43 protein-coding genes and 1 pseudogene (2 of these 44 cut by a window edge) are annotated in these 57671 nt (G+C 69.2%); 19 read left to right on the top strand and 25 right to left on the bottom strand.

Annotated features, from left to right (window positions below; genetic code table 11):
- Window positions 1-1176, bottom strand: the beginning of a protein-coding gene (locus APZ21_RS19155; protein WP_054814709.1) for an ATP-binding protein. It extends 2049 nt beyond the left edge of the window; the window shows 1176 of its 3225 coding nt (coding positions 1-1176); it begins with the start codon at window positions 1174-1176; its stop codon lies off the left edge, out of view.
- 27 nt (window positions 1177-1203) lie between these two features.
- Between APZ21_RS19155 and APZ21_RS19160 the strand changes: the two genes are divergently transcribed.
- Window positions 1204-1914 carry a hypothetical protein gene (locus tag APZ21_RS19160; protein ID WP_054814710.1) on the top strand — a complete coding sequence of 237 codons (711 nt, stop codon included), beginning with the start codon at window positions 1204-1206 and terminating at the stop codon, window positions 1912-1914.
- Window positions 1915-1994: 80 nt separating this feature from the next.
- On the opposite strand, the gene APZ21_RS19165 is transcribed toward APZ21_RS19160, so the two are convergent.
- From APZ21_RS19165 to APZ21_RS19175, 3 genes are read right to left on the bottom strand one after another with little or no spacing between them, the layout of a single operon-like run.
- Window positions 1995-2759, bottom strand: a complete 765-nt coding sequence (locus APZ21_RS19165; protein ID WP_054814711.1) for a metallophosphoesterase family protein — start codon at window positions 2757-2759, stop codon at window positions 1995-1997.
- 4 nt (window positions 2760-2763) lie between these two features.
- Complete coding sequence (locus APZ21_RS34780) at window positions 2764-3045, bottom strand: BON domain-containing protein (protein WP_063125166.1); 282 nt, start codon at window positions 3043-3045, stop codon at window positions 2764-2766.
- On the bottom strand, window positions 3042-3647 hold the full coding sequence (locus tag APZ21_RS19175; RefSeq protein WP_054814712.1) for a nucleotidyltransferase family protein: 606 nt from the start codon (window positions 3645-3647) through the stop codon (window positions 3042-3044). The genes APZ21_RS34780 and APZ21_RS19175 overlap by 4 nt, the downstream gene beginning before the upstream one ends.
- 262 nt (window positions 3648-3909) lie before the next feature.
- Here APZ21_RS19175 and APZ21_RS19180 point away from each other — a divergent pair, with 262 nt between their 5' ends.
- The gene (locus APZ21_RS19180) at window positions 3910-4461 is read left to right on the top strand and encodes a hemerythrin domain-containing protein (RefSeq protein ID WP_054814713.1); all 552 of its coding nucleotides are present in this window, start codon (window positions 3910-3912) and stop codon (window positions 4459-4461) included.
- A gap of 229 nt (window positions 4462-4690) precedes the next feature.
- On the opposite strand, the gene APZ21_RS19185 is transcribed toward APZ21_RS19180, so the two are convergent.
- The 3 genes from APZ21_RS19185 to APZ21_RS19195 all read right to left on the bottom strand — a co-directional run bounded on the left by APZ21_RS19185 (window position 4691) and on the right by APZ21_RS19195 (window position 7539).
- Entirely contained in the window at window positions 4691-5677 is a 987-nt protein-coding gene (locus APZ21_RS19185; RefSeq protein ID WP_054814714.1) for an Acg family FMN-binding oxidoreductase, read from the bottom strand.
- An 87-nt stretch (window positions 5678-5764) separates the two neighbouring features.
- Window positions 5765-6391 carry a response regulator gene (locus APZ21_RS19190; RefSeq protein ID WP_054814715.1) on the bottom strand — a complete coding sequence of 209 codons (627 nt, stop codon included), beginning with the start codon at window positions 6389-6391 and terminating at the stop codon, window positions 5765-5767.
- Window positions 6388-7539, bottom strand: coding sequence for a sensor histidine kinase (locus APZ21_RS19195; protein ID WP_054814716.1), 1152 nt, complete (start codon window positions 7537-7539; stop codon window positions 6388-6390). The genes APZ21_RS19190 and APZ21_RS19195 overlap by 4 nt, the downstream gene beginning before the upstream one ends.
- A gap of 139 nt (window positions 7540-7678) precedes the next feature.
- Between APZ21_RS19195 and APZ21_RS19200 the strand changes: the two genes are divergently transcribed.
- A complete protein-coding gene (locus tag APZ21_RS19200; RefSeq protein WP_156371188.1) occupies window positions 7679-8284 on the top strand; it encodes a hypothetical protein in 606 nt (201 codons plus the stop codon).
- A 100-nt stretch (window positions 8285-8384) separates the two neighbouring features.
- Here the strand turns inward: APZ21_RS19200 and APZ21_RS19205 are convergent, their stop codons facing one another.
- The 9 genes from APZ21_RS19205 to APZ21_RS19245 all read right to left on the bottom strand — a co-directional run bounded on the left by APZ21_RS19205 (window position 8385) and on the right by APZ21_RS19245 (window position 19827).
- Window positions 8385-9344, bottom strand: a complete 960-nt coding sequence (locus APZ21_RS19205) for an alpha/beta fold hydrolase (protein ID WP_054814718.1) — start codon at window positions 9342-9344, stop codon at window positions 8385-8387.
- A 167-nt stretch (window positions 9345-9511) separates the two neighbouring features.
- Window positions 9512-12694 (bottom strand): cytochrome P450, encoded by a 3183-nt coding sequence (locus tag APZ21_RS19210; RefSeq protein ID WP_054814719.1) that lies wholly within the window; start codon window positions 12692-12694, stop codon window positions 9512-9514.
- A 13-nt stretch (window positions 12695-12707) separates the two neighbouring features.
- Entirely contained in the window at window positions 12708-14279 is a 1572-nt protein-coding gene (locus APZ21_RS19215; RefSeq protein ID WP_054814720.1) for an AMP-dependent synthetase/ligase, read from the bottom strand.
- Window positions 14272-14811 (bottom strand): PaaI family thioesterase, encoded by a 540-nt coding sequence (locus APZ21_RS19220; protein ID WP_054814721.1) that lies wholly within the window; start codon window positions 14809-14811, stop codon window positions 14272-14274. Before APZ21_RS19220 ends, APZ21_RS19215 begins: the two co-directional genes overlap by 8 nt.
- A complete protein-coding gene (locus tag APZ21_RS19225; RefSeq protein WP_082393265.1) occupies window positions 14808-15908 on the bottom strand; it encodes an ABC transporter ATP-binding protein in 1101 nt (366 codons plus the stop codon). Before APZ21_RS19225 ends, APZ21_RS19220 begins: the two co-directional genes overlap by 4 nt.
- A 7-nt stretch (window positions 15909-15915) precedes the next feature.
- On the bottom strand, window positions 15916-16770 hold the full coding sequence (locus APZ21_RS19230) for a carbohydrate ABC transporter permease (RefSeq protein WP_054814805.1): 855 nt from the start codon (window positions 16768-16770) through the stop codon (window positions 15916-15918).
- A complete protein-coding gene (locus tag APZ21_RS19235; RefSeq protein ID WP_054814722.1) occupies window positions 16767-17678 on the bottom strand; it encodes a carbohydrate ABC transporter permease in 912 nt (303 codons plus the stop codon). Before APZ21_RS19235 ends, APZ21_RS19230 begins: the two co-directional genes overlap by 4 nt.
- Window positions 17675-18985, bottom strand: coding sequence for an ABC transporter substrate-binding protein (locus APZ21_RS19240; RefSeq protein WP_054814723.1), 1311 nt, complete (start codon window positions 18983-18985; stop codon window positions 17675-17677). The genes APZ21_RS19235 and APZ21_RS19240 overlap by 4 nt, the downstream gene beginning before the upstream one ends.
- Window positions 18982-19827: an MBL fold metallo-hydrolase gene (locus APZ21_RS19245; protein ID WP_054814724.1), complete on the bottom strand. Its 846-nt coding sequence runs from the start codon at window positions 19825-19827 to the stop codon at window positions 18982-18984. Before APZ21_RS19245 ends, APZ21_RS19240 begins: the two co-directional genes overlap by 4 nt.
- Window positions 19828-20092: 265 nt before the next feature.
- On the opposite strand from APZ21_RS19245, the gene APZ21_RS19250 reads away from it, so the two are divergent.
- Window positions 20093-20893 carry a tyrosine-protein phosphatase gene (locus APZ21_RS19250; RefSeq protein ID WP_054814725.1) on the top strand — a complete coding sequence of 267 codons (801 nt, stop codon included), beginning with the start codon at window positions 20093-20095 and terminating at the stop codon, window positions 20891-20893.
- On the opposite strand, the gene APZ21_RS19255 is transcribed toward APZ21_RS19250, so the two are convergent.
- Window positions 20852-22432, bottom strand: a complete 1581-nt coding sequence (locus APZ21_RS19255) for a PfaD family polyunsaturated fatty acid/polyketide biosynthesis protein (protein WP_054814726.1) — start codon at window positions 22430-22432, stop codon at window positions 20852-20854. The genes APZ21_RS19250 and APZ21_RS19255 overlap by 42 nt on opposite strands.
- A 324-nt stretch (window positions 22433-22756) precedes the next feature.
- On the opposite strand from APZ21_RS19255, the gene APZ21_RS19260 reads away from it, so the two are divergent.
- From APZ21_RS19260 to APZ21_RS19285, 6 genes are read left to right on the top strand one after another with little or no spacing between them, the layout of a single operon-like run.
- Entirely contained in the window at window positions 22757-23533 is a 777-nt protein-coding gene (locus tag APZ21_RS19260; RefSeq protein WP_162240355.1) for an SDR family NAD(P)-dependent oxidoreductase, read from the top strand.
- A 43-nt stretch (window positions 23534-23576) separates the two neighbouring features.
- On the top strand, window positions 23577-25925 hold the full coding sequence (locus tag APZ21_RS36195; RefSeq protein WP_156371189.1) for a 2Fe-2S iron-sulfur cluster-binding protein: 2349 nt from the start codon (window positions 23577-23579) through the stop codon (window positions 25923-25925).
- 26 nt (window positions 25926-25951) lie between these two features.
- Window positions 25952-27193, top strand: a complete 1242-nt coding sequence (locus APZ21_RS19270; RefSeq protein ID WP_054814728.1) for an NAD(P)/FAD-dependent oxidoreductase — start codon at window positions 25952-25954, stop codon at window positions 27191-27193.
- The gene (locus tag APZ21_RS19275; protein ID WP_054814729.1) at window positions 27193-27831 is read left to right on the top strand and encodes a GDSL-type esterase/lipase family protein; all 639 of its coding nucleotides are present in this window, start codon (window positions 27193-27195) and stop codon (window positions 27829-27831) included. Before APZ21_RS19270 ends, APZ21_RS19275 begins: the two co-directional genes overlap by 1 nt.
- A 51-nt stretch (window positions 27832-27882) precedes the next feature.
- Window positions 27883-34224, top strand: a complete 6342-nt coding sequence (locus tag APZ21_RS19280) for a type I polyketide synthase (protein ID WP_054814730.1) — start codon at window positions 27883-27885, stop codon at window positions 34222-34224.
- Window positions 34211-36325 (top strand): hotdog family protein, encoded by a 2115-nt coding sequence (locus APZ21_RS19285; protein WP_054814731.1) that lies wholly within the window; start codon window positions 34211-34213, stop codon window positions 36323-36325. The genes APZ21_RS19280 and APZ21_RS19285 overlap by 14 nt, the downstream gene beginning before the upstream one ends.
- Before the next feature lie 28 nt (window positions 36326-36353).
- Here APZ21_RS19285 and APZ21_RS19290 read toward each other — a convergent pair whose 3' ends face one another.
- Both APZ21_RS19290 and APZ21_RS36380 read right to left on the bottom strand, forming a co-directional pair.
- The gene (locus APZ21_RS19290; protein WP_239476712.1) at window positions 36354-37067 is read right to left on the bottom strand and encodes a LysR family substrate-binding domain-containing protein; all 714 of its coding nucleotides are present in this window, start codon (window positions 37065-37067) and stop codon (window positions 36354-36356) included.
- Window positions 37068-37106: 39 nt separating this feature from the next.
- Window positions 37107-37280: pseudogene (locus APZ21_RS36380) on the bottom strand (LysR family transcriptional regulator); the annotation flags it as partial.
- A 935-nt stretch (window positions 37281-38215) separates the two neighbouring features.
- Between APZ21_RS36380 and APZ21_RS19300 the strand changes: the two are divergent.
- From APZ21_RS19300 to APZ21_RS19310, 3 genes are all read left to right on the top strand, one after another.
- The gene (locus APZ21_RS19300; protein ID WP_054814734.1) at window positions 38216-38944 is read left to right on the top strand and encodes an IclR family transcriptional regulator; all 729 of its coding nucleotides are present in this window, start codon (window positions 38216-38218) and stop codon (window positions 38942-38944) included.
- Window positions 38945-38984: 40 nt separating this feature from the next.
- Window positions 38985-39596: a TetR/AcrR family transcriptional regulator gene (locus APZ21_RS19305; protein ID WP_156371192.1), complete on the top strand. Its 612-nt coding sequence runs from the start codon at window positions 38985-38987 to the stop codon at window positions 39594-39596.
- A 113-nt stretch (window positions 39597-39709) separates the two neighbouring features.
- The gene (locus APZ21_RS19310) at window positions 39710-40891 is read left to right on the top strand and encodes an acyl-CoA dehydrogenase family protein (RefSeq protein ID WP_054814736.1); all 1182 of its coding nucleotides are present in this window, start codon (window positions 39710-39712) and stop codon (window positions 40889-40891) included.
- A 150-nt stretch (window positions 40892-41041) separates the two neighbouring features.
- Here the strand turns inward: APZ21_RS19310 and APZ21_RS19315 are convergent, their stop codons facing one another.
- The 3 genes from APZ21_RS19315 to APZ21_RS19325 form a co-directional block, all read right to left on the bottom strand.
- A complete protein-coding gene (locus APZ21_RS19315) occupies window positions 41042-43642 on the bottom strand; it encodes a helix-turn-helix transcriptional regulator (protein ID WP_054814737.1) in 2601 nt (866 codons plus the stop codon).
- Window positions 43643-43757: 115 nt separating this feature from the next.
- Entirely contained in the window at window positions 43758-44882 is a 1125-nt protein-coding gene (locus APZ21_RS19320) for a catalase family protein (protein WP_054814738.1), read from the bottom strand.
- Entirely contained in the window at window positions 44879-46732 is a 1854-nt protein-coding gene (locus tag APZ21_RS19325; protein WP_082393267.1) for a peroxidase family protein, read from the bottom strand. Before APZ21_RS19325 ends, APZ21_RS19320 begins: the two co-directional genes overlap by 4 nt.
- 414 nt (window positions 46733-47146) lie before the next feature.
- Between APZ21_RS19325 and APZ21_RS19330 the strand changes: the two genes are divergently transcribed.
- Window positions 47147-47890: a hypothetical protein gene (locus APZ21_RS19330; protein ID WP_054814739.1), complete on the top strand. Its 744-nt coding sequence runs from the start codon at window positions 47147-47149 to the stop codon at window positions 47888-47890.
- Between the two features lie 198 nt (window positions 47891-48088).
- On the opposite strand, the gene APZ21_RS19335 is transcribed toward APZ21_RS19330, so the two are convergent.
- Both APZ21_RS19335 and APZ21_RS19340 read right to left on the bottom strand, forming a co-directional pair.
- Window positions 48089-48943, bottom strand: a complete 855-nt coding sequence (locus tag APZ21_RS19335; RefSeq protein ID WP_054814808.1) for a mycofactocin-coupled SDR family oxidoreductase — start codon at window positions 48941-48943, stop codon at window positions 48089-48091.
- A gap of 209 nt (window positions 48944-49152) precedes the next feature.
- Window positions 49153-50409: an MFS transporter gene (locus APZ21_RS19340; RefSeq protein ID WP_054814809.1), complete on the bottom strand. Its 1257-nt coding sequence runs from the start codon at window positions 50407-50409 to the stop codon at window positions 49153-49155.
- 188 nt (window positions 50410-50597) lie between these two features.
- Here APZ21_RS19340 and APZ21_RS19345 point away from each other — a divergent pair, with 188 nt between their 5' ends.
- Both APZ21_RS19345 and APZ21_RS19350 read left to right on the top strand, forming a co-directional pair.
- Complete coding sequence (locus APZ21_RS19345; protein WP_082393268.1) at window positions 50598-51803, top strand: esterase/lipase family protein; 1206 nt, start codon at window positions 50598-50600, stop codon at window positions 51801-51803.
- Between the two features lie 31 nt (window positions 51804-51834).
- Window positions 51835-52317: a nitroreductase family deazaflavin-dependent oxidoreductase gene (locus APZ21_RS19350; RefSeq protein WP_054814740.1), complete on the top strand. Its 483-nt coding sequence runs from the start codon at window positions 51835-51837 to the stop codon at window positions 52315-52317.
- Window positions 52318-52350: 33 nt separating this feature from the next.
- On the opposite strand, the gene APZ21_RS19355 is transcribed toward APZ21_RS19350, so the two are convergent.
- Complete coding sequence (locus tag APZ21_RS19355; protein WP_054814741.1) at window positions 52351-52812, bottom strand: MarR family winged helix-turn-helix transcriptional regulator; 462 nt, start codon at window positions 52810-52812, stop codon at window positions 52351-52353.
- 97 nt (window positions 52813-52909) lie between these two features.
- Here APZ21_RS19355 and APZ21_RS19360 point away from each other — a divergent pair, with 97 nt between their 5' ends.
- From APZ21_RS19360 to APZ21_RS19370, 3 genes are all read left to right on the top strand, one after another.
- Window positions 52910-53353 (top strand): SgcJ/EcaC family oxidoreductase, encoded by a 444-nt coding sequence (locus tag APZ21_RS19360; RefSeq protein WP_054814742.1) that lies wholly within the window; start codon window positions 52910-52912, stop codon window positions 53351-53353.
- A 223-nt stretch (window positions 53354-53576) separates the two neighbouring features.
- Complete coding sequence (locus APZ21_RS19365; RefSeq protein WP_054814743.1) at window positions 53577-56423, top strand: type 1 periplasmic-binding domain-containing protein; 2847 nt, start codon at window positions 53577-53579, stop codon at window positions 56421-56423.
- Window positions 56424-57185: 762 nt separating this feature from the next.
- Window positions 57186-57671: the 5' portion of an SLATT domain-containing protein gene (locus tag APZ21_RS19370; protein WP_162240356.1), read on the top strand. It continues 123 nt past the right edge of the window; only the first 486 of its 609 coding nucleotides appear in the window; it begins with the start codon at window positions 57186-57188; its stop codon lies beyond the right edge, outside the window.

Below are 57671 nucleotides of genomic sequence, written 5' to 3' on the forward strand. Positions count from 1 at the left end.
GGCGATCATACGCACCGAATCGGCGTCGGCCCATTGCAGATCGTCGATCACCGCCACCACCCCGCCCGTCTCCCGCGCGACCTCGGCGAAGAGTCCGGCCAACGTGCGGGCGGTGGGAGCGTCCGGCACGGCACGGCCCGACAGCGCGAGCTGGTCCAGCCACGGCGTGAGCGTCGCGAGTGCCGCGCCGACCCCGTCGACGCCCGCGGTGCGCAGCGCCGTGCCGCCGTGGCGCCGCAGCGCGTCCTCCACCACCGTCGTCTTGCCGATTCCGGGCGCCCCGCGCACGGTGACCACGGTGAGCCCGCCCTGCGCGCGAGTCCAGGCGCGGTCGAGGACGGCAGCGATATCGTCGCGCCCGACCGAGGTCGGCGGCCGTGGCGGGGGCGGTGCGGGCGGACGGCGGATCTCCTGTTCGACCCGCACGGTGTCCGGTGCGGGATCGAGTCCGAACTCCTCGCGCAGCGCCCCCCGCAGCCGGGTGAGGACATCGAGCGACTCGGAGATCCGGCCGCAGTCGCGCAGGGCCAGCGCCAGTAGCCGCGCCGCGCCCTCCCGGAACGGATGCCGCTCGCATTCGTCGGTCAGCAGGGTCACCGCGTGCCGGGCGCGGCCGAGCACGATGAGTCCCTCCGCGCACATTTCGACCAGTTCCGAGCGCAATTCGTCCAGGCGGGCCCGTTCGGGTGCGATATCGGCGATATCGGCGATATCGCTCAGCGCCTCGCCGCGCCACAGCCGCAGCGCGCGTTCGAGCAGATCGACGGCGCGGTCCACGGCGCCGTCGGCGTGCGCGGCGCGGGCTTCGCGCGACAGCAGGTCGAGCAGGTCCAGATCGGTACCCGAACCCGAACAGCGCAGGACATAGCCGTTGCCGTCGGTCTCGATGCGCACATCCGGCAGCGGCCGCAGGGCGCGGCGCAGACGCGAAACATAGCCCTGCAAGGTGACGTGGGCGCTGTCGGGCGGATCGCCGCGCCACAGCAGTTCGCACAGGTATCCCGCGCTGCGGGCGGTGCGCTCGGCCGCGAGGATGACCAGCAGTTCGGCGTGTTTGCGCGCGGGGACGGCGATGCGCTCGCCATCGGGGCCGCGCACCTCGAGCGGGCCGAGCACCGCGATGGCGGGCCGCTGCGCGTCGGCGCCGGTGTCGGACCCGTCGCGCACCAGCGTCACACCAGCGCCCCGGTCGACCCTTGGTCCATGACGAACACCCGAACCCTCCTGCCCACCCCGACCACCGACGATATCGGGGAACTCGGCCTGTCTCGCGAGACTGTACTGCGACTGTGCGGCGGCGCGCTGACCGTCGGCGGCGCGTTGTGCATCGCCGGCGGCACACTGCATCCGATCGTGGCCGGTAAAGGTCATTCGGTCGAGGCGCTGACCAGCCCGGGAACGCCCGCGGCGCAGATACTGCTCGGCATCGGCACCGTGCTGCTCGTACTCGGCCTCCCGGGCATGTACGCGTGGCTGCGGCGCCGCCTCGGCATGGTCGGATTCCTCGGCCTGCTCTGCTACCTCATCGGCAATATCGTCACCGCGACCGGTCATCTCACCGTCGAGTTGTTCGTGGCCCACCCGTTCGCGGAGGACCCGGCCACCGCGCATCTGATCGCCGACAACGACAATATGATCGACTCCACCGCCTTCATGCTGTTCAACACCCTCGGCGGATTGGTGATGCTGGCCGGTATGGGCCTGCTCGGAGCGAGTCTGCTGCGCCACCGCTCGGTGCCCCGGTGGATCGCGGTGCTGACCCTGGTTGGCATGGTCGGGTTCTTCCTGCCGATTCCCGCGACCGAGGGTCTGTCGGGATTCATCTACGAGGCGCCGCGCGGCATCGCCGTTGCCGCCATCGGGGTGCTGATGATGCGCCGACCGGGCGGGCTGCGCCGCTGGGCCGCGCGGTGATCTCAGGTCGTCGCGACCACGATCTGCCGGGGGCGCGCACTGCCACGGTGACCCGCGTCGGTTCGCCTGAGAACACGCGGTCAGCCGGCCAGCGCGCGCCCCGTGATCCTTCGCTCGGCGCTGGTCGCCGAGCGCGCGGGGCCGAGTTCGTAGATGGCGTAGGCCGCGCGCAGGACCGGGTGGGCGACATTGCGGACCCGGATACCGCCGGGGGTGGTGCCGTGTTCGGTGCCCGCGTGGGCGTGACCGTGCAGTGCGAGATCCACCGGATGGGCGTCGATGGCCTCGCCGAGCAGGTAGGAGCCGAGGAATGCGTAGATCTCCGGCGGTTCGCCGTGCAGGGTGTCGCTGACCGGCGAGTAGTGGGTGAGCGCGATCGTCACGTCGGTGTCGAGATCACCAAGCGCTCGGTCCAGCGATTCGGCGAGTTCGGCTCCGTGCCGGGCGAATTCGCGCATGAGTGGTTCGCCGAACGCGCTCGCGCACTTGCCCGCGAACCCGCCGCCGAACCCCTTCGTGCCCGCGATGCCGAGGCTCGCGCCGTCGATCTCGACGCGGGTGGAGGTGCCCTCGAGCACGGTGATGCCCGCGTCGACAAGCAATGCCGTCACCTCGCCCTGCGCGTCGTCGTGGTACTCGTGATTGCCGAGCACCGCGATCACCGGCACGCCGCAGTCGCCGAACTCCTCGGCCACCACCGTGGCCTCGTCGGGTGCGCCGTGGCGGGTCAGGTCACCCGCGAGCAGCAGCACATCGGCCCGGCCGGGCAGTTCGGCCAGCGCGGGGCGCCAGCGGCCGCGGGAATCCTCGCCGAGGTGGATGTCGCCTACCGCCGCGATGCGCATCGCTTCAACTCCTGTCGCGATCGGACGGGTCCGTCCTGACCTGCCCCTCGTGGTGATCGGGCGCGTCACAGCGACCGATCCGTACCTCGTTGTGGACCTCGGCCCGCGGGAGTAGTTCGCGCACCACGGTTTCGAGCATCCCTCGGCGATGTTCGGATTCGACTTCACCATCGATGATGACGGTCTCACCGCGGATCGTGACGCGGATTCCGAGTTCACATGTGCGCGGATCTTCGGCCAGCGCGCGGCGCAGATGCGCCACCGTGTATTGCGGAGGTTCCCTCACCGGTCGCTCCTCTCCTGTTGGTTCGTCTCCCCGGACGCACCGTCCACCTGCGAAGCGGTGACGATCTCGAGATCGAGGAGCAGCCCGAGGAAGGCCCGCGCGTACGGCGACTGGCGAGTCTGCTCCGCGACCTGCGCCCAGTCCACTTGCTCGCGCAGATCACGGGCGATATGCAGCAGCGGCGCGAAATTCAGTCGGTGCGCGTCGAATACCAGCATCTTGTCGACCATGAGGTCGGTGCCGCTCACCACCGGCGCCTTGGCCGGTCCGATGCGCATGGTCGTCGCCCGATTCAGCAGTTCGTCGGTGACCGGGCGGTCGTTGGGCCGGTAGATGACATCCACCAGCACGTTGCCGGCGTACACCTTGCGCAGCCAGTCCTCCGGCGGATCGCACACTCGCAGCCCGGCCCGCGCGAGACTGCGCACCGCCCGGTCGCAATCGCCCGGCTTGACCAGCAGATCGACGTCGTGCTGTGAGGCCGGACCGCCCCGGGCATACACCGCGCAACCACCGGCGACCGCGAACGGGACATCCGCCGCCGCGAGCGCGTTGACCGCCCGCGTCAGGGCATGCAGCAGTTCATCGATGCTCACCGACATGGACGGCGGCTACCCGCGGTCCGCCCGGTCAATCAGCACGACCGCGCGAATGCCGTCGGCTCGACCCGGTCGCGATTCCGGCATGGGCCGGACCGAACGCGGCGGACGACGATGTCACGCCGTCCGCCGCGAGTCGAACGAGCCGATCTCTCGACGCCTACCCGACGAAACGGGAACGAATCCGCCCGGATGACCGGATTGCGGGGACGCGATGCGGGTACGCCGAGGTGGGAGGCTGTCCGTACCGGTGAAAGGGGTCGTCATGACAAGCACACGGGGGCAAGACGTGGTCGACGTCCTGACCGCGCAGCACCGTGAGATCGAGGCGCTGCTCGAGCGGCTGCGGGCCGGCGGCGGCGACACCGAGGCGCTGTTCGGCGAACTGGTGCGCTCGCTGGCCGTTCACGAGGCCGCCGAGGAGTTGGTGGTGCATCCGCTCGCGCAGCGGGCGCGTTTCGGGGCCGAGGAGATCGTCGAGCCGCGTCTGCGCGAGGAGAGCGAGGCCAAGCACGCGCTGTCGGACCTGTGGCATCTCGGAGTGGAGCATCCCGATTTCCCCGACAAGCTCGCGGCGTTCGCGGACGCGGTGAGCGCGCATGCCGAACACGAGGAGGTCGAGGAGTTCCCGCTGCTGCGCAGGCAGTACTCGGCCAACGAACTACAGAACATGGCGCGGACGGTGCGCCGGGCCGAAGCGATGGCCCCCACCCGACCGCATCCGCACACCGGCACCTCCGCGCCTGCGAATATGCTCGCGGGTCCGCCGTTGGCCGTCTTCGACCGCATCCGCGACGCCCTGCGCAGACACCACTGAGTTCGGAGGCGCTGGTCTCAGGTGCGCTGCGACCAAGGGTAGATCCACCAGACCGCAACGAACAGCACTCCCGGTCACGGAGCGGCCAATCGGGGTCGGCGCGATCTTGCCCGGCGATCTCGTGCGCTATCCGGCAGGCGCGACGCCTTCGGAGCGAAAACGCCTGCTCCGCTTGTTCTTTCAATCGGCGCGCGCATCCGTCCGCCACGCGGGCGGCGGTGCGCGCGAATCAGTCGGCGGACGGTGCGAAGGTCAGGAACTCGGTGACCGGGCGGCGCGGGGTCTTCGGGTAGAGGCGGTAGTTGTCGCTGGTCCCGATCCGCACGACGACCTGCGGGTCGAGCGGATGGCGGATCAGTCCCGCGAGGAGTCTGCGGGCGGCGGACAATTCGGTCAGGTGCGTGAGCGCGCAGGTGGCCTGCCCCGCGGTGGTGCATTCCAGCAGCACCGCCGAAAGCGCCTCACCCGCGCGCAGCCACTGTTCGGTCGTGTCGCCGTCGGTGCTGAGGACGATCAGTCGTGCCTCGTCCGCGGCCGGTTCGGGTCCGCTCGCCCGGCCCGCGGGCGGGAAGCTGCGTGCGATGGCCGAGTTCGCGGTGACCAGCGCCTGCGGCGGCACCCCTTGTGTCGGGTGCGCATGACCTGTCCACCAATGCAATTCGGCTTGGTACTGCATGTCGTAGCGCTGCACGGCCGCACTGTGTTCGGAGGCGGTGACCAGTCGGGATCGCACGGTGTCGTCGAGCACGTCCACCTCGACGTCATGGGGGGAGGCCAGCATGCGCAGCCGGTGTACCAGATCGTCCCAGCCGTCCGGGCGGTGCATGGCAAGGCGTTCGGTGTAGCGGCGGCCCATCGCCTCGGCGCGGGCGCGCACCCCCGCAGGCGGGTCGTTCCACGGGCGGAATTCGAGCACGGCGAGCCAATCGGGTCGCGCCGGATCGGGCATGCGCAGGATATCGGTGTGCCAGCCGCTCGCGGCGAAGGCCGTGCGGACGTGGTGCACCATGGCCCCGCAGCTGATCACCAACTGACGGCCCTCGGGATCGGCCACCTCGAGCAGCCGCGTGTCGTCGCGATAGAGCCGCAGGCTCGGCCCGTCACACACCCAGCGCCACGGCTGGGTGTTGTGCACCGACGGCGCGCGCGAGGCCGACCGCATCGCCGTGACCACGACCGAACGATCGGGCACGGTGGAGATATCACCACTCGTCATGGCTCAAGTCTGGTGACTTCCGGCGTCGCCGACAACGGCAATTGCTCTCCCGCCGAAGGGCATTTGGTCACGATCGCGGCGCGTCGGTCAGAGCAGACCGCGGCGGTGGGCATAGATGGCGGCCTGGGTGCGGTCGCGGACCCCGAGCCGGTTGAGAATGCTCGAGACGTGATTCTTCACCGTGCCCTCGCTCAGGTGCAGCGAGCGGGCGATCTCCCGATTGGCCGCGCCCGCGGCGAGCAACCGCAGCACGTCGGTCTCGCGTGGTGTCAGGTCGATCGGAGGCGGGGCCGTGCGGGCGCGCACCAGGGCGGCGAGCCGGTTGGCGACGGTGGCCGAGTACTGGTCGACCCCCGCGTGGGCGAGGCGCACGGCGCGGGCGAGATCGGGTGCGGGCAGATCCTTGAGCAGATAGCCCGCAGCGCCCGCGTGCAGCGCCCGGATGAGGTAGTCCTCGTCGTCGAATGTGGTGAGCATCAGGACGGTGGCGTGATCGCGCAGCCGGGCCGCGGCCTCGACGCCGTCGAGTCCGGGCATGCGGATATCCATCAGCACCACATCGGGATTCAGTTCCAGGGTGAGTTCCACCGCGGCGGCGCCGTCCTCGGCGGTCGCCAGTACCTCGATACCGGGCTGGAGCGCCAGCAGCGCGGCGATGCCCTCGCGGACGAGTCGCTCGTCGTCGACGACGAGGATGCGCACGACGCCGCTCATGCGGCGGGAACCGTTGCGAGCAAGCGGGTTCCGGTGGGCCCGCTGGTGATCGTGAGGGTGCCGCCGACCAGGTCGAGACGTTCGCGCATACCGCGCAAACCCTGCCCCTCGGTGGCCCCGGGCGTGAAACCCCGGCCGTTGTCGGCGATGTCGAGTACGCGTCCGGTGAGGTCGACGCGCACCGCGACCGTATCCGCGCCCGCGTGCCGCCGTGCGTTGGTCAGCGCCTCCTGGGCGACGAGATACAGTGCGAGCCTGGTGGACTCGCCGACCCGGTGTTCCGAGCCGGACAGTGCGAGTGTCACCGTGAAGTCGGTGTCTCGCAGCCGGGTGACCAGCGCCCGCAACGCGCCCGCGAGGGTGAATCCGTGCGCGTCGTCGTGCAGGGCGCCCACGGCGCGGCGGACCTGTTCCAATGCCTGCCGGGTGGCCTCCCGCCCGTCGCTGAGCGCTCGGTCGGCGGTATCCGGTTGCAGCGCGCGGTAGGCGGCGGCCTTCTCGAGCTGGATCGCGGTCACCACCAGGTGGTGGCCGACGGTGTCGTGGATATCGCGGGCCAGTCGCGCGCGTTCGGCCACCGTGGCGAGCGAGACGGCCTGGTCGGCGTATTCGCGCAGGCGGGCGTGTGCGTCGGACAGCTCGGTCAGCAGCGATTCGGCGCGGCTGCGTCCGGCCTCCGCCCGCGCGGCCAGCACCGCGAGGGTGAGCGCGAAGACGACGCCGACGGCGAACATCGACAGGTCGGAGAACGCCTCCGTATTGCCGCGCAGATCCGGCACCGCGGCGACCAGGACGCCGACCGCGAGCACCTCCGCCGCGCCGAGGGCGAAGGCGATGCGCGGTCCGAGAGTGAAATACGCGGTCAGCGGCAGCAGCACGAACAGCAGTTTCGCGGTGCCTCCGCAGTCGAAGACGGTGACCACCGTGAACAGCGCCGCGCGCACGGCGAGCATGGCCACCGCGATCGCCCGCGTGGGTGGCATGCGTGACTCGGCCGTTTCCAGTCCGCCCGCCAGGACGAGTCCGCCGGCGAGGACGGCCGCGTCGCCCGTACCGCAGTCCCCCGAATACGCGGCGACGAGTCCGGCCACCAGAACCGACAGGTAGAGAAACCACGCCACCCAGGTCAGTGCTCGCGGTCGGATCATGGCACCGAGCGTAGGGCCGGACGCGGGACCGCGGCAGTGGCGGGCGGGGAATTCGGTCGAAAGTCATGGGTCGCGCGGCACTTATCGACGTGCCGATCGGATTCCTAGCGTGAGGTCCATGCCGAGAAAGGACTTCGACATGGACACAACGTTATGGCGGCTCAGCGCGATCGCGGGCATCGCCTGCGGCGGCAGTATCGCACTCGCGGGCGCATTGGAAGCGGTGATCGGCCACAAGGTGGTGCTGACCCAGTTGCTCAACGGCGGTTCGGGACCGCTGGGCATCGGACTGCTGATCGGCCTGTACCTGTGGCAGCGGCATTCGCTCGGCCGCTTCGGGCTGGCGGCGTTCGTAGTGCAATTCCTGGGTTTCGGATATTTCGCGGGCGTCGCCTACGTCCGCAATGCCGTGCTCGTATACCTGGACCGCCCGACTCTGGACGCCTTGCTGGACGGCCCCGCCCGCTACGTCTTCCTCGCCACCGCCGTTCTCGCCCTCACCGGAATCTGGCTCTTCGGCGCGGCGCTGTGGCGTGCGGCTCCCGTTCCCAAAATCGCCGTGGCCCTTTACGTCATCGGTCTGTCGGGTCTGTGTCTGACCTTCCTGCTGCCCGTCGGGGTGGTGCGCACCGGTCACGTCCTGGGCGGCACCGGCATGATCTGGCTGTCGATCACCCTCCTGCGCGACGTCGCCCGCTCCCGACCGGCCGCCGACCTGCCGCATACCGCGCCCGCGCCCGCCTGAGCGCTCGGCGGGCGGATCGCTGTCGTATCCGGGGCGGCCCGTCCCGGATACCGGCGTGATCCAGGACGCCGACCACTCGGGCCTTTCGGCTCGGCTGATCTCAGGCGACCAGGGTGAGTCCGCGGGTGGTCGGTTCGGCGGCGGTGTCGCCCGCGCGGGCGATCAGACGGGTGAGAGCATCGGCCACCGCGTCGGGACGTTCCAGGATCACCGAGTGGCCCGCGCCCTCGACCAGGACGAGATCGGCGTAGTCGACCGAGGCGGCCATGGCGACGGAGTGGGAGGGCGGGGTCATGAGGTCGGCGGAACCGCACAGGACGACCGTCGGAATCCGGGACAGCATGGGCAGGACGTCGGTGCGGTCGTAGACCATGAAGGCGCTCAGGAAACTCGCCATCGTCACGATGGGTGTCTGGTTGTGCATGGCGTTGGCCAGGGTGAGTACGCGCGGGCTGACCTCGCGGTCGCCGAATTCGGCGGTGCGGATGACGGGGGCGAAGATCCTGCTCGCGAGCAGTTTGGCGTGGTGCATGAGCCCGGGAGCGTGACGGACGGCGGTCTGGAACGCCGAGACGATCGGATTGCGCAGCAGCCGCCCGAAACCCGCCTCGGCCAGACCGCCTGCGGCTGTCGCGATCAGGGCGACGCCGGTGATCCTGGTACCGATCTCGTGCGGATGACGCGCGGCGTAGGTCAGCACGGTCATACCACCCATGGAGTGCCCGACCAGCACTACCGGCCCGGTCGGCGCGACCGCCTCGAGCACGTCGTGCAGATCGTCGGCGAGCTGTTCGAGGGTGTAGGTCCGCCGGGGCGCGCCCGCGGAGTCGCCGTGACCGCGGTGGTCGTAGCACACCACCCGCGCACCCGGATACCTGCCGGTCAGCTCGTCGCGCACGGAGGTCCACGATTCCGACCGCAGGCAGTGCCCGTGCAGCAGCACGATCGTGCGGTCGGCGTCGCGCGGACCGTACTCGCGCGTCGCCAGCGCCACCCCGTCCCGAGTCGAGATCGCGACACGGCGTGCCGCCGGTACTGCGGTCGTGATCGGGATCGACATGGGAGGCTCCGGTTTGCTCTTGCGGTGGATGCCTCCCACTCTGCGCCGCCCCCGCCCCGGTTATCAGGTCCCCGAGTGCTGACTTCCCGGCCCCCAGGTGGACCCGATCACCACCAAGGTGTGGACCGGCGGCCGGGCGCCCCGCCGCCGCGCGGAGCCGACGACGGTCATCGGGTTCCGGCTCCCGCGTCGCGGCTGGAGAACACGTCCTCGACGTAGCGGTTCTCGGAAACGAGCCCCTGCCACCAGGTTTCGGCCTCCTGGACGGTAGCCGAGGTGTGCGCGAGCATGACCTCTACGAAGGCGCGGCGCACCGCGGGCGCGAGCACCTTCGCGTCACCGCAGACGTAGACTTTCGCGCCCGCCGCGAGCAGTGGCCACAGTTGCGCGCCCTCGGCCGCGATCCGGTCCTGGACATAGGTCCATCCGCGTTCGGGAGCACGCGCGAAGGTGGGGCGCATGGACACCGCGCCGCAGTCCTCGGCGGCGGTCAGCTCCGCGGCGTGCAGATAGTCGAGATCGGGAGCGTCACAGCCGAAATAGCAGATCGCGGGCGGTAGTTCGACCTGACGGCCGCGCAGGGCGACGCGGTCGGCGATCGCCGCGCGGAACGGCGCGAGTCCGGTGCCCGCCGCGACCATGATGATCGGGGTCCGCTCGTGGTCGGTGATGCGGAAGGAGTCACGGCACGGCGTGACCTTCGCCGACACCCGGGCCCCCGGGGTGAGCTCGTGCAGGTAGCGGCTGGCGACACCGGTGAACGACTCCTCCGGCGCGCCCGCGTGCGGGGCGGTGAGCAGCGAGACCATCAATTCGACCGCCTCCGGCGAGGCCGCGGGCGAGGAGGAGATGGAATAGTGGCGCAGCCGCATCGGGGGCAGCAGCGTGAGCAGCAGATCCCAGTCCACCCGGCCCGTGAGCCCGCGGTACCGTTCGAAGACCGCGACCAGCGAAACACCGGCGGGCGAGCCGGATTCGGCGTGCTCGACGAGCGCGTCTCGTTCCGGCGGACAAGGGTTCGCCGCGGCGAGCAGACGCAGCTGCCTGGCGGTCGGCGGGTCCTGTAGTTCGACGTGGTGTGTGAGCAGAGTGTGGACATCGACCGGACCGTCCACGGCGACGGTGTTGCGCCCGGCTCCGTCGACCGCGATGTGCAGTACGGTGTCGAGGTCGACGCCGAATGCCGCGGCCGCCCGTTCGACCAGCTCCGCGCCGTTGGCGGGCAGCAGCGTGAAATGGTCGCCGCTGCGATAGGTCGTCCCCGCGGGCAGCGCGACCCGCACCAGTCGCTTGGCCCGCGACGGCGCGTGCTCCTCGCGCACCAGACTGTGTGCCGCGGTGACCGTCATCGTTTCCAGACCGTGGCGGGTCCGCAGTCCGCGCAGGGAGGTCGGGTCGACCTCGGTGACGCGGTAGCGCCGCGCGGTGGTCTCCGCCGCCGGATTCGCGCCGTCGAGCCGCGCTCGCACGCGCTCGGTGAACCGCTCGACCACATCGGTGCCGCCCATCGACACGTCGACCTCGGTGAGATCGGCCAGCCGCGTCGCGCCCGCGCGCGCCAGACCGGCGTCGATCAGACGCGGCACCCGCTGATAGGTCGACGCCCAGTTCCGGTCGCCGAGTCCGAGCACCGCATACCGGACCTGTGCGGCCGCGCCCGCCTCGGCGGTGTCGAGCCAGGCGAGGAATTTCTTGGCGTCGTCGGTCGGATGTCCGTTGTAGGAGGCGGCGACCACGAGCACGTCGCCGCCGGGCAGCGCGCCCGCGGCCGTGTCGAGCGCGGCGACCGTCGGTGTGTAGCCGAGGGATTCGAAGGCGTCGGCCAAATCCTCGGCATGCTGCACGCCGGTGCCGAGATTCGAGCCGTGCAGGATGGTGAGCGGGGTTCCGGCGGCCACGGCGGAAGTTGTCGTCGCGGATGGCTTGTCGCCCGCACCGGCGGCAACACGATCGGTGCGGCGGCGCAGTGTCATGGTGAAGCCGACGGGTTTGAGCGTGAGGGTCTGCTGGACGTTCAGCGTGTAGTCGGCGTGATCGAGGAAGTGGTAGCGGTGCACGAGCAGACCGAGCATGAGCGCGCCCTCGTGCAACGCGAACTGCTGTCCGATACAAGCGCGCAGACCCGTGCCGAACGGCTTGTAGGAATCCGGCGGGCGCGCGGCGATCCGCTCGGGGGTGAAGCGCGCGGGATCGAACAGTTCGACATTGTCGCCCCAGACCGGGTCGCGGTGCAGCATCGCGGTGACGACGCTGATGGTCTGGCCCTCCTCGACCGGGTACAGCCCGGCGAGCACCGTGTCGCGCAACGGCCTGCGGTCGAAGGAGGGCGCGGTGGGCCACAGGCGCAGCGCCTCGTGCAGGATCTGGCGGATATAGGTGAGTTTGCGCACCTGGGCGTAGGTCGGCGCCGGATTCGGATCGGAACCGAGTACCGCGTCCACCTCCTGTTGGGCCAGGTGCAGGACCGCCGGATTCTTCATGAGGTAGTACAGGGCGAACGACAGCAGGCCCGAGGTGGTCTCGTGTCCGGCGATGAGGAAGCTGATCACCTGGTGACGCACGTTCACCAGATCGAGCAGTTCACCGGTCCGCGGATAGCGCGAGGTCAGCATGAGGTCGAGCAGATCGCCCGGTCCCGGATCGGTCGAGGCGCGCCGGGCATCGATGACCTCGTCGACGATGGTCGCCATGGTGTCGCAGTCGGTGCGGTATCGGGCCGTCTCGGCCGGATGTTCCTCGCCGGGAGCCCAGTTCACGCGGATGCGGCTGTAGGTGAGCGCGCCGTTCATGGCGCCGACGAAGGGGTGCGGCTCGTCGCGGGCGAAGGAGTCGAAGTCGTAGCCGAAGCCCGCCAGCCCGATGGTGTCGAGGGTCATCTTGGTCAGATCGCCGGCGACGTCCACCGGCGCCACCGCGGCCATGTCGTCCCATTTGCGCAGCAGTTTGCCCGCGGCGGCGAGCATGAAGCCGTGGTAATTGCGCATGGCGTCGAGGGCGAAGGCGGGCAGCAGGATGTGATGGGCCTTGGCCCAATTGGGTTCCTCGGTGTACGCGGTGAACAGGCCCTCGCCCGCGTAGTCGCGGGCGAAGCGCAGACCCGCGCCGAGATCCTTGCCGAAGCGGCGGTCGTCGCAGACATCGGTGACGAGGTCACGGGAGGAGATGAACAGCGGCGCGTAGTCGTCGCTGAGCCGCCAGCGGAAGATCGGGCCGAGGCGGCGGGCGACGCGGATCACCGCGAGGCTGTAGCCGTCGACGCCGAATTCCTCGGGTGTGACCACGGCGTCGGGAACGGCCGGGGCGGCGGGCGGGCGGGCGGTGGGCGCACTCGAAGTCGGCGAGGCAACCATGGCGAAGTCCTTGTCAGCCGTAGAGGGTGTCGATATCGGCGGCGAAATCGGCCAGGATCTCTGATCTGACCAACTTCCCCGACGGTGTGAGATGCCCTGATGCGACGCTGAATTCGGTGGGCACGATGCGGAAGCGGCGGATGGACTCGGCGCGCGAGACCTGTGCGTTGGCGGTGTCGACGGCGCGCTGCACGGCCGCCTCGAGTTCGGCGCGGGACAGAGCCGCACGGGCGACCTCGCGCTGGTCGAGGACGATCAGCGCGGCGATATAGGGGCGTCGGTCGCCGACGACCACGCATTGGGCCACGAGCGGATCGGTGCGCAGCGCGTCCTCGAGTGGCGCGGGCGCGACGTTCTTGCCCGCGGAGGTGATCAGGATGTCCTTGCGGCGCCCGGTGATACGGATGAATCCGTGCGGGTCGATGGTCCCGAGATCGCCGGTGCGCACCGAGTGCGGTCCGTGATCCACTGTCGCGGTGTCGATCTCGCCCCAGTAGCCGGGCGAGACGTTGGCGCCGGTGATCACGAGTTCGCCGTCTGCGTCGACGGTCACGCTGGTGCCGGGATTGGCGCGGCCGACGGTGCCGGTCCGATTGTCGTCGGGGCGGTTGATGGCGGCCGCGGCGGCGGATTCGGTCATTCCGTACGCGCCGAGGATCGTGATGCCGCGGCGGCGGAAGGTCTCGTGGTGGTCGGCGGACATGGACGCGCCGCCGCAGATGATGTACTCCAGTGCCTCGACGGCCGCGGCGTCGAGGCGATCGGCATCGGGCGGCGCGTCCGCGGCCAGCGCGCTTTCCACCTTCTCCAGCAGGTACGGGGTGAGGGCGAGGAAGGTCGCGGGCCGGTGGTTCATGGCCCGGACGAGGTCGCCCGCCCGCGCGATCGTGGTCGCGGTGCCGCCCGCGAGCAGCGTGGCCAGCAGGGTCGAGCGCCCGTACATGTGCGCCAGCGGCAGCGCGATGACCGTGCGGGGGACGGCGCCGTCCGACGGTACGAAGATATCGCGCACGGCCGCCGCGACATTCGCGGTCGCGCAGTACACATTGCGGTGGGTGAGCACGCAGCCCTTGGGGGAGCCGGTGGTGCCGCTGGTGAAGACGACGGTGGCGATGTCGCGCGCCACCACCGCCGCCTCGATCGGTCCGGGTCGAGGGTCCGTCGCGATCGGGTCGATGAAGGTCGTGATGCCCGCCTCGGCCAGTACCGCACGGCGCGCCGGGTCGTCGGCGACCGCGACCGTGGCCCCGGTGGCGGCGACGATCTGCCCGACCTGTTCGGCCGAGCCGGTGGGGTAGATCGGGACGACGACGACACCGAGGCGCAGCGCCGCGTAGTCGGCGACGATCCAGGCCGCACCGGTGTCGGCCATGATCACCAGCCGGTCACCGTGGGCGAGGTCGGCCGCGCGCAACCGGATCGCGCAGTCGGCGACCAGGTCGGCGAGACGACCGTAGGTCGTCGTCTCCCACCGGTCGCCGACCAGGTCGTCGAGGGCGACGCGGTCGCGGTGCGCCGCGCACACCGATTCGATCGCGGGCCAGAGACTGTCGCCGTCGGCGAGTAGGGCGGGCGATTCAGGCATCGCCGTGGTCCGCGGCCAGTCCGAAGACGAAGTCGAGTTGCGCCTTGCCGATCAGCGCACCGGTGCCGTCGTAGACGTATGCCTTGGCGTCGCAGGTGAACCGGCCCGGTCGAGGTTCGGCCAGTGCGCTGTCGAGCAGTCGCCGGTCGACCGTCGCGACGATGCGGACATCGCCGGTACCGGGCTTGAGGAAGGCGATCCGGCAGTCCTTGAGCACGAACATGGTCAGCGCGCGCAGCTGCCGCGCGGCCGCGCCGATGAAGGCCGCCGAACCGGCCATATCGCAGGCCAGGAAGAGCACGCCCGCGTGCAGGGTGCCGAAGGCATTGGTGAGTTCGGGGCGGTAGGCCACGGTGACCACGCCCTCGGTGTCGCCGACCTCGGTGATGTCGAGTCCGACGAAGCTGTTGTAGGGCACCGAACTTCCGAGTACGGCGCGCAGACCGTCGTAGTCGGGAGTATCGCCCGCGTAGGGATGCAATGCGGACAGCGGGTTCGGTGCGGTCGGTGCCGATGCGGGGGAGTTGCTCATATCCGGTGTCCTGTCTTGGCGTCGAAGTGGTGGACGAGGTCATCGGGAACGTGGACGCGGATGGGCCTGCCGATGGTCGGCGCGACGGTGGCGGGCACCTCGACGCTCCACGCGCCGTCCGCGCCGGTGCAATACGCCACCCGCCGGTCGCCCGCGAATTCGACGACGTCGACCGTCGCGTCGAAGGTCGGCCCGGAGCGCACGGTGTCGCGCGGATCCTCGACGAGGACCGCGTCGCCGGGACGCCAGCCGAGCACACGCCCGGGAGCGCCGACCGCCTCGCCGGGCAGCAGATTCATCGCGGGACTGCCCAGAAAGCCCGCGACGAACAGATTCGCCGGACGCCGCCACACCGCCTCCGGCGCACCGTCCTGCTCGAGCGACCCGCGATTGAGCACCACCAGGTGCGTGCCCATCGACAGCGCCTCGATCTGATCGTGGGTCACCAGCACGAAGGTGCCCTCGACCTCGCGGTGCAGCCGGATCAGTTCCGTGCGCGCCTGGGTCCGCAGATGCGCGTCCAGATTCGACAGCGGTTCGTCCAGCAGCAGAATCGGTTTGCGGCGCACGATGGCCCGCGCCAGCGCCACCCGCTGGCGTTCGCCGCCGGACAGCTCGCGGGGTTTGCGGTCGAGTTTGCCGGTGAGGCCGAGCAGATCGCAGGTGTCGCTGACCCGCCGCCGGATCTCGGCACGCGAGAGTTGCTTGCGCCGTGTGTGTTTGGCTTCCAACAGCAGGCCGAAGCCGACATTGCGGGCGACCGACATGTGCGGGTACAGGGCGAAGTCCTGGAACACCATGGCGACATCACGGTCGCCCGGCGGTATGTCGGTGACCTCGCGCCCGTCGATGTGGATCGCACCCTCCTGGGGTGTCTCCAGTCCGCAGATCATGCGCAGGACAGTCGATTTGCCACAGCCGGACGGACCGACGATCACGGTGAACGAGCCCGCGGGCACGGATAGTCCGGGCAGGTCGACGGCGAGTTGCGCGCCGTAACGTTTGCGCACGCCGGACAGTTCGATACCGCCCCTACGGGGCGGAGGCGGCGGCGTGGCGGGCAAGGGCGTCCGGGCCAGGGTGTCGGTGGAGTTCATCGTCAGATCACTTGATTCCGGATCGGAGGAACGCGTCGGCGATATGCCGGGAGGCGAAGAGATAGACCACGAGCACGGGAATCGTGGTGATCATGGCGGCGGCCAGCAGCGCGCCGGAGGTCGGCCCTTCCTGGTTGGCGAACAGTTGCAGCCCGGTCTGGATGGTGGTCTTGCTCGCCTGCGGCGCGACCAGGGTCGGCCACAGGTATTCGTTCCAGGTGTTGATGAACACCAGGATCGACACGGCCGCGAGCGCGGGACGCAGCAGCGGCAGCACCACCATGCGCAGGGTCTCGCCGGGCCGCGCGCCGTCCATCACCGATGCCTCGAGCAGGCTGGTCGGAATGGCCGCCAGGTATTCGCGCAGCAGCAGCAACGGCAGGGCACAACCCGCCAGCTGCGGCACGATCAGTCCGAGATAGCTGTTGCGCCAGCCGAGTTCGGCCGCCAGCAGGAACTGCGGGATGATCAGCGCCTGGGGCGGGATGATCAGCGTCGCGCCCGCGAGCAGCACGAGCCCGTGGCTCCATCCCGGTCGGAATCGCACCAGCGCGTAGGCGGCGGGCACGGTGACCAGGATCTGTAGTGCGGTCACCCCGGCGGCGGTGATCACGGTATTGAGCAGCATCATGCCGATCGGGAACTTGAACACCGCGTCGCGGTAGTTCTCGAGTGACACCGTGGCCGGGATCAGGTCGGTGGAGAACAGGTCGTTGGGCGGGCGGATCGAGGTGAGGCCGGCCCAGAACAGCGGGAACAGCAGTGCGAAGACGCAGCTCAGGATCACGAGGTGGCGCAGCGCGCCGCCCGCGCGCCGCAGCGCCGTGGAGGTCGTCGCGCGCCGCAGCGCCGTGGCGGTCATCGCGCGCCCCCCGCGGTCGCGCCGGCGCGGCGCACCAGCCTCGCGCCGCACTGGCCGAGCAGGTACGCGCCGCCGATGGCCAGCACGATCAGCACCGCCGAGGCCGCGGCGGTGCCGCTGTCGAAGAAGGTGAATCCGTAGGTGTAGAGCCGGTAGTAGATATTGTCGGTCGACCCCTCGGGTCCGCCCTGGGTGAGGATCGCGACATTGGTGAAAACCCACTGACCCGCCAGCAGCACGCACAACAGTCCGAGCAGCACGACCGAGCGCGTCAATTGCGGAAGCACGATGTACCGCACCGTCTCCCAGGTCGAGGCGCCTTCGACCCGCGCGGCCTCCAGACCGCTCTGGTCGATGTTGGCCAGCGCCGCGGAGAACAGCAGCACATCGAGTCCGATGATCTTGCCCGCGGTGATCACGACGATCACCGCGGGCGCGAGAGCGGCGTCGCCGAGCCAGTTCTGTGCGGGCAGCCCCAGATCGCGCAGCACGGTATTGGCGATCCCCTGGAGCGGATTGAGCATGAACTGCCACGACACGGCGTTCGCAGCGGGGGCGAGCACCACCGGCAGGAACAGCAGCGCCCGGTAGACGGTACTGACGCGCCCCGGGCGCAGCCACAGCGCGACGGCCAACCCGAGCGGGACGAGGGTCGCCAGCGGCAGCATCAGCAGCACGTAGACGCCGGTTTGCCAGATGGCCCGGCGGAACTGCTCGTCGTCGAAGAGCCTGCGAAAATTGTCGAATCCGACGAATTCGGCCCGCGTGGTGAGATTCCATTCGAGCACGCTGACGACGGCGGTGGCGATCATCGGCGCGTAGACCCAGATCACCAGGGACAGCGCGACCGGCGCCGAATAGGCGAGTGGTCGATGGCGGATGCGCACCGCCGCCGTCAGAACGCTCATTTCGTCAGGTCCCTGATCTTCTCGGCGACCTTGGTCAGCGTCGGCTGTGCCTCGCGGCCCTGGATCACGATGGGCTCAACACCCTCGTCCTGGAGGATCACCACCGCCTGATTGGCGCGATTGCCGGGGAAGTACCGGTAGGGGGTGACATCGCCGATCTGGTTCAGCGACGGCAGCAACCGGTTGTTCTGCCGGAAATAGTCGCCCAGGTAGGCCGGATCGGTGACGATGGCCGGTCGCAGGGGCAGATATCCGATGGACTTGGTGAGGATGGTGAAGCCCTCCGGGCTGGTCAGGTATCGGACGAACTCCCACGCCGCGCGCTGTTTGCGCTTGTCCTTGGCGAAGACCGCCAGACCCGCACCGGAGAAGGTCGGCTTGGCTTTGCCGCCGTCGAAGGAGGGGAACGCCGCGGTGCGCAACTCGAATTTGCCCGCTGCCGCCTTCTCGTTCGCCGACATCGCCGCGGTGGTGAAGATCAGCATGCCGAGCTTGCCGCCCGCGAACGCCGCCTGCGCGTCGTTGGCCGAGACATTGGGCTGTGCGCCCGAAACGGTCAGGTCGCGAATGCGTTCCAGGGCCCGCACCGACTGCGCGGAGTCCACGGTGACGTTGCCCTTGGCGTCCACGACGCCGCCGCCCTGGCTGTTCATCACCGACTGCGTCATGTAATCGGACTTGCCGGGATCGGCGAGCGCGACGTACACACCCGGCGTGCCCGAGCGCGCGATGGCGCTCGCGGCGTCCTTGACCTGGTCGATGGTGGTGGGCGGCTTGTCCGGGTCGAGTCCGGCGGCGCGGAACAGGTCGGCGTTGTAGTACAGGATCGGCACCGACATGCTGAACGGCATGATGTCGACCTTGCCGTTCGGATTCCGCACGGCATCGAGGACATTGGGGTAGATCCCCTCGGTCGCCGACTTCCAGTCCTGACCGGACGGTATATCCTGCACCGGCACGATCGGCAGACTCGTGCGCGCCTCGGCCGCCTTGCTCCAACCCAATTGCGCCACATCGGGAGTCGTGCCCGCGGCGGTCTCGGAACGGAGTTTGGTCAGCACGTCGGCCACCGCGACCGCCTCGGGCTGGACCTTGATGTCGGTATGCGCGGCCTGGAAGCGATCGACCAGTTCCTGGATGGCGGCATTGCAGCACGGCGTGCCGTAGTTGTAGGACAGGAACCGGATGGTCACCGGTCCGTCGGCGCTCGTGTCGTCGGCCGAACCACAGCCTGCGGCCACGACCGCGAGCACCGCCGCGACAGCGGCGGCGAAAGCCGAACGGAGGCGGCCGGATCGGGCGCTCATGACCGTTCCCACGGTTCGGCCGGGACCTCGAAGCGCATACCCGGTTCGCCGATGTGCACCGGTCCGTCGAATTCGGCCGCGGCGTCGGCGCGTCTGGCCTCTTTCCACTCGTCCTGCGGCGCGGTGAAGTGCGTGAGCACCACCGAGCGGGCCCCGCCCGCCGCGGCGGCCTTGCCGACCTCGGTGGCCGACAGATGTCCGTGCGCGGTGTGATCCGGCTGCGCCAGCGACGCCTCGGCCAGGAAGATGTCGACCTTGTCGGCGAGGGTCACGAGGTTCTCGTTCCACCCGGTGTCACCGGTGAAGGCCACACTGCCGGTCGGGCTGTCGATGCGGACTCCGCAGTCCGGCGCGGTGTGCACCATCGGCACCATCGTTATGGTGCAGTCGTCGAGTGGATAGGCGGCGCCGCGTTCGTATTCGATGACCTCGTAGGCGAAGTCGAAGGCCCGGTTCAGATGCGGAATGGTCTGCACCGGAAACAATTCCGCGAGCCGGTCCAGGGTTTCGCGGGCGCCTGCGGGCACGAACAGTTTGATGCGTTCGCGCTCGGCTTCGCCGTGGAATTCGCCTTCGCCGTCGGTGTCCACCAGCCAGGTCTTGCCGTAGGGCAGCATCGCCTGCTTTCCGATGGGCAGCACGTCGTAGCAGTGGTCGAGGTGCATATGGCTGATGACAACCGCGTCGAGTTCGCTCGCGTGCATGTATTTGGTCAGCATCACGGCAATTCCGGGGCCGCAATCGAGGAGAATTTTCGACCGGCCGGTGTCGACCAGATAGCCGGAACTGGCGGCGCCATCAGCGGGCATTGCGGCCCGATTTCCGACAATTGTCAAATGCATTCGACATGCCTCTCTACCCTGAAAGTTTGCGGCTCGAGCGTATCGTCGGGCGAAGGGCAGGCCGTGGAATCACTTGGAATGCCGATAAATCCATGACATTTTCGGATAGGGCCTCGGAGCCGGGGGTCGCCAACTGCGGCGACGCGCGCGATGCTGGTTGTTAACACAGAATTGTCCTGCCGGTCGGGTCGGCGATAATCGATTGTTCAATATCATCGACAACGGATTTCATGGATGTGTCGGACGAACGAGCGGAGTTGGGCGAATGACGGACGAGACGATCGCGATCACCGACCGCGCGCTGCCCTTGCGCGGTGCGGTGAACGCCCGCGATCTGGGCGGGCTGCGCACCGGCGACGGGCGCCGGGTGCGGGCCATGCGGGTGCTGCGCTCGGACGGACTGTCCGAACTGGACGGCGAGGACGTGACCTTCCTGCTCGACCGGTGTCTGCTGCGCATGGTCCTCGACCTGCGCGCGCCGGGGGAGATCGACACCGACGGCCGCGGCGCGCTGTCGGAGAGCGTGGCGATCTACCGCAACACCCATGTCTTCGGCGCGGACCGCACCCGCCTCGACCTGTCCACGGTCTCGCCGTCGGGCGGGATGCTCGAGCGCTACATCGGATATCTCGAGCACAGCGCGGACAACATCGTCACCGCACTGGACCTGCTGGCGAGCATGGACAATCTCCCCGCCCTGGTGCACTGCGCGGCGGGTAAGGACCGCACCGGCGTCGTGATCGCGATGCTGCTCGCGGTGCTCGGCGTGCGCGAGGAGGACATCGTCGCCGACTACGCCGCGACCGGCCCGAATATCGCGGCGCTGCGGGCGCGGGCGCAGCGCACGGCGACCGCCCGCAGCGCCGGAATCGACATGGCGGCGGTGCCGGAATGGGTGTTCGCTGCCGACGCGTCCACGATGCGGAATTTCCTGTCCCACCTGTCGGTCGAATTCGGTGGCGCTCGCGCCTGGGCGGCTCGCGCGGGTCTCGACGAGGCGGCGCGGCGTCGTCTCGTCGAGAACCTACTCGAGCCCGCGGGCGCCGACTCGGGCGCTCGCGGGTAGCGGCCGGTATCGCGCGGCCCGCGGCGGCAGCGAGATGCCGTAGCAGCGCAACATCGCGACACGTTGCCCGAAGGCGGCCCCGCGCATGATGTGGGTGGCGAGTTCACCCACCGTGCGCCGGTCGACCGCCTCCAGATGGGTGCCGCGCAACCAGGTGTTGCACGCGCCCATGGCCGGACCGCACCATATCTGGTAGTCGGCGGCTCGATCGGTGTCGCCGGTGACCGCCCAGCGCGACGAGAGCCCGAGATACCACCGGAAGATCAGCGCCATCCGGCGTTTCGGATCGCCCTCGGCGCGCGCGAGCTGATCCGGGTCGCGCTCGGCGAAGTACGTGTGCGTCTGCGACCAGATTTCGTCGAGGCCGCGGCGGAAGACGTCGCGCTCCAACGTCGCCCGGGTCGAGGCGGGTATGTCGTCGATGCCGTCGTATCGGCGATACAGATCGTAGAGCTGGGCGGCGCGGCCCGCGAACATGGTGCCGCGGCGCAGTACCTGCACCTTGGCGCCGAGTTCGAACATGTCCGCCGACGGCGCGAGTTCGCAGTCGGTGAGTTCCGCCGTGCCGAGCAGCGCCTTGACGGCGGGCGACTGCCCGGCCTCGACGCAAGCCTGATTGATCGAACCGGTGACGACGTAGTCGGCGCCGAGGGTGAACGCCGCGGCGGCGGCCTCGGGTGTGCCGATGCCGCCTGCCGCGCCGATCCGCACGCGCACCCCGCCGTGCGCGGGCGTGCCGTCGCGCAGCGCGATGAGGTCGCCGAGCAGTGCCGTCAGCGGTCGTCGATCGGTGTGCCCGCCGGAGTCGGCCTCGGCGGTGATGTCGTCGGCCATCGGCACGGTCGCCGCGAGGCGGGCCTGCTCCGCGGTGATCGCGCCGCGCTCGACGAGCCCGCGCAGGATCGGCGCGGGCGCGGGGGCAAGGAAGAGTTCGGCGATCTCGCGCCGCGACACCTTCGCGATGACCCGGTTGTCGATCACGGTGCGCCCCTCGCCGTCGGAACCGAGTCCGGCGGCCCGGTAGCGCACCAACTCGTCGGTGAGCCGGACGAAGGCGGATGCCTCAACGCAGCGCACCCGGTGCCGCAGACACAGGTCGACGGCGGTGCGCTCCATCGCAGGTTCGCTGGGGCTGTGGATCACATTGCACGCGAACGGCGCGCCGGGGCTGCGCCGGGCGATCTCGGTCAGACCGCTGTCGAGACGTTCGGGTGAGAGACCGGCCGCGCCGAAGGAGGCGAGCATGCCGAGTCGGGCGAGTCCGACGACCAGATCGGCCGAGGCGATGCCGTTGGCCATCGCGCCCGCGTGGTAGCAGTGGGTCACGCCGTGCCCGCGCAGGAACTCGCGCGAACCGAGTCGACCCGGCGGCAGCGGGCCGAGGGTGACCAGCGGGCGCGCGGCGGCCGCGCTGTCGTTGGTGAAGGCGACGCCACCGCCGTCGGCGACGATGTGGACCGGTTCCTCGAGTCGCGCGAGTACCGAATAGACATCCCGCGCTGTTGTCGATAATCGCGCCGGGCCGACAGTATGTGTCATGGGGATTCCTCTGCGAGATAGCGGGTTGCGTCGGGGACGGTTTCAGGGACCGGTGAACGCGCCCTGAACGAAGCATCGCGACGGAATTAACGAACTCGGTGACCGGGGCGATCCCCAAGATTCCGGTGCGCGAGCGATCATGAATCCCAATCCTTCTTGCCCGATTGAGTTCGCACTGCTGCACTGTGTTTCGAGAAGTCCGATGGGCCGCTGCTTCGAGACGGAGTTGTCCGTAGCCGACCGTCGATATCCATGATCGAATCCGGACGAATTCAACTTCAATTTCCGTGCCGGGTACGACCGTTGTCTCGAGGCTGGAGCGAAATGCCGCGAACAATGAATGGGCGCACGGCCGTGATCACCGGCGCGAGTGGCGGAATAGGTGCGGCCGTCGCGGTGGCATTGGCCGAGGCCGGTGCGAAAGTCGCACTGGCGGGCCGTGATCGCGCCGCATTGGAGCGGACCGCCGCACGATGCCGGGCCGCCGACGTCCCGGTACTGACCGTGCCATTCGACGTGACGGTGGCCGCGGAGTGCGCCGAGGCCGTCGCCGCGGTCACCGACCGACTCGCCGCGCCGACCGTGCTGGTCAATGCCGCGGGGATCGGTGAAAGTCGCCGATTCGCCGACGTGACCGTCGACGTACTGCGCGAGGTCATGAAGGTGAACGTGGAGGGGCCGCTGCTGCTCATGCAGGCCGTCCTGCCGCGGATGGTCGAACTCGGCCGCGGCGCCATCGTCAACATCGGTTCGACGGCTTCGAGCGTCGGTCTTCCCCGCGCCGCGCCCTACACCGCGGCCAAACACGCGCTGCTCGGCGTGACACGTTCGGCCGCAGCCGAATACGCCGACAAGGGCGTGACGATCAACTGTGTCTGTCCCTACTACGTCGACACCCCGATGACCAGGCGGGTGATCGAGGCCCGCATGCGCGGCAAGGGCTGCGACTACGACGAAGCCGTGCGCCCGCTGCTCACGCCGCAGGGGCGGCTGACCACGCCCGAGGAGGTCGCCGCGCTGTGCCTGCTGCTGGCCTCCGACGCGGGCGCGGCCATCACCGGTCAGGCGCTCAATATCGACGGCGGCCGGGTGCAGGGCTGATCGGCCGCACCTGCCCGCAGTCGGACTCGTTGGAGGAAATCCGATGCACGACAACAAAACCCACCATCGAAACGACCGAGGTCACGCCGTCGTGCTCGGCGCCAGTGTCGCGGGCCTGCTCGCCGCGCGGGTGCTGGCCGATCATTTCGAGCGGGTCACCCTGCTCGAACGCGACGAGATCGACGGACTCGGTTATCGCGACGGTGTCCCGCAGGCGCGCCACATCCACGCGCTCATGCACGGCGGCAGCCAGGGCATGAACGAGGTCTTCCCGGGACTGCTCGAACAACTGCGCGCACTCGGCGTACCGCACAGCCCGTGGCTGGCGAAATCCCGGTGGTATCTGGGCGGTGTGCCCATGCGCAGCCCCGAGCGCACCGAATTGACCCTCGCCACCCCCAGTCGTCCGCTGCTCGAACACCTCATGCGTGGGCGGGTTACCAAATGCCCGAATGTCGTTCTGCGGCAAGGGATAACCGTGTCAGGTCTGCTGCGCTGCGACGACCGGGTGGCGGGTGTGACGACCCGGGAGAACGCGACCGGACGCACCGGTGAGGTGCGGGCCGATCTGGTGGTCGACGCCACCGGGCGCAATGCCAGGACGGGGGAGTGGCTGACGGCCGCGGGCTGGTCGGCTCCGGCGGAATCACGGGTCGAGGTCGACCTCGGTTACTGCTCGCGCCGCTATCGCCGACACCCGGGCGACCTCGACGGCGACCTCGCACTGACCGCCTCCACCGTGCCGGGTATGCCGGGCGCCGCGGTCCTCGCGATCGAGGACGACATGTGGCACGTCACACTGTCGGGCACCCTCGGCACCCGTGCGCCCACCGACGAGCAGGGATATCTGGATTACGCTGCCGCACTGCCGGTTACGGATGTCATCGAGCTCATCCGGGTCGCCGAGCCGGTCGACGACCCGATCCAGCACCGGGTGCGCGATTCCATCCGGCGGCGTTACGAGGACCTGCGCGAGGTCCCCGGCGGACTCGTCGTCATCGGCGACGCCGTCACCAGCTTCAATCCGATCTATGCGCAGGGTATGTCGGTTGCCGCGCAGGAGGCGCTGGTGCTGCGGGACTGGCTCCGCGAGCCGGGACCGCTGCGGCCCCGGGTGTTCTTCCGGCGGATCGCTCGCGTCATCGACGCCGCCTGGGGCATGTCCACCGCTATCGACCTGCGCTCCCCCTTGGTGAAGGGCGAGCGGACCCGACTGGGCACACTTTTCGGCAGATACCTCAAGCAGGTCCAGATGGCCAGTGCCGCATCGCCGTTCGTGGCACACCGGCTGCTGGCGGTGATCAATCTGACCGAGCGTCCGCGCACCCTGCTGCGGCCGAGCCTGGTGCTGTGCCTGGCGCGACTGTGGGCCGAACGCGCCCTCGCGACGCGGCGGGCGGCGGTCCCCGCGTCGAGGCCCGCGCCCGAGACGGCCGCCGATCCCGCCCGACCGGTCGGAGATCTGGTGATCCGCGAACGCGTCGAGGAGTCGTCGGGCGTCGTGTCACTGATCCTGGCCCGTCCCGATGGCGCACCGCTGCCCGCCTGGACCCCGGGCGCGCATATCGACGTGCTGGTCGGCGACGGCACGCCGCGGCAGTACTCGCTGTGTGGCGACCCGGGCGAATCCGGGCGATGGCGCATCGCCGTCCTGCGCGCGGAACAGGGCCGGGGTGGATCGGTGTACCTGCACGAACGCGTCGCGGGCGACACACTCGCCGTCGGCGCGGTGCGCAACCACTTCCCACTGGTCCACGCGCGGCGATTCGTGCTGATCGCGGGCGGCATCGGTATCACCCCGCTACTGCCGATGGCGCGTGAACTCGCGGCGGGCGTGGCGCCGTGGACCCTGCACTACGGCGGACGCACCCGTGCCGCGATGGCCTTCGCCGCCGAATTCGCCGACCGCGAGTGCTGCACCCTCTACCCGGAGGACGAGGTGGGCCCGCTGCCCCTGCGGACCATCCTCGACGCCGTCGCCGACAGCGAATGCGCGGTCTACTGCTGCGGGCCGGAAGGACTGATCGCCGCGGCCGAACGGCTGTGCCGGGACCGGCCGAAGCTGCGCCTGCACGTGGAGCGGTTCAGCCCGCGACCGGTCGAACCCGAAACCCCCTCCGACACCGCGAGTTACGAGGTGGAGTTGCGCCGGTCTGGCCGCACGCTGACCGTCGAACGCGGCGCGAGCCTCATCGACGAACTGCGTGACGCGGGCGTCGCGGTGCCGTTCTCCTGTCGGGAGGGCACCTGCGGCAGTTGCGAGACCCCCGTATTGGCCGGTGCCGTCACCCACCGCGACTCGATACTCACCGACGCCGAGCGCCTCGCGGGCAGATCCATGATGCTCTGCGTCTCCTCCGGCGCCGCCGACCGACTCGTCCTCGACCTCTGAACACCGGTACTCCGAAGGGATCTCTCATGTACGACGTCATCATCGTGGGCGCGCGCTGCGCCGGGTCGCCGCTGGGCATGCTGCTCGCGCGCAGCGGACGCCGGGTCCTGGTCGTCGACCGCGCGACCTTCCCCAGCGATACCGTCTCCACCCACTTCATCCAGCAGACCGGTATCGCGCTGCTGCGCGATTGGGGCGTGCTCGAGGCGGCCACGGGCAACGCCCACCCCATCCGGCATATGACCGCTTCCTTCAAGGATCTGCTGATCAGCGGATTCGCCGATCCGATCGACGGCATCGACCGGGTGTACGCGCCGCGCCGCACGGTCATGGATGCGGCCCTGCTCGAGGCCGCCGTCGATGCGGGAGCCGAAGTGCGCCAAGGCTATACGGTCGAGGAACTGATCGTGGCCGACGATCGCGTGGTCGGCATCCGCGGCCGCGCGGCGGGCGGTCGACTACACGAGGAGCGCGCCGCCGTCGTCGTGGGCGCCGACGGCGCGAATTCCACGGTCGCCAGACTGACCGGCGCGGCCGTCTACAACCACGTGCCCGCCGCCTGCTTCATCTACTACAGCTACTTCGCCGGCCTGGACTGGAACGACTTCCACCACCGCACCGGGGATTTCCAGCAGATGGGCGCCTGGCCGACCAACGACGGCCTGCATCTGGTCGCGGTCATGCGCAAACGCGACCGCTTCGCCGCCTTCCGCGCCGCCCCCGCGGAGACCTTCGCCGAGATCGTCGACACCGTGACCCCCGACCTCGGCGCGGATCTGCGCGCCCGCGGTGAGCGGGTCGCGCCATTGCAGCCGATGCTGTACCCGGACAACTACTACCGCCAGGCCGCCGGGCCCGGGTGGGCGCTGGTCGGCGACGCCGGCTATCACAAGGACCCCTACACCGGTAACGGCATCGCCGACGCCTTCCGGCACGCGGGCCACCTCGCCGAGACGCTGCACGCCAACCTGGACCGTGGGCCCGCGGCGGTGGACGCGGCGCTGAAGGAGTATGGCGAATATCGCGACGAGGAGTCCGCGCAGACCTACGAATTCACCTGCACCATATCCGAACTCGAACTGCCCCAGCGCATCTACGACGCCTTCGACGCCTCCAGCCGCAGCCAGAAGTACCGGCTGGAGTTCTTCCGCATGATGGCGGGCGCCATGCCGGGCCACGAATTCTTCGCCCCCGACCGGCTCGAACGCATGTATCGCGAGGTCGGTTTCGTGCCCGCCGGCGCAGTGTCACCGAACGGCGGGCACTGATGCCGGTGAAGCTCGTCGTCATCGGCGACAGCTTCGTCGAGGGCCGGGGCGACCCGGCCCCCGGCGGGGGGTATCGCGGGTGGATCCCGGCATTCGCGCGCCTGCTCGGAATCGGGGACGACGAATGCCGCAACCACGGTGAACATCTCGCCACCACCGCGACCGTGCGTGATCGTCAACTCGTCGCCGTGCGGACCGTGCGGCCACAGGTCGCGGGGATGATCGCCGGATTCAACGATATCGTCGGCGAATACCGGCCCGCCGAATTCCGGGACAATCTGCGCGAGATCTTCGCGACCATGTCCCGTGCCGCCTCGGTCGCCTTCACCGCGACCTACCCCGATGTCACCGACCGGCTCGCCATGACCGCTGCGGCGCGCGCCGACATACGCGGCCGCACCACCGACGCCAATTCCGTCCTGCGTCGCACCGCCGCCGAATTCGGCATGGTGTGCGTGGACGCCGCGCGTGCGCCGCTGTCGGAAGTCTGGCGTGACGGGGCGCTGTGGTCCGACGACGGAATCCACCCGAATCGACTCGGCTACCGCCTCTTCGCCGAGCAACTCGCCGACGCCGTCGCCGAGGACCTCGGTGTGGCGTTGCCCGCCAACGCAACCTACTCGGCCGTCACCGGCTGATACGCGCGGCGCCGCCCGGCCTGCGAAACACATGATCCGAAAGTGAAGGCAATGGACTCGACCTCCTCGTTCGACGCGCGTCGGCTGGCGAACACGCCGATCGCCATCGTGGGCATGGCAGGCCTGTTTCCGCAGGCCCGCAACGCCGGCGAGTACTGGCAGAACATCGTCGACGGCGCGGACTGCACCACCGAGGTGCCCGCGGATCGTTGGCGGATCGCGGACTACTACGACCCCGACCCAACGGCGCCGGACAAATCCTATGCCAAGCGGGGCGGCTTCCTGCCCGACATCGATTTCAGCCCGATCGAATTCGGCATTCCGCCGAATCTGCTCGGCATCACCAGCACCTTGCAGACCCTGAGCCTCATGGTCGCCCGCGACGTGCTGCGCGACGCGGGGGTCGAGGGTTCTTCCTGGTACGACCCGGCGCGCACCGGTGTCGTGCTCGGCGTCGTCGGCTGCGTCGGGCTCATGCATCCGCTGGCCATGCGACTATCCTCGCCCGTCCTGCGTGAGGTGGTGCGCAGTTGCGGGCTGACCGACGCCGACGCCGAGGAGATCGCCGACCGTTTCGCCAAGGCGTTCGCGCCGTGGGAGGAGGACAGTTTTCCCGGGCTGCTCGCCAATGTGACGGCCGGGCGCATCGCGAATCGGTTCGACCTCGGCGGCATGAACTGCACCGTGGACGCGGCCTGCGCCGCCTCCCTGTCCGCGGTGCGCATGGCCGTCGCCGAACTCGTCGACGGCCGCGCCGACATGATGATCACCGGTGGCGCCGACACCGAGAACTCGATCTTCACCTACATGTGTTTCAGCAAGACCGGCGCGCTCTCGCATTCGGATCGGGTGCGCCCCTTCGATCGCTCCGCCGACGGCACGCTGCTCGGCGAGGGCATCGGTATGCTCGCGCTGAAACGCCTCGCCGACGCCGAACGCGACGGCGACCGGATCTACGCGGTCATCCGCGGTATCGGCTCCTCCAGTGACGGCCGGGCCAAGAGCATCTACGCGCCGCGCGCCGAAGGGCAGGATCTCGCGCTGCGCCGCGCCTACGCCGACGCGGGCTACCCCATCTCGTCGGTGGAGTTGTTCGAGGCGCACGCCACCGGGACCGCGGTCGGCGACCGCACCGAGATCGCCGCGCTGACCGGCGTGCTCGACGATTTCACCGCCGACCGCGCCTATGCCGCCATCGGCAGCGTCAAATCGCAGATCGGGCACACCAAGGGCGCCGCGGGCGCGGCGAGTCTCATGAAGACCGCGCTGGCGCTCCACCACAAAGTGCTACCGCCGACCATCGGCGTCGAGCAGGCCAATCCGGCGCTCGACGGCGGCCCGCTCTACCTCAATGCCGCCGCGCGCCCGTGGATACGCGATCCTCAGCGGCCCGTCCGCCGCGCGGGCGTCTCGGCAATGGGCTTCGGCGGCACCAACTTCCACATCGCGCTGCAAGAGTACGGCGACACCGTGGACGTGCCGCTGCATCGCCGCGCGCGGGTCCGGCTGTTCCACGCACCCGATGTCGCCGGACTGATCGCCCTGCTGCGTTCGGATCGCGCACCCTCGACCGCGCCGGCACCGCCGAATTCGCCCCGTCTCGCGATGGTTGTGGCCGATCCGGCGGCCGGGGACGAATTGCGCACGCAGGCAGCGGATCTGCTCGAGCAGCGGTCCGACGCCGCCGAGTGGTCGACGCCCAACGGCATCTACTACCGGGCGCGGGCACTGCCCGAACCCCGGGTCGGCGCGCTGTTCGCCGGTCAGGGCAGTCAGTACGTCGGCATGGGAAGCGCGCTGACACTGAGCAATCCGACGGTCCGCCGCGCCTTCGACGAGGCCGAGGAGACCTTCGCGGGCAGCGACTCGCGCCTGAGTACGGCGGTTTTCCCCGTGACGAAGGATTCCGACGGCGAGGAGATACTGCGCCGCACCGAATTCGCGCAGCCCGCCATCGGCGCGCTGTCCGTCGGTCAGTTCCGCGTCCTGCGCGAGCTCGGACTCGAGTGCGCGGCCTATCTCGGTCACAGCTTCGGCGAACTCACGGCCCTGTGGGCGGCGGGCGCGCTGGACGATGCCGACTACTTCCGGCTCGCGCGGGCACGCGGCGCGGCCATGACACCGGCCGCCGGGACGGCGGACGGCGGCACCATGGCGGCGTTGCAGTGTTCGGCCGAGCGGGCGCGGAAACTGCTGGCCGAGGTGCCCGAAGCGAGTATCTGCAACTACAACGCCGCCGACCAGATCGTCGTCGGCGGGCCGACCGCGCAGGTGGACCGGCTCGTGGCGATCTGCCACGAGGCGGGGGTCAAGGCTCGGAAATTGCCGGTGTCCGGTGCATTCCACACCTCATTGGTGGCACATGCCGTCGCCGCCTTCGGCCCCGAGGTCGAGCGGACCGAGGTGCGCGAGCCCGCCGGCCGGGTACACGCCAACACCGCGGGCGCGGCCTACGGAGCCGATGTGGCGGCCAACCGCGCGATCCTCGTCGAACATCTGCTACAGCCGGTGGACTTCGTTGGCGGCCTGACCGCCATGATCGAGGAGTCCCGCTGCAATATCCTGGTCGAATTCGGTCCGAAACAGGTGCTCACCCAGTTGGCGCGGCGCACCGTCGGCGCGGACGTCGTGACCTTGGCCGTCGATGCCGGACCGCTCGGCGACGGCGATGTGGCCCTGCGCCGGGCCGTGGCCCAGCTCCTCGTACTCGGCGTCGATCTCGCCGTACCCGTCGAGGCCGCGCCGCGCCCGCCCGCCGCGACGGGGGCGGTAGTGCTCACCGGCGCGGAATACGTGCCCGATTCCCGCCGCCGCGCGTACGTCGAGGCGATCGAGAAGGTCTACGTCCCCGAGCCCGTCGCCGCGGCGCGCGATGCGGTCCGCGCCGCTGCCGAGGCCGCGCCCGCGCCGCGCATCGAACCCGCGCCGCTCGCGGCGACCGCGGATCTCGACTCCACCCGGCAGGTCGCCGAGGTGCTCACCCGCCAGACCGATCTGCACAGCAGGTATCTGGAGGGTCAGTTGAGGGTCGCCGAGGAGCTGATGACGCTTCGGCGCGCGGACCATCGCACCTCCGACGGCTTGGCCGAGACCATCGCGGGGCACAGCGAGGCGATCAGCAGTGCGCATGCCGCCGCCAACACGGTGCTGGCGCGTCTCGCGCAGGTGGGTCTCGGTGCCGATGTCGCGGAATCCGCGCCACCTGGTTCGTCCGCGAACGGTCTGCCGCCGAACGGGTTCGTCCCCGAGGCGCACGTTTCCGTCGAACTGCCGGGGTTCCCGGTGGTGGTCACCGCACCCGCACCCGCACCCGAGACCGACGGCGTCGCCGCTGTCACCGTCTCGCCACGGGAAGCGCCGCGGTCCCCGAACGGTCTGCCCGCCACAGGCTTCGACACCGCGTCCCTGCGGGCCTCCGTGCTCGGGGTGGTCGCGGATCGGACCGGCTATTCGGTCGAGATGATCGACCCGGCAATGGATCTGGAGGCCGATCTGGGTGTGGACTCGATCAAGCGGGTGCAGATCGTGAGTGTGTTGCAGGAGCGTCACCCCGAACTGCCCGAACTCGGTCCCGAGGCGCTGGCCGAGCTGCGGACCATCGACCAGTTGGTCGACCAGCTCACCCGCGGTGTCGCCGTGTCCGCGCCCGCCGCGCTCACGACCGTGGAGCCGGGGTCGTTGCGGACCTCGGTGCTCGGAGTGGTGGCGGATCGGACCGGCTATTCGGTCGAGATGATCGACCCGGCAATGGATCTGGAGGCCGATCTGGGTGTGGACTCGATCAAGCGGGTGCAGATCGTCAGCGTCTTGCAGGAACGGTTTCCCGAACTCCCGGTCCTTGGGCCGGAGGAACTGGCGGAGTTGCGCACGATCGACCAGTTGGTCGAGCGGTTGAGTGGTGCGCGCGTCGCGCCGGATGGGGGTTCGCCGCGCGCGGTGCCGTCACCGGGTCCCGCCGGGGCGACCACCGAGATTCCGCGGCTGCCGATACGGGCCGTGCCATTGCCGCCGGTCGATCCGGCGCCCATGCCGTACGCCGAGCGCGCCGCCGTGGCGGTGGTGCGGCTGGGCGGCGACGCGATCGCGCTGTCGCGACATCGCGCGGCACGGAATTGGGGGGTGCGTGAACTCGTACTCGACACGACGGGCGAGTGGCTCGGCGCGGACTGGGACGACGAGGCGCTGGAGCGCACGCTGGCGGACTTCTTCGCCGCCGGTCCCGCGCCCGACGCCTGCGTGGTGGTGTTCGACCGTCCCGCGCAGGTCGGCGCCGCGGTACGGCGGCTCGCCGACGCCCTGCTCGTCGTCAAGCACGCCGCGGCGCGCGCGGCCGACTCCGGGGACCGCGCCGCGCTGATCCTGGTGACCCGCATCGACGGCAGACTGGGCGAACATCCCGACACCGGGGGAGCGGTTCGCATGCTTGGCGCGCTCGCCGCACTGGCGAAGACCGCCGCCGCCGAGAATCCCTCGCTGTTCACGAGAATGCTCGACCTGCATCCGTCCATCGCCGACGAAGCGGTCGGCGCTCATCTCCTGAGCGAGATGTGCGATGCCGCGCGAACTCCCGCCGCCGTGGGTATCGACGCCGACGGAACCCGATGGACGGTCGCGCCGATACCCGACACGGAACGCGTCGACGCCGGGCCGGGCCTGAGCGCCGACGATGTCGTCCTGGTCACCGGTGGTGGCCGCGGTGTCACGGCGACCTGCGCGGTGGCACTGGCCCGCGCCGTGCCCGCGGAATACATCCTGCTCGGTCGCACCGACATCGAGCAGCCGCAGCCGCGATGGGCCGACGGCGTCGCCGACGCCGACCTGGTGCGCGCCATGGTCGAAGACCACTCCCGCGCGGGTGCGACACCGCATCCGCGTACCGTCGAGGCCACCTGCGCCCGCGTCCGCGCCGCCAGGGAGATCACCGAAACCCTCCGGTCGATCGCCGAGACCGGTGCGACCGCACGCTACCTGCGGGCCGATGTGGCCGACGCGGAGGCCGTCGCGACGGCACTCGCCGCCGACCGCGACCGAATCGGCGTGATCGTGCACGGCGCGGGCGCGCTTTCGGACGGGTTGCTGGCGCGCGAGTCCGGCGCCGACATCCGCCGCGTCTTCGGCCCCAAACTCGCCGGTCTTGCCGCGGTTCTCGGGGCGGTCTCGCCGGCGACCCTGCGACGGGTCGTGCTGTTCGCGTCGGTGGCGGGCGTCTACGGCAACACCGGTCAGGCGGACTACGCGGTGGCAAACGAGGCCATGAGCCGCTGGCCCGTCGCCGGTGCCGGGCTTCTCGCCCTGGCATGGGGCGCCTGGGACGGCGGCATGGTCACCGCCGACCTGCGCGCCCTCTTCGCCGCCCGCGGCGTACCGTTGCTCCAACCCGACGCGGCGGCAGCCGCGTTCGTCGCCGAACTCACCGAAGGCGCGGGCAGCGGCGAGGTTCTGCTCGCCCCGCCCGTTCCCCTCTCCGCGACTGTCCGGCCCACGACGGACGCGGCGCATATCGCCTGCCGCGATATCGCCGCGCTGGCCGACGATCCCGTACTCGACGCCCATCGTGTGGGCACAACCCCGGTCCTGCCCGCCGTCTACGCCATCGGCTGGATGATCGCGGTCGCCGAATCGGCGTATCCGGGGCTGCGCGTGGTCGCCGTCGAGGACTTCGAGGTGTTGCGCGGCATCACCTTCGAGGGCGCCGAGGACCGGCGACACCACGTCCGACTCGACGTGCGCTCCGTGCGCGACGACGGGGCGAGCGTGACCGCGAGCATCGGTGACGGCCACCCGGCACGGGGCGCATCCGGCGGGGGATCGGCCCGATACCGCGCCGTCCTCACCCTCGCCGCACGCACTTCGAGCCGCCGCCGTGCCGAAATCGATTTCGCCGCACCGGAATCGGGAATTCACTTCGAGTCGGGTGATCGGCTGTACCGCGACGGAATCATCTTCCACGGACCGCTCCTTCAGGGCATCCGCACCATCCACGAGCGCAGCGCCGACCGGCTCACGGTGACGTGCCGTATGCCCGGACCGGTCGCCGACCGTGGTTACGCGGGCGAGTTGTACCATTGCGCCCCGGCCGATTTCGTACTCCAGGCCGCGGTTGTCCTTGCCGCCGAGACCGGCACGGTCGGCTGGCTGCCGCTGGCGATCGACCGGTTGGATCTGTGGGCCCCACTGCCCCTGGACGATTCGTTCGTCATCCGTGTCGACAAAGTGTCGACCGCGCCGAATCGCCTGCGCGTGGATGCCGAGGCGCGTGCCGCGAGCGGCGAGGTATTCCTGCGCGCCTCCGGCATCACGGTGGTCACCACTTCGGGACTCGACGAGAAGTTCCGCGCGGGCGTGCGCACCTGGAACTCGACCGCATCGGAGGCGGGCCATGTCGACGCGTGAAACCCGCCCCGCAGGCGATACGATCGTCATCGAGTTCGACGAATTGGACTGGGCGCGAACATCCGATGACGGTGCGGTGTCCTCCCGGAGCGCGGCGACGCCCGCCGGGAAGCGCATCGCGGAACTGGCCCGCCGCCTGCACCGCGGCACCGCCGACGCCCACCGTGACGCACTGGCCGCCCAGCAGGCGCTGCAACTGCTGCTCGTCCGCGGCCTCGGTGACCGAAGAGTCCCGCCGCCGCGTGCGGTCCCCGCGTCCGGCCGCTGGTTCGACATCGACGCGGGCCTACCGGTCGAACGGACCGATCCGCCGCCCGGTCCGCACATGTGGCCGCCGCGCCGCACCGCCTTCGAACCGCTGGCGCGCAGCAAGTCCCGCGCGCTGGACCGCGACGGACTCGCCGCACTGACCCGCGGCGACCTGGCCGCCGCATTCGGCCCCGCCTACGCCCAGCCCGGCTGCAACGACCGGGTCGCCTTGGCCGCGACGGACCCGCTGGTCCTCACCGCCGTCACGGATCTCGACCATCGCGGCGGCGCGAGCGGGCAGGGCTCGTGCCGGGCGCGCCTGGCCGCATCGCCGCACGACGCCCGCTCGCGGGTGACGGCAGCTCGCCAAGCGGTCGAGGCGCTGGCGTTGTATCTCGGCCTGACACTGTGTTTCGCCGACTGCGAGCTGGCTTTCGGGCTGCCCGACGACGCGGTCTCGATCGACCTGCGCACACCGACCATGCGCATCGACTCCGACGCACCATCCACTGCCGTACACGTCGAGGTCGTCTCGGTCGACCTCGTTCCGCTGCCCTGGCTGGCCGCCGACGTCACCTTCGTGGCCGACGACGGCACGACCACGGCGGTGATCCGGGGCCTCGGCACGCACGCGCGCCCGCGTCCCGGTGCGGTGCTCGGCCCGGGGCCGGGCGGTGTCGTCACCGAGTTCCTCGGCCGGTTCAATGCCGACGGCGTCCCCGCCATGCTCAGCGAATTCAATATCGCCCACATCGCGCACGGCGATCAGGCACTGGCCATGGGCCCCGAATTCGGCCGGTTCTCCGATATCCCCGCCGTGCGGTTGCCCAGTCGCGACCTGTTGCTGGTCGACAGGGTGATGTCGCTGGAGGGCACCCGCGGCGGAATTCCCGATGGGGCAGGCTGGCGCACCGAATACGATTCGCCACCCGACGCCTGGTACTACCGCGAGAGCGCCAACGCGGGCATGCCGAACTGCGTGTTCATGGAGTTCTCGTTGCAGGCCGCCGCGTTCCTCGGCCCCTATCTCGGCGGCACACTGCTCGGCGGCGGCACGGAGTCGCTGCGGCTGCGCAATCTGGAGGGGCGCGCGAGCGTGCTGCGCGAGGTCGAGTTGCGCGGAGCCACCATCGGCCAGCGCAGCGCCATCACCTCGACCTCCATCACACCCGGCGCGTTGCTCCAGGAATTCGCCTACGAATCCTCCGTCGGCGGCGAGCCCTTCTATCGCGGCACCTCGCTGTTCGGATACTTCAACGACGAAGCGCTGGACAATCAGATCGGTCTCGACGGCGGGCGCGAGACGCGGATGTGGCTGGCGGGGTATCCGCACCTGTCCTCGCGCACCATCGACGTGGCCGCTCGCCGCCGCGCGGAGAACCCGCGCGTCGCCTGCTCCACCGGCCGACTGGCTCTGTTGGACACCTTCTCGGTGGTCGACGGCGGCGGCAGTGCGGGACTGGGATATCTGCACGCGGTGCAACAGATCGACCCGAGCGCCTGGTATTTCGATCAACATTTCTATCTCGACCCCGTCATCCCCGGATCGCTCGGCGTCGAGACGATTATCCAGGCAATCCAGGAATGGGCCGTCGACACCGGGCTGGACGACGGTCTCGACCGACCGGAATTCGTTGTCCCGGTCGGTGTGGAGCTCCGTTGGAAATATCGGGGACAATTCCTGCGCACCGATACGCCGATGCGGTTCGAGGTGCATATTCTGAATGTGGAACGCAGGCCCGGCCGGGTGCGGATAATCGCCGAGGCCAGTATCTGGAAACCCGGCATGCGAATCTACTGGCTGGAACAGGTTCCGGTGGAATTGCGGGCGAAGGACGCACCCGCCTGGTGAATGCGACAACCGACGATGCGACTGCCGATCATCCCGATTCGGTCGGCAGTCGCACCTGCGCGCCCGCCGTTGCCAGCGCGTCGACGAAACGCATCAGCAGCGAGGTTTCTCCCGACGAACGCCAGATCGCGTGCAGCGCGAGCCGCGGTGTCGGCTCGATCAGCGGAATATTGACCAGCTGCCGCCCGCCGGGCGCCCGCCCGGCGTCGGCGGCCATGCCGAGTCCGGTCGCGAAACCGACCATGGACCGGCCGAGGACCATCGCGTTCGCATGCCAGCCGTCGGAGACGAATTCGGCGACATTGAGATCGACGCCCGCGTGCGTGGCCCCGCCCGCGATGGCGTCGTACATCATCGGACTCTGGGCGCGTTCGAAGAGAATGCACCGGCGATTGCGCAGGTCGACGAAACGCACCGCCTTGCGCCGAGCCAGCGGATCGGCGGCCGTGACCACCACCTGCACTTGGAGCGTATGCAGTTCGCGTGCCGACAATTCCGAGGCAAGCGGCCTACCCGAGGTGAGGGCGATATCGAGTTCGCCCGCGCGCAGCGCCGTGAGCTGCGGACCCGATTTCAACTGCTGGAGATGTACGTGCACGCGCGAGGATTCGGCCTCGATCGCGGCGACCGCGCCCGGCAGTACCGTGCGGCTGGCGATCGAGCTGTAGCCGACGCGCAACGACCCCATGCGCCCGACCGCGGCCATCTGCGCGTCCGCGCGGGCCTGCTCGAATTCGAGCATCGCATTGCGCGCCTTCGCCAGAAACGCCTGGCCGCCCGGGGTCAGTTCGACAACTCTGGAATTCCGGTTGATGAGTTGTACTTCGAGATCCCGCTCGAGAAGTTGAATATGTTGACTGAGCGTGGGCTGGCTGATGTGGACACGTTTCGCCGCTCTGCTGAAATGTAACTCTTCCGCGACAGCCAGAAAAGATCGGATGTGTCGGATTTCCATGTCTTGCTCGATTCGCGCATGCTGGAGTTCGACTCGTGCCACGGCGTCATGGCATCGAAAATCTTAATGATCGATCTTGAACCAGGGGGAAAGCTCTGTCGAACTATCAGTACCGAGGCGGATTGTCGGTACCGATATGCTGGTAGATTCTGTATCGTCGCCATCACTGCCGCTTCGTCGCCGATCGTGGCGAGAATTCCTGTCCGAGCATCCTTGCCCGGTATGCTGTCGTCCGGTGCGCCGTCGGTCGCGTGTGCCGTCCGGTGCGCCGATGATGGGTCATCGCAGACTTTGATTGTCTCGAATTTATTGGGTAACAGAAGCATTCGTCCGGCTCGCGAGCGTCCTCGTAGTACGACGACTTCCCGACTCGTCCGAATTCGACTGGGGGCGAGACGTATTCGTGGCAATGGGTGTCGTCGTGAAGTGACGGCCGTCGCGATGGCCGACGTGTCGACGTCGTAGCGGGGTCGCTCTCGGCGCACGCGGGCGAACAGGTCACGACGGATCGGCATTCCGATATTGTGCCCCGCGTCGGTCTCGGCGTCCCGGGCGGCGGCGCCCGGCGGGCAACCCTTCCGCGACCGGCGGAGCGCGGTCGATCGGCGGATGTGCGAGCCGGTTGCCGAAATAGTTCGAGAGCAGTGCCTTTTCGGTGAAACGCGGTCGGGTCCCGAGCGTCGGGTTGGGGTGTTCGCCGTGCCGCGGTGTGTGGCTATTCCCGAAATCCGGACCCCGGACGGCCCGTGCCGTGGCGCGCCCCGGTAGCCGATCATGACCGAGGGCGGTGGTCGGCCCCGCTGTCCGACCGTCGACTATCGACCCGATCCGAAGCGGCTCCGGTCGCATACGGGCCGGGCCGGGGTTCGGTACTGGACAGCGGCCGCATCCTGGTCCAAACTAGAATCAATTCTAGTCTTAGTGTTGGAGGCGACATGGTGGCGGTGGCCGAAACCGACGTCGACCCTGTGCGGGCGCCGTCGTCGATGGTCGAGCGGATCACCTCGATCATGGAGGTATTCGATTCCGCGCACTCGACCCCGAGTCTGGAGCAGGTCAGCAAGCGTTCGGGTCTGCCGAGATCGACCGCATACCGAATTCTCGAGCAGTTGATCGCGCGGGGCTGGGTCGTGCGCGTGACGAACGGCTACCGTCTGGGCGCGCGGTCGCTGCGGCTGGGCAACATGGTCGCCGACGAGGACGCCCTGCGCGCCGCCGCGGCGCCGGTCCTGCGCGATCTCGCGCACCGATGCGGGCGCGCGGTGCAATTGGCGGTGCTCGACGGGAACGACGTCCGGTATCTGGAGCGCCTCGGCGGTCCGCTCGCGGTGCCCCGCGCGCCCGCCCACCGCACCGCACCGGGGCGCGCGATACTGGCCGTGCTGGACCCGCACGAGGTGGACGGCCGTTATCGCGCGGGCGGTGAGTCCGCGCAGGCCGAACTACACGCGGATCTCGCGCGGGTGCGGTCGCGGCACGGAATCGCCGTGCAGCACATGGTGTCCGGTGCTCGCGCGATCTGTATCGCGGCACCGGTGCGCGGCCCACGCGGCCTGCTCGCGGCGGTTTCGGTACTCGCCGACGCCGAGACGCGCGTGGAGTACCTGAGTCCCTTGGTCGCGGCGGCGGCGCGTGCCGTGCAACGCGACCTGACGTCCGGCTAGCCGACGTGCGCCCCGCCCCTTCGAGAACGTGGAGGTCGAGATGGCACGAGTCGCGCAGACCCGCGACGCCGCATCGCCCATATCCCCCCGGCAAGCGGCCCGGCGCGCGCAGATCCTGGACGCGGCCGCGGCACTCGGGTCCGGCGCCGATTACGATCGCGTCCAAATGGCCGACATCGCCAAGGCGGCAGGTGTCGCCCTTGGCACCCTCTACCGCTATTTCCCCTCCAAGACACATCTTTTCGCGGCGCTGTTCCAGGACCGCATCGCGCGCTTCGTGGGCGACGACTGGTCGCGGACCGGCGCGGACCGCGCCGCGGTGGTCGGCGCCAATCTCGCGGCGCTGAATCGGAGTCTGCTGGCCGATCCGCGACTGTGCTCGGCCATGTTGCGCGCGACCGCCGCCGGATACATGAACGACCTGCCCGCCGACACCCTGTGGCTGGAATCGGAATCGGCTCTGACACAGGCGATTCTGGACACCGTTGGCATCACCGAGCCGAAACCGGCCGATCACGGCGTCGTGCTGCTGCTCGTCTACAGCTGGTGGGGTGTGCTCGCTTCCAGTCTGAGCAGTCGCATGTCCGCCGAACGGGCCGAACGCGAACTGCGCACCGCCGCCACTCTGCTGCTGGCGGGCCACACCCGCTGAGCCGATTCCACTCAGCGAAATCGGCAGGGGCCGAATCCCGTTCGCCCGGGCTACCGTGCCGTACATACCCACCGCCGGACCACCGGCGGCACGCCGATCGCGGAGGTGCGAACATGGCACACACAGTTCTGGAACGGGTCGAGGCCATCGCGGAACGATTGGCGGACACGGCCGAGGAGACCGAGCGCCTCGGACGGTTGTCCGACGCCAGTGTCGGATTCGTCCGTGAGGCGGGCGTCATGCGCCTGCTGCAACCCGTGGAATTCGGCGGTCACGCCGCGCATCCCCGGGATTTCGCCGAGGCGGTCATGGCGGTGGCGCGCCGTTGCGGTTCCACCGGCTGGGTGTGCGGAGTCGGCGGATTGCACCCGTGGGAAATGGCGCTCATGGACCCCCGGTTGCAGCGGGAGGTCTGGGGGGAAGACCCCGACACCTGGATCGCCTCGCCGTACGCCCCGCAGGGGGTGGCGACACCCGCCGACGACGGCTACCGGCTGACCGGCCGATGGAACTTCTCCTCCGGCACCGACCACTGCGCGTGGATCTTCCTCGGTGCGGTGCTCGCCGACCGCGACGGCCGACCCGTGACCCCACGCAAGACACTGCACGTGGTGCTGCCGCGTGACGACTACACCATCGTCGAGGATTCCTGGGACGTCATCGGACTGTGCGGGACCGGCTCCAAGGACATCGTGGTCGACGGCGCGTACGTGCCCGCCTACCGCACGGTGGACTCCGACGATGTCGCGGACGGGAGCCGCGCCGATCGGGTCGGGCGCACCGAAACCGTCTACCGGCTGCCGTTCTGGTCCATCTTCCCGCTCGGCATCACCGCCGCCGTGATCGGCATCGCCGAGGGCGCGCTCGACGCCCACCTCGCCTATCAACGCGGTCGCACCATGATGACCGGCACGAAGATCGTCGAAGATCCCTACTCGCTCTACACGATCTCCGAGGCCGCCGCCGATATCGCGGCCTCCCGCGGCCAGCTGCTCGACGGCATCTGCCGCCTCTACGACCTCGCCGACCGGGGCACGGAGATCACCTTCGCCGACCGGTCGCTGGTGCGCCGCAATCAGATTCGCGCCGCTTGGCGCGCGGTCTCCGCGGTCGACGCCATCTTCGCCCGATCCGGCGGCAACGCGGTCCGGCGCAGCAATCCCGTGCAGCGCTTCTGGCGCGACGCGCACACCGGGCTCCAGCACGCCATCCATACCCCCGGCGCCACCTACCACTCGACCGCGCTCACGTCCATGGGCGTCGAGCCGCAGGGCCTGTTCCGCGCCATGATCTGAGGGTGCGCCGGTAACGCGGCGACCTGGGTCGATGATCGCCACGGTGAACGACGACCTGGCGATATTGCCGCACGCGGAATACACTCCGCGGCCGTCCGGTCCTCGCCCCGGCAGAACCGCGACTACCCGGCGCATTCCAGGCGCGGAACACTAGCGCTCGACGTCGCGCCAGATCAACTGGGCCAATTGTTCGCGGTCGGCGGCGTCGAGCTTGGTGCACGCGCGGTAGATGTGGCCTTCGACGGTGCGGACCGAGACGCCGAGCCGTTCGGCGATCTCGCGGTTGGTCAGTCCGCGGGCGACCAGCGCGGTGATCTCGCGTTCGCGTCCGGTGATGGGCAGCGGCTTGGAGGCGGCGACGATGGCGGGGGTGGTCGCGCCGTCGCATCTGGTGGCCAGGCCGAGGGCGCGGGCGGCGGACTGGGCGCTGAGGCGGCGCTGTCCCGCGCGGTCGTGGACGGGCACGGCCTGGGCGGCGGCGTCGGCGGCGGACGGGAGCAGACCGGCGGCCTCGAACTCCGCGCTTACCTTCGCCAGTGCTTCGGTGTCGTTGTGCGTGAAGGCGGCCGCGTGCCGGGCGTAGATGCCGGCCACCGGACCCTGCACGCGTCCGGCGATATCGCCGAGGCGGTGGGCGACGGTGCGGTCGCCGAAACGCACCGCGTAGTGCAGCGCTTCGGCCTCGAGCGCGTATTGCCCCGCGCTGTGGGCGATATCGGCGGCCTTGCGGGCCAGTTCGACCGCGGAATGGCGGCTGTGCGAGGCGGCGGCGAGCCAGGCGCGGGCGATCACGCGCTGCGGCTCGTGCAGGGCCAGATGCCGTCCGCTGTGCTCGTCGGCGTCGTTCAGAACCCGTTCGGCCTGTTCGACATCGCCGAGGGTGGCGTAGGCGCGGGCCAGCAGCAGCCGCGCCGGAAGTTGCCAGGGCAGTGTCTCTTCGGCGTTCAGCGCCGCCAGCGCCTGTTCGAAGGCGGTGATCGCCTCGCGGAACCGGCCGCGGGCGGTGGCGACGACACCGGCCGCGATCTTGGCGATCGCCCAGCCGAGAAACTGTCCGGCGGAGGAGAAGTGGCTGTATTCGGTGGCGCGCCGGTCGGCGAGGTCGAGATCGCCGACGGTGGTGAGCGCAAGCACGTCGCAGTAGCGCACCATGACCCGGATCATGCCGTCGGTGGCCTTCTGCTGCGCCCGGCTACGGGACGCGATCGGCGCGAAATCCATGCCGCGCCCGGCCACCGGCATGGCCAGACCGGCGGCGAAGGCGGCGAAGTCGACGGCCTGCCGCGGAGCGTCCTTATCGGCGAGAACCTTTTCGGCGGCGGCGATTCCGTCGGCGATACGGTTCTCGTGCACCGCCATCATGGCGCCCGCGCCCGCCACAACCAGGCGCAGCGCGGGATGTTCGACCCTTGCGTTCATCAGATCGATCAGTTCGAGACCGCGGTCGACCTCGCCCAGTGACCAGAACAGCAGACTGGCGCGCGGAATGCCCCACTGGACAAGTTGCAGCTGATCGAGACTGTCGGGATCGAAACCCGCGAGGATCTCGTCGGCCTCGACCGGCCGACCCTGCCACAGCAGGGCGCGGGAGAGCAGCTCGGCCGCGGGCAACCCGGCGCCGCGCTCGTGGGCCGCGCGGGCGAGTCGTTCGCCCAGCGGCAGATTCGACAGCGCGACCGCGTCTTTGGCGGCGGTGATCAACAGCTCGATGTCGATGGGCTGATCACTGTCGACGCACAACTGGGCCAAGCGGATGCGGTTCGCGGCGGTGCTCAGATCCTGGTCGCGCAATTTGGCGACGATCCGCCCGCGCCGGGTGCGCGCCGAGGCGGTGCCGATCCGGCGGCGCACCACATCGCCGAGCAGCGGATGGCTGAAGCGCGCGCTGAGCGGTCCGCTGTCGCGGCCGGTGCGGATCAGCCCCGCGATCTCGGCGGCGTCGACGGCCTGCTCGCCGACGAGTTCGGTGAGAATGTCGATATCGAGCGGTTCGTAGATGGCCAGCATCTTCAGCGCGTCCATGACCGCGTCGCCCGCGCGCGCCAACCGCTCATCGAGCAGCGCGGCCAGGCCGGAGGGCACCGCGGTGGCGCCGCGCAACTGCCACACGCCGTTGACCTCGGTCAGATTCCCGGCCTCGAAGGCGCCCTCGACCATATTGCGCAGGAACAGCGGATTGCCGCCCGAGGACTCCCACATCACGTCGGCGCTGAGACCTTCGAGTGTGCCGTCGATGACGGTTTCGACCAGGTTGACGCACTGGCGTTTGGTCAGCGGCTCGAGTTCGACGCGCTGGAGGTAGCCGTCCTTCCACAGCGAGGTCACCGCGTCCGGGACCGGTTCGCCGGTGCGGACGGTGGCGACGATGTGCGCGGCGCGGTCCACGGCGATCTGGTGCAACAGGGTCGCGGAGAGTTTGTCGAGCAGGTGCGCGTCATCGACGCCGATGACGGTGTCCGGTTCGGCGACAAGGTTTTCTCGCGCCGAGGACAGCAGTGCGATGGGATCGCGCGAGGCCGACGGGGCCACCCAGGGCGCGAACGCGCCAAGCGGAATCGCCTGGGAGGACTCGGTGCAGGCCGCCCACCGCACCGGAACCGTCAGCATCGAGGTGACCAGCCGCGCGAGCGTGGTCTTACCTATGCCCGCGGCGCCCACGAGCACGACACCGCCTGCGCCGCGGCTCGTCAACGCCGCGTGGACCGCTTCGAATTCGACGGGGCGGTCGAGCAGTTGCCAGCGGTCACCCATGGTTTTGAAGTGTAGGTCTTGCCCTGCGGCGTCGCGACGGGTGCCACCGCTCGTCGCGTGCCCGCCATCACCCGCCGCGTCGGGCGCATGTCCCGGATCGGCGGGCGTGCCGGAGTCATCGCGGAAGGTCGGCGGGACCGCTCGGCTCGATGCGCGGTGCGTTGTTCACCTCGTGGCGGTAGTTGCTCGATGCCTCGTAGACGCGCTTCTTGAGCCGGTTGATCGATCCGAGCGGACGGTGCAGGTCCAGACCGCGCCAGGAGTTGAAGGACAGCACGTCGTCGCCATAGGCGCGCCGCTCGGGGGTGTAGGGATCCTGCGGCTCGAATCGGATGGTCGCGACCGCGCGATGCGGAGATGCCTCCTCCGGCCACGGCACCGTCGCGTCCTCGATCGGCATGACGTCCGGGTCGGTGCACAACTGCACACGCAACTCGTATTCGGCCGCGTGCGCGGCGAAGAAGTCCACGATCGCGTCCCGGTGGGCGTTGATGCCCTTGTCCGGTCCGACGGGCAGCCCCGCCAGCGCCGCGACCTCCGGCGAGGACGGCGCGTAGAGCATCTTGGCGACGTGATCGCCGTAGCGCAGCGGCGCCGATGAGTAGAAGGTCTCGCCGAGTATGTGGGTGTTGGGCCGGACGAAGACGCTCAGATTGGCGGGCAGGGGCCGGTCGATGCGCCGCAGCACGCGCTGGTCCAGCGCCGAGAGCAGCGTGCTGCCGGTCTGCAGCAACGGGTCGGGCAGGCGGGCCAGCACCCACGCCGTCGGCATTCCCTTGGTGAGGTACTCGTGCGCGTCGGCGAAGAGGAATTCCCGGTGGGTGACCATGATGAAGTCCTGCGTGGTCGCCGTGTCGTCGGGCAGCGCGCGCGGGCCGGGCACGCCGAGCACCTTGATCCCGAGACCGCGCACCCCGCGCAGTTGATCGCTGCGGATCACCCCGGAAGTGCTCGACAGCCGCGCGATGACGGGATACGTGGCGGGCGTGGCGAACATGCCCTGCGCCAGTTCCGTGGCCAGACCCGAGTGCACGGTCAGCTCGCCGCGCAGGATGCCGTGACTCTTGGCGTGCGCGTCGCGCAGACCGTGCTTGTAGCGGCGATAGGCGCGTTCGTTGTTGTCCCGCAGCACCGCGATGATCCTGTCGATGATCTGTTCCTCGTCGACCCGTGGACGTTCCAGATCGTCGCGGTAGCGCAGGTAGGTCTGCTCGGTGCGCGGCCGTGCCACGTCGGTCATCGCGGGTCGGTTCCTTTCTCGGCGCGCATCCGGTCGACGCTGCGCCACGGTGCGAACGGATTGGCGACGCCGTCGAGGGCGGGCGCCAGCGTGGGGAAGTGGCGCAGCAGCACACTGCGCATATCGTTGTCGCGCACCCAGGCCATCCCGGCCTCGGTGTAGATCTCCGGTCGGAAGTCGGTGGTGAAGTAGCGATCGCTGGACAGCCGCCGCGAGGCCATCAGGATGAACACCCGGAACGCGGTGTCGCTGAAGCCGAATCCCGGCGGCTTGGGTTCGGCGAACAGGCCGACCATGAGATCGACCTGTTCGACGTCGCCGTAGACCTCGCGCAGTTGCCGCGCCCACAGCGGATTGTCGGTGAGTTCCTCGAAGGACGGCGCGGGGGCCAGGCGCAGCTGACGGCGGAACTCGTTGTAGCGCGGCACACCTCGCTCACGGATCCGCAGGATGTCGACGGTCGCCAGATCCATGAGCGGATGGTCCGGGCGGGTCAGATTCTGTAGGTGGCGCGGATAGTTGTGCAGTGTCAGCGCACCGGGATTGGCGCGCCCGAACGAGTAGAACAGATCCGGCATCGACGTCTCCGCGAGGCGTTCGCGCACATTGGCGACCAAGAGGTCGGGAAGTTCGTGTTCGGCCAGGACGCTGTCGTCGGCGAGACTGCGCACCGTGAACTCGTCGGGAATGAGCGGGTGCATCCGGTACACCGAGACGAATTCCTCGGTCAGCGAATACGGTACGCCGTGGTCGTCGGTCTCGGAACCCGGTATGCCGCAAAGGATCTCGTTGTCGCTGACCCTGCCGAAACGGCGCTGAACCGTCTCGCCGAGCAGGCCGAACCAGTTGGCGCGCATGGCGGCGACCGTGGTCGGATGCGAGATGATGGCCGGTGTCCAGTCGACGGTGTGGATCTTGGCGATCAGCGCCGAGTTGATCAGGCGCGCGGTGTCGTAGAGCTGTTGATCGGTCATATCCGGGTAGCGGCGTTCCAGGCGTGCGCAGATCGCGTTGTGCTCGCGCATGAACAGCGAGTGCAACAGTGCCAGACCGACCCAGAAATTGGCCGCCGCTTCGGTGAGCGCCATGAGGTCCCGCACGTCGAACGGCGGCAGTCCCTGGTCGTCCATCTTCAGTCGCCCGCCCCGGCCCGATCGCAGCGCCGCCGCGAATTCGGCTGTGCTGCCGTAGATCTGGGAGGCGTCCCACCAATGGGTGTCCTCGGTGACGTAGGTCGGCGGATCCTGGGGATCCGGCGCGGGCACCGAGACGGTGCGGTTGACGGTCATGGGCCGCAGCGGCCACGGGTCGTCCTCGTCGAGGGTGACGGCGAAGGGCTCGGCATCGGTGTCGCCGTGGCTGAGCCAGTCGTGCACCTCGAACTGGATCCAGGCCGCCGCCAGCAGGTTCAATGTGGTCGCGGGTTGGAATTGCTCGCGTGCCAATAATTTCCGGCTGACGAGGCGCGGCTCCGGATGCAGTATCCGGCTCTCGTCCTCCGGGCGGGTGTGCTCGATCGGGAAGTTGCGCCCGAACCTGCATCCCACCGAACCCGTCCGCGGCGCGGCGAGGGCGTTGTAGGTGCCGTCGACGGTGCGCGCGCGCAGGTATTCCGCGTCGGCCGCCGCGTCGGCGGGCAGCGGACCCTCGGGGTGCGGGCCGGTGTCGAACAGATTCTCCGAGCGGAGTCCGGCGCGTAGTCCGACCAGGACCGCCAGCCCGAGCGGGGTGGGCAGCCGGGACCAGCCGATCGCGCGGTCGACCGACTCGGCGGCTCTCACCAGCAGGCGAACGGCGGCTTTCGGTGTGCGGCGGCGGGTGGGCGGGGGCGTCGGCAGTGCCCGGACCATCAAGGACCTCCACGTGGCAGCGGCGAGTCGGTGGCTCGCCCTGGATCGAATCGGTGCTCAGTCTGTGAGTCGGGTGCGATACCCGTCACGAGTAGTGGACTACTCCAAACCATGATCGTCCACGAGGGAAGCGGCGCGCCGCGGATCGAATCGCTCGGCGAGCGTTGCAGGGTCGGTCTGCCCCGCCGCGGGACGCGGGTAGCCGCCACTCGTCCGATGCGATGCGAGCACGCTCGACGTCGTCCCGGTTACCCGCGTTTCGAGACGCCGTGGTCGCAGAGCGGCGCGGGCCGTCATCACCGGGCAATCGGGTAGCGCGGTACGCGCGCCGGTCGCCGCCCGGGTGGGCGAGGCTGTCCACGACGATGCTGTGGGCCGTGGGAGGCTCCCGCGCGGAAACGGGAAGGGCACTCGGTGATAGTTCCGATCGGAATCAAAGTCAACCTCGACGGGCGGGTCGCCGAGGCATTGACCCGATTGGGGTGCGCCGAGCGGACCGCCGTCACCCGCGACATCTGGTTCGCCGAAGCGCACGGCGGGCCCGGACCCGCGCTGTTGACCGGCCGTATCGTGATCCGGCTGCGCAGCGGCGGCCCGTACGACGATCTCACCGTCAAACTGCGTCCCTGCCTGCGCCCCCAGTTGACGGGGCGATGGACCGCGCCGTTCGACGCCGACGGACTGGAATACCGCATAGCGGCCGACTGGTGCGAGGATCGGCGCACCCTGTCGGCGTCGGCGCTCGGCCGTCGACCGCGCGGATCGGTTCGCCGGGTCGCGCGTCGCGGCGTGGACGTCATATCCGCCCTGGAATCGGCCCAACGTCAGTTCCTGGTGAGCTGCACGCCGCCAGGTGTGGCGGTGGATCGGCTTGTGGTGCTCGGGCCGGTCGCCTCGACCAAGTGGACGGCCGTTCGGCTCGACGGTCTCGAAGTCGACGTCGAGAGGTGGCAGGTCGGCGAGCTGGACATGCTCGAACTGCTCCTGCGCGTAATCCCCGTTCCCGGGGAGTCCCACGCCGACCTGGAAAGCCGCGCCGCCCTCGACCAGCGCGTCTTCGAATCCGCGGTGCGCGCCGCCGGCCTGCGCATCGCCGCAGGCCCGACCAAGACCGAACGGGTTCTCACCGCCCTCACGGCACGCCCGACCCACCCCTGACTCCCGCGTCGATCCGCAGTCATTCCGCTGCACCGACTCGCCGTCGCGGATGGAGTCGATATCGAGTGCCGACCCGCCCTGACCGTCAGGCGGTGGTCGAACACATGTCGAGGTAGACCGCTCGACATGAACATCGGTTCGGAATCGGCGAATTCGCCCGCGCGACCCGCGGGGCACGGGCGGTTCGGCCGATACGGATCAGTATTTGAGGGCGCCGGCGTCCACGGCGATCTGGTTGCCGGTGGTCGAGCCGGATGCGGGACTCGCGAGCCAGGCGACGATGTCGGCGACCTCGTCGGGGGACATGAAACCGCTGCGGCCGTCGGAGCCGTCCCGGGTGGCGGGGCGGTAGGGGACGGGCGGGAAGCTGTGCAGGAAGGACGGGTATTCGGCGAACAGTTTCATCATGGCGTCGGGATCGATCATGGGCGTGTCGACCGAGTACGGGTGGATGGAATTGACGCGGATGCCGTATTCGCCGACCTCGAGTGCGAGCGCGTTGGTGAGGCCGACCAGGCCGTGTTTGGAGGCGGAGTAGTGGCCGTTGCCGGGGGTGGCCTTCAGGCCCGCCGAGGAGCTGACGATGACGATCGATCCGCCGTTGCCTGCCTCGATCATGGCGGGCACCGCGGCACGGACGGTGCGCCAGGTGCCGTTGAGGTTCACGTCGACGACGGTGTCCCACTGTTCTTCCGACATCTCGAACAGCCGTGCCCAGCTGAGCACGCCCGCGTTGGCGACAAGGACGTCGAGGCGGCCGAACTGCTCGACGGTGTCGGCGACGACGGCCTGGAGGGCGGCGAGATCGCGGATGTCGACCTCGCGGGCCAGGACCTTGCGCCCGGTCTCCTCGACCAGCCGCCGGGTCTCGGCGAGATCCTCGCTGTTCGCGGGCGGGTAGGTGATGCTCTCGGAGACGGATCCGCAGATATCGATGGCGACGACATCCGCGCCGTCGCGGGCCAGCCGCAGGGCGTGCGCCCGGCCCTGACCTCGGGCGGCGCCGGTGACCAGGGCCACCTTGCCGTGCAGTGTCGGCTCTGAACTGCGCATTCCGGTATCCGCCTTCATCGGGAGACCTCGGTCTCGGTGGGGCTCGACACGCCGCGGGACCGGACGTCCACGGACTGGGAGCGTGGTCGTCTCGTCGTCGCGGTCATGAGAGTGGACGGTAGTATTTACACCTGTCAGATTCAACAGGCGGTCTCACTCCGCGGACCGCCGCCGCCGGGTTCGTGACCACGCCCGACCCGTCCCGATGGTCAGCGTGACGCGGAAGGTCCGAGTTCGGCGACCGGTTCCGGGTCGGCGGGTATCGGATGGTCGTGTCGGGGCAGCAGCAGGGGGGTCGCCAGGAGGAGTACGCCTGCGGCGGCGAGGGCGGTGCGGGGGCTGGTGGTGGCGGCGAGGATTCCCCAGAGGGCGGTGAGAGCCGCGGTGGTGGTTCGCGAGGTGATCGTCCAAGCCGAGAGGGTGCGGGCGGCGCGGTCGGCGGTGGTGCGTGCGAGCCGGTAGGTGGCAATGAGCGGATTCGAGATGCCTATGCAGAGGATGAGACCGAATTCGATCACGATGACCGCGACGAGCCCGGCGGTACCGTGCCCGACGAAGGTCAGACCTATCGGCCAGCAGGCGCGTGCGGTGCCGCCCGCGAGCATGACGCGGTGGCCGCCGAAGCGGGTGGCCAATGGGCGCGACAGCCGGGCGCCGACGAGTCCGCCGAGGCAGGGGACGGCGAAGGCGAGTCCGTACTGCCATGGCGCGAAACCCAGGTCGCCTACCAGTAATACGGCGAGTACGGGCTCGGTCGCGAGAATCAATCCTGAGAAGAGCGCCGAGTTGAGAAGCATGGCGCGCAGTCCACGGTGGGCGAGGATGAACCGCCATCCCTCGAGGAGTGCGCCGGTGCGCGTTACGGAATCGCGGGTGATCACCGGATGTGGGTCCGCGCCGCCGATGGCGCGAATACCCAAGGCCGACAACAGATAGCTCACGGCGTCGGCGGCCACCGTGACCACCGGCCCCACCAATCCCATTGCGGCGCCGCCAAGCGGCGGCGCGATCGTCTGCGCGCTCCACATCGTCGATTCGAAGCGGGCGTTGGCGGTGAGCAGATCCTCCGGTCGCACAATCGTTTTCAGGTAGGCGCCGCTCGCCGCACGGAAGGTGATGTCGGCCGCGGCGGCGACGACCGCCGTCACCAGTAGATGGACGTAGCTCAATGCGCCGAACGCGTAGGCGGCGGGAATACTTGCCAGCATCACGAACCGGGACAGGTCCATCGCCATCATGACCGGCCGTTTGCGCCGGAACTCCACCCACGGACCGAGCGGAACGGCGATCAGCGCGCCTACCGCCACGCCCGTGGCGGCCAGCGCCGACACCTGCGCGGGCCCCACGTGCAGCACGCCGATCGCGATCAACGGCAGCGCCCCGAATCCGAACCCGGTCCCGTACACGCTGACCGCATAGGATGCCCACAGCCACCTGAACCGACGATCAAGCGATTCGCCGCTCACCGATGTGCCACCTCGTTTCCGCAACCGCGCGCCGAATACCCCGGGATGTGACCAGGCCGTCCGCGGCGGATCGAACAAGCGGATTCGGTCGGCCGCCTTGACCCGGGCCGAAAAGTTACTTTACGGTCGGCAAGTCGAATGCACGGTTTCGAGGCGGATCGCCGACCGCGGGTCGGGAAGGCAAGGGTATGAAGCGCAGTAACCCCCGCCCCTTCCGCCTCCGCTCGGCCGCCGTCGCGGCGACGACACTCGGCCTGTTCGTGTTCGCCTGGATCGCCAACGCTCCGATCACGCACGCGGAGAACGATTTCGACGCCGAGGAACAGAGCATCGCCGACTACATCCACGCCGGTCTGCGCGGCGGGCCGGTCGGGGGCACCGGATCGGCGTGCGCCTCGGGAAGCGGCGCGGGATCGGGGAACGGTTCGGGCAACTGTTACGGCAGCTCCGGTTCCGCCGCTGGCTCTTCCGGCGGATTCGCCAGCGACACCGTGGGACACGGTCCGCCGATGAGCGTGTGGACCACCGCCTTCGCCTACGGCCTTTCCCATCCCGACCTCGCCCCGCCGGGCGCCAACGACTGGCACTGCGAACCGTCGCCGCGCCATCCCCGGCCGGTCGTCCTCTTGCACGGGACCTGGGAGAACGCCTACAACAATTTCGCGTACTTCAGCCAACCCCTCGCCGATGCCGGATTCTGCGTATTCGCGTTCAATTTCGGCCGGACCGGCCTGCCGCAAGGCGGCGGCGTCGTCTCGGTGCTGCCCGGCGCCAACGGAAACGGCTACATCCAGGATTCGGCCGTCCAACTCGCCGGCTTCGTGGACCGCGTGCTCGCGGCGACCGGAGCCGAGGAGGTCGACATCATCGGTCATTCGCAGGGCGGCGCAATGGCCAACTGGTACACCAAATTCGACGGCGGCGCGGCGAAGGTCGGCCACCTCGTCAGCTACGGCGCCACCCACCACGGCACCACCGCACTCGGGATCGGCGCGCTCGGCCGCGTCATCAACAACGCGGGTATCGACGTCATCGGCTTCGCCGAATTGGCGGTGGGTCACGCCGCCGCCCAGCAGGTCATCGGATCGGACTTCCTCACGCGGCTCAATGCCGACGGCGACACCGTGCCCGGCGTGGACTACACCGTTGTCGCCACCCGCTACGACCAGTTCAACACCAACTTCGACCTGACCTTCCTGCACCCCGGCCCCGACGCCACCGTCCGCAATATCGTTCTCCAGGACAACTGCGAACAGGATCTGTCCGACCATCTGACCATGATGTACTCCCCACGCGCACTGTCCATCGCCCTCAACGCCCTCGACCCGACCGGCCACCCCGACCTCACCTGCACCTTCAACCCCTGGCTCGTGGGCGGCGACGGCCACCTCTGAACTTTGTCACCGAGTCTGCGAGGATTTCGGGGTGCTGTCCAATCCTCTGCCGAAGGTCGGTCGGTGGCTGGGGACCCAGCCGTGGGTGCTGCGCTCGGCGCGGTTCGTGTTGCCCGCGGAGCGGATACTCCGGGCGGTGAGCGGGCGTCGGTTCGGGGTGCTCGACCTCGCCGGGTTACCGTCCATGCGAATCACCGTGGCGGGACGCAGATCCGGGCTGCCGCGCGAGACCTCGCTGCTCTATGTCCCCCGAGGCGAGGATTTCCTGGTCGTCGGGTCGAATTGGGGTAGTCCGAAACACCCCGTGTGGTCGGCGAATCTGCGTGCGGCGCAGTCGGCGTCGGTGCGGGTGCGCGGACGGTGTTTCGCGGTGAGCGTGACCGAACTCGTCGGTGCGGAGCGGGATCGGGCCTGGGACGCGGCGGTCGGGTTCTGGCCCGGCTACCGGGTCGAGGAGCGGTTGGCGGGCGGGCGGAGGTTCAGGATCTTCGAGCTTCGGCCGAGCCCTCGATGAGCCGATGTGCTCGCCGCCGCACTCGACGCGCGATCATTGCCCTTCGCGCAGTAATTCGGTAACCCGCACGGACGTCGCGTGCAGCCGGTCGAAAACCTCGAGCACGAGGGTCAGCTCCTCGAGGGTGAATCCCCTCATGGCGTCGCCGAATTCCCTGGCCAGCACCTCGTAGTGCGGCGCGATCTCCTCGATGCGCTCCGGGATCACGCTGATGAACACCCGCCTGCGGTCCTGATCGTCGTGTTCGCGGCGGACGTAGCCCGCTTTGAGCAGCCGGTCGATCATGCGGGTGATCGCGCCGGTGGTCAGGCCGGTGGCGGCGGCCAGCTCGCCCGCGGTGGCGGGACCGCCGAGCCGCAATATGTTGAGGCAACGCAGGTCGGTCACGTGCAGGCCGAGGCGATCGGCGACGGCCTGATGCATCATCACCGCGTCATTGGCGCTGCGCTGGGCGGCCAGATTCAGCCGCGTGCTCAGATCCGTGTGCTCCGACATCGCTTGACATCCTCGTCTTACTCGAACAGTATCTTACTCAATCAGATATTTACCGATTCAGTTAATGACTGGACGAGATCCTACCCGGAGGATATCCATGACCAGCGAGCACGCCGACGCACACGCGATCCGCGAACTCTTCGACCGCCAGGCGCGGGCCTGGCGCGACGGCGACGCCGCGGCATTCGCCGCCCTGTTCACCGAGGACGCCGACTACGTCACCTGGTTCGGCACCCACTCCAAGGGGCGGCGCGCGATCCATGAATCCCATATCCCGGTCTTCGAGAAGTACCTGAAGAACACCCGTCTCGACGGCGAGATCACCGGTCTGCGCTTCCTCGCCCCCGATGTGGCCCTCGTGCACGGCAAGGGCGCGGTGCTGAAAGGCAAGCGTAAGCGCACATTCCGTAACACGAAGGTGCAGACGACCGTCGTGGTGCGCCGCGACGGACAGTGGCGGATCGCCGCGTTCCAGAACACCAAATACCATTGGCTGCTCGCGAGATTCGCGGGACCGCCCGCCGAGGTATCGGGCGACTGAGCAGGCGTCGGGCGGCGGCGAACCATATTCGGGACGCGCTCTCCGGCCCGTCCGCCCCGGAACCGTAAGGGCTCTGGACGCGGTGAATCTCCAGGTGTTCTGAACATCGTGCAGCACAATGGGTTACGAGTCCTCGTTGGTGCGGGTGAACGTCGGTGTCGTTGACCGATCATGTCGGCGGATGCGGCGACAGCGCCGGGTGCCGGTACCACTATCGGTCGGTATGGCGAGTAGCGGCGGCACCGGGACCCGGCCCGATTTCCGGGTATTCCACGGTGCGACAGAACTGTTCGAGCTGATCGGCGCGCTCACGCGGCGCCCGCGGATCGGTGATCGGTGGCGCGGTGAGGCGCGTCCGGGTGATGTGGGCAGGCGCGGGCTGCCGATGGTGTGTCTGGTGCGGTCCGCGGCACACAAGGATGTGCTCGCCACGATCGAGACATCCTTGCGAACGGCCAGACCGAGCGATATCCGCCTGAGTTATGTCGACCTGGCCACCGCCTATGGTCAGAGCGCACCGATCGGCCCGGAGGTGTCGGCCGACACGACGCTGCGCATTCGCGAGATGCTCACCGCCATCACCGTCGGCTTCGTCGGCAATCCGAACGTCCGCGGACCGAGGTTGCGATTCGGCCGGTACTGGCTGGTGGACTGGCTCATGCGGCAGCAACTCGATGCCGGAGACCGCGATCCCGACCGAACCTTGCGCGTGCTGATCCAGAAGCACGGGCTCAGCGAACGCATCAGGAACTGGGGTTCGAGAAATGCGGCGCCGCCCGACGGTCTGCCGAACAATGCGGGTCTCTGGTGGCAGGCGCTGCTGCTGGTGCTGCGGGTGCTCACCGCGGTTTCGTTTCGTATGGCGGTCACCGGTCGGGTGCCGATCCTGTCGGGACGGTATCGCTGGTTCCTGCGTCAGCCCTACCTCGCCCCGGAGATGTCCGGTTCGTTCGTCCGGTTCGCCAGTCGACTGGTAATGGGCGAATGGCAGCGTGAGGATCCCGAAGCGCTGGCCCTATTGGTGGTCAACGCGTTCCTCGAGGATCTGCGGTGGACTTATCGGCTGCGCTTCTGGCAGGTATGGCGGCGGCGCGAGATGTCGTACCCGGTCCTGCTGATCGATGACATCACCGAGGCCAACGGCGGCTTCACCCTGCTGAAACTCATCAACGACGTGCGGAATCAGACCGGCTCGTTCGACCCGCTGCTGGTGATCAGCGCCGGTACGCAGGTGCCGCCGGATGCGGGGCGCAACGACCAACACCGGCCCGAATACGATGCGGCCCATGCCGTTACCGGCTATCGGGCATGGCAGAACGCCTTGCTCGCCGATCGTAGGCGGCGCCGCGACACGGCGTGGTATCTGCCGCTGAAGATCACCGACACCGAGCCGGGCCAGGTGCTCGAACACGCCAGGCAGCAGTGGTCGGCGTTCGACGGATATCACTTCACCGGTCGGCAGACGCGGCCCGTGTGGTGGCTGAGCAGGTGGATCCGCATCGGCGTCCCCCTCGTCGTTGTCGCGATGATCGCCGCGACGGTGACCGTCCGATACGAGCAGTACCTGCACGAGCACTGCGGTCGGCCCGACCCGTACCTGGTCTCGGTCGCCACCGAGTCCGGCACCGAGTGCATCGGCATCAGCGACGGTTCCTACGACATCTTCCAGCCCTCCGACGCCGACACCGGCCGGGTCGTGCGGACCATCGCGGACCAGAACCGCCGAGCCGAGCAGCTGCGTCAGAAGTCGCCGAAGCGGCCCTTCATCACGGTCATCGTCCTCGAGGGCTTCACGTCCTCGAGCGGAACGGCCACCGGACTCGGCGGTGCGCGCGAGGCGGTGGAAGGCGTCGCGGTGGCGCAGAAACGGCAATTGGAGACAGCGGCGGGGTCGGCGCCAATCGTGCGGGTCCTGCTGGCCAACGCGGGCAAGGACATGCGGCGCGCCCGGGAATTGATGGAGCCGTTGCGCAGATTGGTCGCGCGCGATCCGAGCATCGTCGGTGTCGTCGGACTCGACCAGAGCCGGGCTTCGGTCCAGGAGGTCATCAAGCAGATCTCGTCGGTCGGCGTCGCGATGGTCGGCTCGACACTGTCCGCCGATCAGTTGGCCACCGGAAATCCGATGTTCTTCCAGGTCTCACCGCAGAACAAGCAGGAAGCCGTGGTCGTGGCGTCGTTCGCCCAATATCTGATGGAGGAGAAGGGCAGGCGAAACGAGTCGATGCCCGTGCGGATCTACTATTCCAACGACCGAGACGACATCTACAGTTCGAATCTGCGCGATGACGCCTACGCGGCGTTCCAGGCACGCCGTTTCCACGTCGAGGCGGTGGGATTCGGGGATACCAACGTGCACGCCGTGGGGGAGCGGGATCCGTTGCCCAATGCCGCCGAAGCGGGTCGCGACAAATGCGCGGAGGCAGGCATCCTGTTCTACGCCGGTCGCGGCGTCGATTTCGACGCCTTCGCCCATGCCGTTACGCAATGCGGCAATCGCGAATCGATTCTGATCGGCGCGGATTCGCTGTCGGCCCACGTCGTCGACGAGGCGGCACGCCGTCGGATCAGTGGGGTACCGTACTACTTCGTCTCGTTCGCGACACCGGTCGACAAGGCCACCGGCGTCTCGCGCGAGTTCTACGACGGACTGTCCGAGCTGTTCGACATCGAGCCGAACGACAGCGAGAACTCGTTGCACGGTTACCGTGCGCTGGCCTACGACGCCGTCAAGGTCATCATCGCCGCCACGGAATACCTCCAGGGCACCGCGGGCCCGACACCGGTCACCGCCGGGACGGTGTGGCGCCAGATCGGCGCCATCCACACCACCACGACGCCTGATGGCGCCGCCACCGCCGGAAGAGCGTTGCAGGGTGTCACCGGAACCATCGACTACGGCGGCGAGGTCAGCCGCAACGTCCCCACGAACAAACCCATGTCCATCCTCCGAATCACGGACGGCAGATACGATGAATCGTTCCGGGCGACCTGCGACGCGGCTTCCGCCGCCGCTCAGGTCGCGGCTTCCGCCGCCGCTCCGGCATCGTGTAGACCCGATTCGAATTGAGTCGGTGTCGCTGTCGCGCAGGATGGTTCGATCGATAAAGACGAGCCACCCGGACCGGTGAGGGTCCGGGCGGCTCGCTTCCCCGGGTACTGGGTGACGCCGCCACGTCACTCAGCCCGGTCAGTGTAAGGCGGCTTACGGGCGGGAGTCGGATGCCACGCCGTACTCGAGAGAATCGGCGCGGCAATGCCGTTCGCGGAGGTGGCCTCGGCCACACCTGTTCTGGTGGCGTGCGTGCCGTCGACTCTGGCATACCGGTCGGTATTTTCCGGTGATTGGAGTGTGTGTCCCGAGTGGCCGATTCGTCCCGATCGAAGGCGGTGCGCGGTTCGGATGGCCGACCCGAGACGTGGGGTTTCCCGGCGGAGGCGTGCCCCGCGGTGGCTGGGAGTGCGATGTCGTGAGGGGCGCGCGGACAAGGGCGGGGCGGGATCGGGACAACGAAACGGATTGCGCGATGGTGACATCGACTCCGAGACCGACCGCGCGGTAGCTGCCGGCATGCGGGCGGATGGCCCGAAGTCCAAGTGTGACAGCCGGATCGTTGCGCAGGTGACGCATCGCGGGAATCTCGTCCATCACTGACCAGGTGAAACGATGGGACGCGACGCGTGGCGCCGTCGGAACGATGCGGAAGTCGGTGCGTGTGCGAGTCCTGTTGCGGCGCCGTATCTCACGTGTCGCCGGCGAATCTCCGAGCGTGGATCGGCCGATGTGGACGGCGGGCGGGCGAAGCGTGAGCGCGGGAGATACAGTACGGCCGTGACAGAGCACCGATTGCCCGTCGGCGGGGATCGCTCGCAGGACCTCGGAGTGCCGCCTTCGCTGGACCTCCGTTCCGCCGATTGGTCGAATTCCGATGAGACCCTTGGATGGTTGTTCCAGCGTGTCGAGAGCTATGCCATGGACACGCGCGCGTGGTACGCGAAGGACAAGCTGGTCAAACAGCGCGCCAGCCTCGCCCTCACCGCGGCGATGATCATCCTCGGCCTACCCGGAATCCTCGTGCCTCTGGTCACGACCGCCGGACTCGACGCCATCAACCCGAGTTGGGGTTATGTGCTCCTCGCCTGCGCCGCGGGATGCGTGGCCATCGACCGCTTCTTCGGCATATCCACCGCCTGGATGCGCGATATCCGCACCGTGCAGGCCATCAACGCGATGATCTGCGATTTCCAGCTCGAATGGGCATCGGTCTCGCGCTCGCCCGCCAATTCCAACGGCGAGATCGACCGCCGTATGGCGCTG

The organism is Nocardia arizonensis (genome assembly GCF_001310275.1).
GTDB classification, from domain to species: domain Bacteria; phylum Actinomycetota; class Actinomycetes; order Mycobacteriales; family Mycobacteriaceae; genus Nocardia; species Nocardia arizonensis.

What these genes read in the sequence shown, in the direction of transcription:
- APZ21_RS19220 (WP_054814721.1), bottom strand. Translation starts at nt 14,811, where the DNA reads ATGAGCAACTCCCCCGCATCGGCACCGACCGCACCGAACCCGCTGTCC.
- APZ21_RS19195 (WP_054814716.1), bottom strand. Translation starts at nt 7,539, where the DNA reads ATGATCCGACCGCGAGCACTGACCTGGGTGGCGTGGTTTCTCTACCTG.
- APZ21_RS19250 (WP_054814725.1), top strand. Translation starts at nt 20,093, where the DNA reads ATGACGGACGAGACGATCGCGATCACCGACCGCGCGCTGCCCTTGCGC.
- APZ21_RS36195 (WP_156371189.1), top strand. Translation starts at nt 23,577, where the DNA reads ATGCACGACAACAAAACCCACCATCGAAACGACCGAGGTCACGCCGTC.
- APZ21_RS19345 (WP_082393268.1), top strand. Translation starts at nt 50,598, where the DNA reads ATGAAGCGCAGTAACCCCCGCCCCTTCCGCCTCCGCTCGGCCGCCGTC.
- APZ21_RS19245 (WP_054814724.1), bottom strand. Translation starts at nt 19,827, where the DNA reads ATGCATTTGACAATTGTCGGAAATCGGGCCGCAATGCCCGCTGATGGC.
- APZ21_RS19205 (WP_054814718.1), bottom strand. Translation starts at nt 9,344, where the DNA reads ATGTCGATCCCGATCACGACCGCAGTACCGGCGGCACGCCGTGTCGCG.
- APZ21_RS19165 (WP_054814711.1), bottom strand. Translation starts at nt 2,759, where the DNA reads ATGCGCATCGCGGCGGTAGGCGACATCCACCTCGGCGAGGATTCCCGC.
- APZ21_RS19175 (WP_054814712.1), bottom strand. Translation starts at nt 3,647, where the DNA reads ATGTCGGTGAGCATCGATGAACTGCTGCATGCCCTGACGCGGGCGGTC.
- APZ21_RS19275 (WP_054814729.1), top strand. Translation starts at nt 27,193, where the DNA reads ATGCCGGTGAAGCTCGTCGTCATCGGCGACAGCTTCGTCGAGGGCCGG.
- APZ21_RS19235 (WP_054814722.1), bottom strand. Translation starts at nt 17,678, where the DNA reads ATGAGCGTTCTGACGGCGGCGGTGCGCATCCGCCATCGACCACTCGCC.
- APZ21_RS19310 (WP_054814736.1), top strand. Translation starts at nt 39,710, where the DNA reads ATGGCACACACAGTTCTGGAACGGGTCGAGGCCATCGCGGAACGATTG.
- APZ21_RS19225 (WP_082393265.1), bottom strand. Translation starts at nt 15,908, where the DNA reads ATGAACTCCACCGACACCCTGGCCCGGACGCCCTTGCCCGCCACGCCG.
- APZ21_RS19180 (WP_054814713.1), top strand. Translation starts at nt 3,910, where the DNA reads ATGACAAGCACACGGGGGCAAGACGTGGTCGACGTCCTGACCGCGCAG.
- APZ21_RS19365 (WP_054814743.1), top strand. Translation starts at nt 53,577, where the DNA reads ATGGCGAGTAGCGGCGGCACCGGGACCCGGCCCGATTTCCGGGTATTC.
- APZ21_RS19320 (WP_054814738.1), bottom strand. Translation starts at nt 44,882, where the DNA reads ATGACCGACGTGGCACGGCCGCGCACCGAGCAGACCTACCTGCGCTAC.
- APZ21_RS19305 (WP_156371192.1), top strand. Translation starts at nt 38,985, where the DNA reads ATGGCACGAGTCGCGCAGACCCGCGACGCCGCATCGCCCATATCCCCC.
- APZ21_RS19230 (WP_054814805.1), bottom strand. Translation starts at nt 16,770, where the DNA reads ATGACCGCCACGGCGCTGCGGCGCGCGACGACCTCCACGGCGCTGCGG.
- APZ21_RS19185 (WP_054814714.1), bottom strand. Translation starts at nt 5,677, where the DNA reads ATGACGAGTGGTGATATCTCCACCGTGCCCGATCGTTCGGTCGTGGTC.
- APZ21_RS19290 (WP_239476712.1), bottom strand. Translation starts at nt 37,067, where the DNA reads ATGCTCGAATTCGAGCAGGCCCGCGCGGACGCGCAGATGGCCGCGGTC.
- APZ21_RS19200 (WP_156371188.1), top strand. Translation starts at nt 7,679, where the DNA reads ATGGACACAACGTTATGGCGGCTCAGCGCGATCGCGGGCATCGCCTGC.
- APZ21_RS19160 (WP_054814710.1), top strand. Translation starts at nt 1,204, where the DNA reads ATGACGAACACCCGAACCCTCCTGCCCACCCCGACCACCGACGATATC.
- APZ21_RS19360 (WP_054814742.1), top strand. Translation starts at nt 52,910, where the DNA reads ATGACCAGCGAGCACGCCGACGCACACGCGATCCGCGAACTCTTCGAC.
- APZ21_RS19255 (WP_054814726.1), bottom strand. Translation starts at nt 22,432, where the DNA reads ATGACACATACTGTCGGCCCGGCGCGATTATCGACAACAGCGCGGGAT.
- APZ21_RS19240 (WP_054814723.1), bottom strand. Translation starts at nt 18,985, where the DNA reads ATGAGCGCCCGATCCGGCCGCCTCCGTTCGGCTTTCGCCGCCGCTGTC.
- APZ21_RS19260 (WP_162240355.1), top strand. Translation starts at nt 22,757, where the DNA reads ATGCCGCGAACAATGAATGGGCGCACGGCCGTGATCACCGGCGCGAGT.
- APZ21_RS19285 (WP_054814731.1), top strand. Translation starts at nt 34,211, where the DNA reads ATGTCGACGCGTGAAACCCGCCCCGCAGGCGATACGATCGTCATCGAG.
- APZ21_RS19280 (WP_054814730.1), top strand. Translation starts at nt 27,883, where the DNA reads ATGGACTCGACCTCCTCGTTCGACGCGCGTCGGCTGGCGAACACGCCG.
- APZ21_RS19300 (WP_054814734.1), top strand. Translation starts at nt 38,216, where the DNA reads ATGGTGGCGGTGGCCGAAACCGACGTCGACCCTGTGCGGGCGCCGTCG.
- APZ21_RS19355 (WP_054814741.1), bottom strand. Translation starts at nt 52,812, where the DNA reads ATGTCGGAGCACACGGATCTGAGCACGCGGCTGAATCTGGCCGCCCAG.
- APZ21_RS19325 (WP_082393267.1), bottom strand. Translation starts at nt 46,732, where the DNA reads ATGGTCCGGGCACTGCCGACGCCCCCGCCCACCCGCCGCCGCACACCG.
- APZ21_RS19215 (WP_054814720.1), bottom strand. Translation starts at nt 14,279, where the DNA reads ATGCCTGAATCGCCCGCCCTACTCGCCGACGGCGACAGTCTCTGGCCC.
- APZ21_RS19270 (WP_054814728.1), top strand. Translation starts at nt 25,952, where the DNA reads ATGTACGACGTCATCATCGTGGGCGCGCGCTGCGCCGGGTCGCCGCTG.
- APZ21_RS19315 (WP_054814737.1), bottom strand. Translation starts at nt 43,642, where the DNA reads ATGGGTGACCGCTGGCAACTGCTCGACCGCCCCGTCGAATTCGAAGCG.
- APZ21_RS19190 (WP_054814715.1), bottom strand. Translation starts at nt 6,391, where the DNA reads ATGAGCGGCGTCGTGCGCATCCTCGTCGTCGACGACGAGCGACTCGTC.
- APZ21_RS19335 (WP_054814808.1), bottom strand. Translation starts at nt 48,943, where the DNA reads ATGCGCAGTTCAGAGCCGACACTGCACGGCAAGGTGGCCCTGGTCACC.
- APZ21_RS19210 (WP_054814719.1), bottom strand. Translation starts at nt 12,694, where the DNA reads ATGGTTGCCTCGCCGACTTCGAGTGCGCCCACCGCCCGCCCGCCCGCC.